Genomic DNA, 57,361 nt, shown 5'->3' on the forward strand with positions numbered 1-57,361 from the left:
GAGGCCGGGGATGTCAACATATCTGGCGTTGACTTTTGGCACGCTGTTGAGTTCTCAAGGAACGGACGCTTCCTTCGAGCCGCATTCCTGCGGACTCTCCGGGCGCTTCGTTCTTTCGTGTTCCCAGCTTATCAGAGGTTTTCGCCACCGTTTCACCGGTGTTTCCTCGAACTCGCTTTCGTTCGCCCCTCTCGGCGCGACTCCGGAACTGTACGGGGACCGGCGGCCGCAAAGCAAATCCGCCCCCGCGCCGGGTGGCGCGGGGGCGGACGGGGACGCGGGGCGTCCGGGAGGTCAGTGCACCTCGGTGATCTCGGGGCCGCGCGAGAAGGGGTCGATCGAGCCGCCGGCGTAGGGGGACTCGGGCTCGGCGGGCGCGGCGGCGCCGTCCGCGACCATCTGGGCGTCCTCGGGGAGCTTGAGGACGATCGGGTCGCGGGGGGCCATGGGGGCTTCGCCGCGGACCACGACGGTCTGGCGGAAGACCTCTTCGAGGATGCCGGCCAGCTCGGGCTGGACGGCCGCCTGGCCGGAGATCACGCCGCGGAGGAACCAGCGGGGGCCGTCGCAGCCGACGAAGCGGACCAGCTGGACGCCCTGGGTGCCGTCCGGGAGCTGGACGGGGACCTGGGCGCGGAGGTGCCAGCCGAGCGGGCCCTCCTCCTCCTCGACGGCGCCGCCCTGGCCGGTGATGCCGCTGGCGATCTCCTCGCGGACCTCGCCCCAGATGCCCTCGGACTTGGGGGCGGCGAACGCCTGGAGCTGGATGGCGCTGTTGCCCAGGACCAGGGTGGCGGCGACGATCGCGTCACCGGCGACCTCGACCCGCAGTTCCATGCCCTCGACACCGGGGATCAGCAGGCCCCCGAGGTCGACGCGGCCCTCTTCGGGCTTCTCCAACTCGGAGACGTCCCACGGCCCGTCCGGGCGCGGGGCCGGCGGGAGGCCGACCCGCTCGGTCGGGTCCGGTTCGGCGTCGCTCTCGTTCTCGACGGAATCCTCGACGTCATCGGCCGTCTCGTCGGCGCTGATGGCGTCCTCGGCGAGCTGCTCGACAGCGTCCTCGCTCTTGCGACGACGGAACACGGTCACTGTCCTTCCCGGTCCAAGACCGAATCCAAGACCGAACGCGAATATCTGCTACCTGCTACCCATCGGACCGGCCGAAAACCGCTGCAATCGCACCGCTTCCACCCGCTCGTCGTGCTGCTCGGCGGAACCGAGACCGCGGCGCATGCTAGACCGCGGCATGGCCTCCGGTCGACCCGAACCCGCCTTCGGCACGGACCGAACCCGGGAGTTCACCCACCTCGTGGAAGCGCGCCTTCTCGACCTGCTGGATGACCAGCTGGGCGATCCGGTCGCCCCGCTTGAAGCTGACGGGCTCCTTGGGGTCCAGGTTGACGACGATCACCTTGATCTCACCACGGTACCCGGCATCGACCGTCCCCGGGGCGTTCACCAGTGCAACTCCGCAGCGGGCCGCGAGGCCGGACCGCGGGTGCACGAACGCCGCGTAGCCGTCCGGTAGCGCGATGGAGATGCCGGTGGGGAGCAGGGTCCGTTCGCCCGGGGCGAGTTCGGCGTCGACGGTGGTGCGCAGGTCGGCTCCGGCGTCGCCGGGGTGCTCGTAGGCGGGCAGCGGGATCTCCGGGTCGAGCCGGCGGATCAGGATGTCGACGGGCGGGCGGACGGGGTCGGTCACGGGTTCACCTCGAAGGCTCGGGCGCGCTTGATCTGGTCGGGGTCGTCCAGGATCTTGCGCACGTCCTCTGGACGACCGTGCGTGGTGAAGTGTTCCAGCTTCACCTGGATGAAGAGTGCCTGCGCCCGGACGGCGACCGGCCCGTCGGGGCCGTCGATCCGGCCCTCGGCGGCGCTGTAGACCTTGCGGCCGTGCACGCCGGTCACCCGGGCGTGGATGTGCAGCACGGAGTCGACGGGGACGGGGCGGACGAAGTCCGTCTCCAGCCGGCCGGTGACGGCGGGGGCGCCGAGCAGCCAGTTGAGGGTGCCCAGGGTCTCGTCCAGCGCGCTGACCAGGACGCCGCCGTGGGCCAGGCCGGGGCCGCCCTGGTGGGCCGGCTTGACGGTGAACCGCGCGGTGACGTCGAGGTGTTCGCCGGCGACGGCGGTGAGCTGGAGCCCCTGGGGGTGGTGCGGGCCGCAGCCGAAGCACTCGTCGTAGTGGGAGCCGATGAGGGTGCCGGGAGCGGGCGCCAGCGGGGAGCGGTCGGGGAGGACGGCGTCCGCGGGCGGCGTGGTGGGGGTGTTGGGTCCGTTCACGGCGCCGACCCTACCTGTCGGTAGCTTGCGGAGACAGGGAACGGCGGGGCCCCGGGGGCCGGTGCGGTGCGGGGCGTGCCCACAATGGGAGGCATGTACGAGGAACGTCTCACCGTCCCGCGGTCCTGGTGGCTGCTGTCCGTGGCGCTCGGGCTCTCGCTCGCGCTGGTCCTGCTCCGGTTCAGCGGGGTGGGCGCGCTGGTCGGGCTGGTGGTGGGGGTGGCCGGGGGGGCCGCCGCACTGAGCGGGTACGGCTCGGCGCGGATCAGGGTGGTGCAGGGGTCGCTGGTGGCGGGGCAGGCTCGGATCCCGGTGGGCGCGCTGGGCGCGGCCGAGGTGCTGGACCCCGGGGAGGCGGTGGCCTGGCGTTCGGTGAAGGCCGACCCGCGGGCGTTCATGCTGCTGCGCAGCTACGTGCCGACGGCGCTGAAGGTCGAGGTGACCGACCCGGCCGACCCGACCCCGTACCTCTACCTGTCGACCCGGTCGCCGCAGCGGCTGGCGGAGGCCCTGAGCCGGGCCGCGGCGGCCGAGCGGGACGCCGAGCAGCGCGGCCGCTAAGGCCCGGCGGGAGCTGCTGCGGGCCGCTGCGGGCCGCTCCCGGCCCCGGAGCGCCCGCCGGGCGGCTCCAGGAAGCCGAAAGGGACGGCCCCACCCTGCGGTGGGGCCGTCCCTTTCGGTACGTCTGCGAGTCCTGCGGGGGCAGGCGCGCGGCTCGCGTCCTACCGGGTGCGACCGCTCGGGACGGTCGCTGCTTCTGCCCCCGGCCTTGCTGCTCAAGGCCGGGCGGGGCGGCGTACCGGGCCGGCGGAGGGGTGTCGCCCGCCCGGGCCAGTGCCGCACCGTTTTCAGGCGCCGCAGTCCCGGCAGATCGGCTGGCCGTTCTTCTCGCTGTAGAGCTGGCTCCGGTGGTGCACCAGGAAGCAGCTCATGCAGGTGAACTCGTCGGCCTGGCGGGGCAGCACTCGAACCGAGAGCTCCTCGTTCGAGAGATCGGCGCCCGGAAGCTCCAGTCCCTCGTTGGCGTCGTACTCGTCGACGTCCACGGAGCTGGACGCCTTCTCGTTACGGCGGGCCTTGAGTTCCTCGATGCTGTCCTCGTTGAGGTCGTCATCGGTCTTGCGTGGGGTGTCGTAGTCCGTTGCCATAGTTTTCGCTCTCCCCCTTTGGGTGTGTGCGGGTGTCTCCAGCGCACGTAACGCCTGGGGGGCCGGTCTTGTGCCCGACCCGAGGCCGAGATTGTGCCTTACTTCAAGCCCTGTTACTCAATCGACATCCGGACAGGGGTCCGTTGAGGTGATCGAACGGGGCCCGAACACCGCCCACCGTACGGGTGAACCGCGTCGGACCGGAACTCGTCCACCACTACGTTCGGTGATCATCGGGGCGCCTCGGGGACGGCAACTCGCGCACGGCGGAAGGGCCTTGGGGGACCGGCGGGGCGGACGGAGCCGGGGCGGACGGTGACCGAGAGCCACCGGAACACCCGAACGGGTGATCACCCCATCGAGGGAGGCGGGTACGCCTTCCGGACAGCTGTGAGTTTCGTCACATTGGGCGTGACAGCGGGCGTTTGCCGCCAAAGCGGGCCATTCGTCCAGGGCCCGCGCGGCCGAATTGTCCGCATGCCCACCGGTACGTCCGAGCGCGCCGGCGCCCCGTCGGGGGCCGGTCCGGGGCGCTGCTCGGACCGACCCCCGGCGGGGCGCCGGCACTGCGGGGGCGGGGCGGCTCAGGCCCTGGCCGCGGCCGCGGCGGCGCGGCGGGCGAGCAGCGCGGCCTGGCGCTCGTCGAAGCGGGTCGCCTGGGAGTCCAGGCCCGCCAGGAAGGCCCCCAGCTCGTCCTGGGCGTGCTGGCCGACCGGGCCGAGGCCGGAGACCTCCATGACCTTCAGGTGGCGCAGCACGGGCTGCAGCACGTCGTCGTGGTGGATCCGCAGGTTGTAGATGCCGCCGATGGCGATCTGGGCGGCGGAGCGCTCGAAGCCGGGCATGCCGTGGCCGGGCATCCGGAAGTTGATCACCACGTCGGCGATGGCGCGCATGGCCTGGTCGGGGGCGAGCTCTAGGGCGGCCTTGAGCAGGTTCCGGTAGAAGACCATGTGCAGGTTCTCGTCGTTGGCGATCTTGGCCAGCAGCTGGTCGCAGAGCGGGTCGCCGGAGTGGTGGCCGGTGTTGCGGTGGGCGATCCGGGTGGCCAGCTCCTGGAAGGCGACGTAGGCGACGGACTGCAGCATGCTGTGCCCGTTGTCGGACTCGAAGCCCTCGGACATGTGCGCCATCCGGGCCCGCTCCAGCTCGACCGGGTCGACGGCGCGGGTGGCCAGCAGGTAGTCGCGGATCGCTATCCCGTGCCGGCCCTCCTCGGCGGTCCAGCGGTGCACCCAGGCGCCCCAGGCGCCCTCGCGGCCGAACATGCTCGCGATCTCGTGGTGGTAGCTGGGGAGGTTGTCCTCGGTGAGCAGGTTGACCACCAGCGAGATCCGGCCCAGCGGGGTGACCTTGGACTGCTCCAGCGACCACGCCTCGCCGCCGAGCACGCCGTCGAAGTCCCGCCCCTGGCTCCACGGCACGTACTCGTGCGGCATCCACTCCTTGGCCACCTTGAGGTGGCGGTTCAGCTCGGTCTCCACGACCTCCTCGAGCGCGAGGATCAGCCTGGCGTCGGTCCAGGCGGTCGTGGCGGTTCGCTGTACGGGGGCGATGGTCACGGCTTGCTCCTGCGGATGGGACGGGCTGACCTACGGCTGCGTAGGTTACGACACCGTAAGTTGTCGCGACCGCAAATGACAAGCCGCCCCTGTCCAGCGCTTATGTCGTTCTGACACGGCTGGACGGGGGCGGCTGGCGGTGCGCGGCCGGCGGCGCGCGGCGGGCCGGGGCGCGTGAGGGGCCCCCGGCGGGGCCGGGGGCGGCCGGGCGGCTAGGGGATGCGGACCTGGATCCGCAGGCCGCCTCCGGGGCGGGCAGTGACCTCGATGGCGCCTCCGTGGGCGCGCACCACGGAGCGGACGATGGACAGGCCGAGGCCGACGCCCTTGTCGCTGCGGGTGCGGTCGGTGCCCTTGAGGCGGCGGAACGGTTCGAAGATGTGCTCCAGCTCGTAGCCGGGGACCACCGGCCCGGTGTTGCTCACCACCAGCTCGCCGCCCCCGCCGCGGACCGCCGAGGTGGCGATCTCGACCCAGCCGCCGGGGCTGTTGTAGCGGGTGCCGTTCTGCAGCAGGTTGAGCGCGATCCGCTCCAGCAGCACGCCGTTGCCGTGCGCGGGCGCGGGGGCCAGCCGGGCGCGCAGCTCGACCTCGCGCTTGGCGGCCTCGGCCCGGGTCTGCTCCATCGCCCGCTGGGCGACCTCGGAGAGGTCGACCGGGCGGCGCTCGGTGAGCTCGTTCTCGCTGCGGGCGAGCAGCAGCAGGCCCTCGACCAGCTGCTCGCTGCGCTCGTTGGTGGCCAGCAGGGTCTTGCCGAGCTGCTGGAGGTCGGGCGAGGCCCCCGGGTCGGCGAGCTGCACCTCCAGCAGGGTGCGGTTGATCGCCAGCGGGGTGCGCAGCTCGTGCGAGGCGTTGGCGACGAAGCGGCGCTGCGAGTCGAAGGCCCGGTCGAGGCGCTCCAGCATCTCGTCGAAGGTGTCGGCGAGCTCCTTGAGCTCGTCGTCCGGGCCGTCCAGGTCGATCCGGCGGTGTAGGTCGCTGCCGGCGACCTCGCGGGCGGTGCGGGTGATCCGGCCGAGCGGGTGGAGCACCCGGCCGGCCATCGCGTAGCCGACCGCGAAGGCGATCACGGCGAGGAAGACCAGCGCGGTCAGGGCGCGGCGCAGCAGGGTGGACAGGGCCTGGTTGCTGTTGGCCTCCTGGATGCTGCCCATCACCCGGTCCAGGGTGGCCTGGTCGGTGATCTCCTGGCCGTTGAGGGTGACCGTGACCCGGGGGCCGAGGGTGAGGTGCGGCAGCTGGGCCTGGTCGAAGGCGGAGCGGACGAAGTAGTACATCAGCAGCAGCAGCACCACGCCCGCCATCAGGAACATCCCGCCGTACAGCAGGGTGAGCCGGATCCGGATGGTGGGGCGCAGCGACAGCCAGGCGAACAGGCCGTCGCCGGGGTGGTACGTGTCGTCGGCGCGGTCGCGGTCGGGGCGGCGCGGGGGGTGCGTCGGTCGTGGGGGCACCTGGTGCGGGCCCGAGGCGGGCGTGCCGGGGGCCCCGCCGGGGAGTGGCGGGGTGGTCATGGCCGGGGTCCTCTCAGACGGTGGGTACGTCGGCGGTGCGCCGGTCGGGTCGGCGCGGGCGGGTCACACCCGGTAGCCGGAGCCGGGGACGGTGACGATCACCGGGGGGTCGCCGAGCTTGCGGCGCAGGGTCATCACGGTGACCCGGACGACGTTGGTGAACGGGTCGGTGTGCTCGTCCCAGGCCTTCTCCAGCAGTTGCTCGGCGGAGACCACGGCGCCGCCGGCCCGCATCAGGACCTCCAGGACGGCGAACTCCTTGGGGGCGAGCTGGACGGGCTTGCCGTCCCGGATGACCTCGCGGCGGCCGGGGTCGAGGCTGATGCCGGCGCGCTCCAGGACGGGGGGCAGCGGGACGGTGGCGCGGCGGCCCAGGGCCCGGACCCGCGCGACGAGTTCGCTGAAGGCGAACGGCTTAGGGAGGTAGTCGTCGGCGCCGATCTCCAGGCCCTCGACCCGGTCGCTGATGTCGCCGGAGGCGGTGAGCATGATCACCCGGGTGGCCAGGCCCTGTTCGACCACCCGGCGGCAGACGTCGTCGCCGTGGACCAGCGGGAGGTCACGGTCGAGCACCACCACGTCGTAGTCGTTCACCGCGATCCGCTGCAGCGCGGCCTCCCCGTCGTAGACGACGTCGACCGCCATGGCCTCCCGGCGCAGGCCGGTGGCGACGGCCTCGGCGAGCAACTGCTCGTCCTCGACGACGAGTACCCGCACGGTGGTTGTCCCTTCTGCTGGAGCGGCCCTGGCCGTGTCCGCCCGTGCGGGCCGTGGTGCGCCGGGCGCGGATTCCGGGCAGACGGGATCCGACGGTGCCTCCATCCTGCCTGGTCGCGCGGTAAAGCAGTCGTAAGTCCGGTGCGCCGTCCGCGAAAACGGAGCGGCGCGAACCTGTTTGGACTGTGACTCGGGCAACTTTTCAGCGAGTTGGAGGTTTCCCGGCCCCGGGGGTGGGGAGGACACGTGCACACCGTGGTGCCGCCTCGTGGCGCGCCACGGCCACCACCCGCCGAGTGCCCCATCCGCACCGGCCTGGGACGGAAAACCACCGGGTCGCGGCTGCCACGCCGCCCGAGCGCCCGACCGGATCCCGCATCCGGTCCCGGGGCTCCGCCGGGGTTCGTCGGGTCCCGTGCCGGGGGGTTCCTCGGACCGTGCCCGTCCGACACAGCAAAGGGGGCCCGTATGGACGCCTTCACCGCCGGAATCCTTCAGCGGATCAAGAACGCCGAGCAGGATCTGAACCGCGCGATCGAGTCGGGGGACGAGTTCCTGGCCGAGGTGGAGCAGTCCGAGCTGGAGGACCTGCAGCGCCTCGCCACCGAACACGGCGTGGACCCGGTCCTCGGTACGCACCGCTCCGCCGCCTGACCGTTCTCCGTCTCCGCAAACCCGCGACCCGCACTTCCGTACGACGAGCGCCCCGACCCGGGTTCCCCGGGCCGGGGCTTTTCGCTGCCGGTCGCGGCGGCGCGGCCGGGGTCAGTCGTGCCAGGCGCCGAGCTCCTCCAGCCGGGCCTGCAGCGGTTCGAAGACGCCGGGCGGGGCGGCGACGGTCAGCTCGCCGTCCGCGGGCAGGCCGGGGCGGGAGCCGGTGAGCGCGCCGGCCTCGGCGGCGATCAGCAGGCCGGCGGCGCGGTCCCAGGGGGCCAGGCCGCGCTCGTAGTAGCCGTCGAATCGGCCGGCCGCCAGGTCGCACAGGTCGACGGCGGCCGCGCCGCCGCGCCGCACGTCGCGCACCTCGCCCATCAGCGCCTGCAGCACCTCGGCCTGGTGCACCCGCCGCTCGCGCAGGTAGCCGAAGCCGGTGGCGACCAGCGCCCGCCCCCACTCCGGGGCCGGTCGGGCGGCCAGCCGGCGCCCGTCCAGGTGGGCGCCGCCGCCGCGGACGGCCTGGAACAGCTCGCCCCGGGCCGGGACGAAGACCACGCCCACGACCGCCTCGCCGTGCAGTTCGGCGGCCACGCTGACCGCCCAGGAGGGGAGGCCGTACAGGTAGTTCACGGTGCCGTCGAGCGGGTCGACCACCCAGCGCACCCCGCTGGTGCCGGGGCGGTCGGCGCCCTCCTCGCCGAGGTAGCCGTCGTCCGGGCGGCGGGCGGTGATCAGGTCGAGGACCAGCTTCTCGGAGGCCAGGTCCATCTCGGTCACCACGTCCACCGGGCTGCTCTTGGTGGCGGCCACCCCGAGTTCCGCGGGCCGCCCGTCGCGCAGCAGCCCACCCGCCTCGGTGGCGGCCTCCAGCGCGGTGGCGAGCAGGTCCTGCAGCAGGTCGTCGGTCACGGGTCTCGTTCCTCCGGTTCTCGGGTTCGCTCGAACGGGCTTGCCTGGACGGGGGTGCTCAGGCCTCGGCGGCGGCCGGGCGCGGCGCGCGCGGGTTGGGGCAGCAGGCGGCGGGGCACAGGTCGTGGCTGGGGCCGAGGGCGCCCAGCGCGCAGCGGGCGACCGGTTCGCCGCGCCGGGCGGCGGCGCGTTCCAGCACCAGGTCGCGGACGGCGGCGGCGAACCGGGGGTCGGCGCCGACGGTGGCGGCCCGGGCGACCGGCAGGCCGAGTTCGGCGGCCTTGGCCACCGCCTCGGTGTCCAGGTCGTACTTGACCTCCATGTGGTCGGAGACGAAGCCGATCGGCACCATGACCACCGCTTCGGCGCCGTCCGCCCGCTCGGCTTCCAGGTGGTCGCAGATGTCCGGCTCCAGCCAGGGGACGTGCGGGGCGCCGGAGCGGCTCTGGTAGACCAGCCGCCAGGGCCGGTCGGTGACGCCGGTGCGCTCGGCGACGGCGGCGGCGATCAGCCGGGCGACGTCCAGGTGCTGGGCGACGTACGCACCGCCGGGGGTGCCGCGGGCCGGGTCGTCGGGGGCGCCGGAGGTCTCGGCCATCGCGGTCGGGATCGAGTGCGTGCTGAACGCCAGCCGGGCGCCGTCCCGCACCCCGTCCGGCAGTTCGGCGAGCGCGGCGAGGGTGGCGTCGACCATCGGCTCGACGAAGCCGGGGTGGTTGTAGAAGTGCCGCAGCTTGTCGACCGTCAGCTCGGGTCGCCCCTCGGCGGCCAGCCGCGCGAGCGCGTCGGCCAGGTTCTCCCGGTACTGCCGGCAGCCGGAGTACCCGGCGTACGCGCTGGTGGCCAGCACCAGCACCCGGCGGTGGCCGTCGTCGGCGATCTCGCGCAGCGCGTCCACCAGGTACGGGGCCCAGTTCCGGTTGCCCCAGTAGACCGGCAGGTCGAGGCCGTGGTCGGCGAAGTCCTTGCGCAGCGCGCCGAGCAGTTCGCGGTTCTGCGCGTTGATCGGGCTGACGCCGCCGAACAGGAAGTAGTGCTTGCCGACCTCGGTCAACCGCTCCTTGGGGATTCCCCTCCCCCGGGTGACGTTCTCCAGGAACGGCACCACGTCCTCGGGGCCCTCCGGCCCGCCGAAGGAGAGCAGCAGCAGCGCGTCGTACGGCGCCGGATCGGTCTGGCTGGGCGTGCGCGTGTCGGACATGGCACCGATCCTGCCACCCGTGACGGCCGGGCCGTGCCGAGTGGGCGGAGTCCGGGATGTCCGCGAACAACCCGGATGCGGACGTTCGCTCCCGCTTCGTAAGCTGTGTGGGCGATAGTCGTGCATTACTGATGGTTGCATCTTCCCCCTGTTCGACCCGGTCCGACCCGCGACGGAGCCACCCCCCGTGCTGTCCAGCTACCGCCAGATATTCGCCGCCCCCGGCTCCCTGGCCTTCTCCTTCACCGGGCTGATCGCCCGGCTGCCGATCTCCATGACCGGGATCGGCATCGTGACGATGCTCGGCCGGATCAAGGACTCGTTCTGGCTCGGGGGGCTGCTGTCCGCCTTCCTGGCCGTCTCCGCCGCCGTCCTCGGCCCGCGGATCTCCCGCCTGGTCGACCGGCACGGCCAGCGCCGCGTCGCCCTCCCCGCCACCGCCGTCACCGTGCTCTCCGCCGCCGGCCTGCTGCTCGGCGCGCACTACGGCCTCCCCGACTGGACGCTGTTCGTCTTCGCCGCCGGCATGGGCACCATGCCCAGCACCGGCTCGATGGTCCGGGCCCGCTGGGCCCACCTCTACCGGGACGAGCCGGCCAAGCTGCACACCGCCTACTCCTTCGAGGCGGTCGCGGACGAGATCTGCTTCATCGTCGGCCCGATCCTGGCCGCCACCCTGTCCACCTCGCTCTTCCCCGAGTCCGGCCTGCTGCTCGCCGGGGTCTTCCTGGTGGTCGGCGTCCTGCTGTTCACCGCCCAGCGCCGCACCGAGCCGCCCGCCCACCCGGTCACCCAGCACGGCGGCAGCTCGGTCGTCCGCGACAAGGGCATCCAGATCCTGGTCCTGACGCTCGGCGCGGTGGGCGTGGTCTTCGGCTCGGTCGAGGTGGTCACCGTCGCCTTCACCGAGGCCCAGGGCCACCCGGCCGCCTCCGGCTACGTCCTCGCCGTGTACGCCCTCGGCTCCTGCCTGGCCGGAGCGGTCTTCGGCGCGCTGAAGTTCACCGGCCCGATGGACCGCCGCTTCCAGGTCGGCGTCAGCGTGATGGCCGTCGGGATGGCCCCGCTGGTGCTCGCCGCCCAGCTCCTGCACGGCACCGCGGCGCTGTTCGGGGTCGGCGGCGCGCTGTTCCTCTCCGGCCTGGCCATCTCCCCCACCCTGATCACCGCGATGGCCCTGGTCGAGCGCCTGGTCCCGGCCGCCCGCCTCACCGAGGGCATGACCTGGACCACCACCGGCCTCGCCCTCGGCGTCGCCCTGGGCTCCGCCGCCGCCGGCGTGGTCGTCGACGCCGCGGGCAGCGCCAACGGCTACTGGGTCCCGGTCACCGCCGCCGCCCTCGCGGCGACCGCCGCCTACACCGGCCTCCCCCGCCTGCGCCACCAGCTCGCGGCGGCGAGCCTCTAGGGCCCGGCCCCGGGGCCCCGGGCCACCGGCCGCAGGTCGCCCGTCGCCACCCGTAGACCTGCGCGTTCGTTGTGACTACGCTCCCCGTACCCACCGGTAGAACCGGAAGGTAGGACACGCGAGCGGGAGGCTCTGGAGATGACCGAGGTCTGGCGGAACTGGGCGGGGAACCAGAGCGCGCGGCCCGCGCGGGCGGTGGCGCCCGGCTCGGTCGAGGAGCTGTCGGCGGCGGTGGTCGCCGCCGGGCGGGCCGGTCTGCCGGTGAAGGCGGTGGGCTCCGGCCACTCGTTCACGGCGATCGCGGCGGCCGACGACGCGGTGCTGGTCCGCCCGGACAACCTGACCGCCGTCCGGAAGCTGGACCGCGAGGCCGGGACGGTCACCGTCGAGTCGGGCCTGCCGCTGCACCGGCTGAACCGCCTGCTGGCGGCGGCCGGCCTCTCGCTGACGAACATGGGCGACATCGAGGTGCAGACCGTCGCGGGCGCGACCAGCACCGGCACCCACGGCACCGGCCGGGACTCCGGCTCGCTGGCCGCGCAGATCCGGGAGGTCGAGATCGTCCTCGCCGACGGCTCGGTGCGGACCTGCTCGGCGACCGAGGACGCGGAGCTGTTCCAGGGCGCCCGGCTCGGCCTGGGCGCGCTGGGCGTGGTGAGCGCGTTGACCCTCGCGGTCGAGCCGATGTTCCTGCTGTCGGCGCACGAGAAGCCGATGGGCTTCGACGAGGTGCTGCGTTCCTTCGACGACCTGACGGCCGTCAACGAGCACTTCGAGTTCTACTGGTTCCCGCACACCGACCGCTGCTCGACCAAGCGGAACAACCGCAGCCAGGGCCCGGCCGAGCCGCTGCCGGGGTTCCGGGCCTGGCTGGACGACGACTTCCTCTCCAACACCGTCTGGGAGGGCGCCTGCCGGGTGGGCCGCGCGTTCCCGGGCGCCGTCCCCGCCATCGCCAAGGTCGCCAGCCGGGCCTGGTCCGAGCGCCGGTTCACCGACCAGGCGTACAAGGTGTACACCAGCCCGCGCCGGGTCCGCTTCATCGAGATGGAGTACGCGGTGCCGCGCGAGGCGGCGACCGAGGTGCTGCGCGAGCTGAAGGCGCTGGTGGAGCGCTCCGACTGGCGGATCAGCTTCCCGGTGGAGGTGCGGGTGGCCCCGGCGGACGACCTGTGGCTGTCCACCGCGAACGGGCGGGACAGCGTGTACGTCGCCGTCCACCTGTACCGGGGCACCCGCGAACTCTCCTACTTCACCGAGGTGGAGCGGCTGATGACGGCCCACCAGGGCCGCCCGCACTGGGGCAAGCTGCACACCCGGGACGCCGAGTACCTCTCCTCCGTCTACCCGCGCTTCGGCGACTTCACGGCGCTGCGCGACAAGGTCGACCCGGAGCGCCGGTTCGCCAACGCCTACCTGCGCCGGGTGCTGGGCGCCTGACCCGCCCGCCGGTCAGCCGGTCGGCTCCGCCGCCCCGGGCGTCGCGTCCTGCGCGCCCGGGGTGGCGGCCGGCGGCACCGGGGCGCCGGTGGCCGGCGCCTGCCCGCTCGGCGTCGCCCCCGCGCTCGCGCCCCCGGACGGCGGGGCCGGACCGCCCGTCCCCGCCGGGGGACCGGCCGACGGCGAGGAGGACGGGGAGGCGGCGGGCGGGGACCCGGTCCCGGTCGGGGACCCGGACGGGAGCGGGTCGGACGGCCCGGTCGACGGCCGGTCCGCCGGCGCCTGCGGCTGCCGGTCGCCGGACGGCCGGGTGGGGTTGAACGAGGTGCCGCCGCCGTCCTGGCCGGTGGTGATGTCGTGCAGCGGCTTCCCGGCCGCGAGTTCCACCGCGACGATCGGCACCATCGCGAGCACGAACACCAGCCCGGAGACCGCCGCGTACGACTTCCACGTCCAGCGGCGTTTCGCGCGCAGCACCCGGGGCGCGTTCCACTCCTGGCTGATTCCGCCCGCCGGGGCGGGCCCGGGGCGCGGGGCCGGAACGGATGCCGGAGCGGATTCGGCGCCGCGTTCCACCGCGTTGCGCAGTTGTTCCCCGGTGCGTTTGAACAGGTGCTGGAAGAGCGCGCTTCCGATGGTCGCCCCCACCGAGACGACGGCCGCACCGAGTATCGTTCCGTACACTCCGAGTTCCGAAGCGAGTACCGCGCCGGCCACGGCCGCCATGGCGCTCGCCGCGACCTGGGTGACCGTCAGGTCGAGCCGTCTGCGCTCCGCCTTCTCCTCGGGAGCGGCCGGTCCGTGCGCGAACTGCTGCCTCTGCTGCGGCATCCCTGTCCCTCGGTCGGTGTGTCGGAATTTCGAACAAGCCTCTCCATCTTGCCCAAAGAAGGACACAAGGGTCGAAAATCCGGTTCTCTCCGGTCGATATATGTGAAGATGATCACCGTCCGTTGATCGCCGGCGGGTCAATGGGGTGGCCGCTCTTGAGATTCCGCTGATTCGCGGGAGACTTGAGCGGCGAGCCGCCCCTCCGGATGCCACGAATGGAGTACTGTTCGTGGAGCCTGAGCCTTCGGACTCGCTGTCGACGAACCGTCAGACAACCGGACCGGGCGCCCGGGTGCGATGTCGACCGTCGACGTGGCAAACAGGCAACCGTGCCACAGCGGCGCGCCCGGGCGAAAGCCCGACACGCCGGGTAACTCTGCAAGGTTGTGGCCACTCGCCAGCGGGCAGGCCACACTCAGTACGGGAGCAGCGACGCAGGTGACGTCGGCAGGCACCACCCGGGAGGTAACCGTGCCCGAACTGCGCGTCGTGGCCGTCAGCAACGACGGCACACGGCTGGTGCTCAAGGCTGCCGACAGCACGGAGTACACCCTGCCGATCGACGAGCGGCTGCGCGCCGCCGTCCGGGGTGACCGCCCGCGGCTCGGCCAGATCGAGATCGAGGTGGAGAGCCACCTCCGCCCCCGTGACATCCAGGCGCGGATACGAGCCGGTGCCTCCGCCGAGGAGGTCGCCCAGGCCGCCGGCATCTCGGTGGAACGCGTCCGCCGCTTCGAGGGGCCGGTGCTCGCGGAGCGCGCCTTCATGGCCGAGCGCGCCCGCAAGACGGCGATCCGCCGGCACGGCGAGTCCACCGGCCCGCAGCTCGGCGAGGCCGTGGCCGAGCGCCTCGCGCTGCGCGGCGCCGAGAAGGACAGCGAGCGGTGGGACTCCTGGCGCCGCGACGACGGCACCTGGGAGGTCATCCTCGCGTACCGCGCCGAGGGCGAGCACCGGCGTGCCAGCTGGTCGTACGACCCGCCGCGGCGGCTGGTCCAGCCGAACGACGACGAGGCGCGCGCGCTGATCGGCGAGAACGTGGAACGCGAGGAGGACTCCGTCTTCCCGTTCATCCCGCGGATCGCCCGGCTGCCGCACGACCGTCCGTCCCGCCCGATGATCGAGCGGCCCTCCGCCGACCGCATCATGCAGGTCCGCGAGGCCCGGGAGGCCACCGCGTCCGCGGCGTCCGCCGCGGCCGCGGCCGTGCCCGAACGGGACTCCCTCACCAGCCTGTTGGACGTGGTCCCGTCCTACCGCGGCGACCTCACCCCGGTCGGGCCGAGCGTGGAGACCACGGTCGCCGAGGAGCCGGAGGAGATCGAGGAGACGGCGGCCCCCGCCGCCAGCGTCGGCGCGGGCTCCGCGTACGCGGACATCCTGATGCCGCGCTCCGTCGCCCCGCACCGGGACCGCCTGGTCGGCACCACCGACCGCCAGGCCGAGGCCGACGGCGTCCGCCCGGGCCGCCGGGCGACGGTGCCCAGCTGGGACGAGATCGTCTTCGGCTCGCGCCGCAAGAAGCCGGAGTAGCCCCCGGGCCCCGGGCCGGAGGCCCGTCCTGGGGGCCCGGGGAACGGCGGACCGGTCGGGCTCAGACCTCGACCGGGTTCGCCGGGTCCGCGGACCACTCGCTCCAGGAGCCCGGGTACAGCGCGACGCCGTCGTGCCCGGCCAGGGCGAGGGCGAGCAGCTGGTGGGCGGCGGTGACGCCGGAGCCGCAGTAGACGGCGGTGCGGGCGGGGTCGGTGAGGCGCAGCGCGGCGAACCGCTCGGCGAGTGCCGCCGGGGGCAGGAAGCGGCCGTCGGGGCCGAGGTTCTCGGCGGTGGGGGCGGAGACGGCGCCGGGGATGTGGCCGGCCCGGGGGTCGATCGGCTCGGTCTCGCCGCGGTAGCGCTCGCCGGCCCGGGCGTCGAGCAGCAGGCCGGTGCGGGCGAGTGCGGCCGCGCCGTCCGCGTCGACGGTGGGCAGGTGGCCGGGGTCGACCTTGAAGTCGCCGTCGCCGGGGGCGGGGGTGTCGGTGGTGAGCGGGTGTCCGGCGGCGGTCCAGGCGGCGAGGCCGCCGTCGAGGACGCGGACGTCGCCGTGGCCGGCCCAGCGCAGCAGCCACCAGGCGCGGGCGGCGGAGAGCGCGGGGCCGGCGTCGTAGGCGACGACCGGGCGGTCCGCGCGGACGCCGGCCCGGCGCAGCGCGGCGGCGAGGCGTTCGGGGTCGGGCAGCGGGTGGCGGCCGGCCGGGCCGGGCGGGTCGGCGAGTTCGTGGTCGAGGTCGAGGTAGTGCGCGCCGGGCAGGTGGCCCTCGGCGTACTCCTCGGCGCCGGGCGGGCCGCCGAGCGCCCAGCGGACGTCGAGCAGGACGGGCGGCTGCGCGGTGCCGAGCGCGTCGGCGAGTTCGGCGACGGTGATCAGGGGGGAGGTCATGCCGTCATTGTGGCGCGCGGACGCGGCCGCCGGGGCCGGGTCGGCGATCGCGTCACCCGGGGAAACGATCCCGGCCGGCCTCAGCCCTCGAAGGGGAGGACGTCCGGGGAGAGGACGGCGGCGCGGGCGGTGGCGGCGGTGAGGCGGCGGCGGTGGTGGCGGCGGCAGAGCACCTCGTAGCCGATCTCGTCCTCCTTGACGGCGACGTCGCCGACCACGACCTGCGCGCCTTCGACGACCATGACGCCGCCGACGGTGCGGGCGTTGTGGGTGGCGCGGGCGCCGCACCAGCAGAGTGCCTCGACCTGGAGGACCTCGACCCGGTCGGCGAGTTCGATCAGCCGCTGGGAGCCGGGGAAGAGCCGGGTGCGGAAGTCGGTGGTGATGCCGAAGGTGAACACGTCGATGCCCAACTCGTCGACGATCTTCGCGAGTTGGTCGATCTGTCCGGCGGAGAAGAACTGGGCCTCGTCGCAGATCAGGTAGTCGACCTTGCCGCCGGCCGAGAGGAGTTGGACGACGTACGCCTGGAAGTCGAACGCGTCGCCGACCTCGACGGCGTCGGCGCGCAGGCCGAGCCGGCTGGAGATGGTGGCGGCGCCGGCCCGGTCGTTGCGGGTGAAGATCATGCCCTGGCGGCCGCGGGCGGCGTGGTTGTGGTCCATCTGGAGCGCGAGCGTCGACTTCCCGCAGTCCATCGTGCCCGAGAAGAACACCAGTTCAGCCATGGTGGGACAGCAGCCTTTCGGGCGAGGGGGCCAACGTGCGGGCTCAGCCGCGGACTTCGAGCAGCGGGACGAGCTGCTCGACGGGGGTCATCGAGCCGTGCAGGCCGACCATCTGGGACTCGCCGGGCTCGCTGCGGGTGGCGATGACCGCGACGTCGTCGCGGGCGGCGGCGACCACGTCGCCGATCCGGGGCAGCACCCGCTCGTCCACCACGGGCCCGAACCAGCCCGCGGCGACGGCCTGTTCGCGGGTGGCGACCCACATCTGCTCGCCGAGCACCTCGCTCCACACCGCGTACACGTCGCCGGCCGCACCGGGATGGGCGTAGACGTGCCGGGCCCGGCCCTCGCCGCCGAGCAGGGCGACGCCGGCCGAGAGCTCCCAGTCCTCGTCGAAGTCGATCCGGTTCTCCGGGGTGACGTCGATCATGCCGTGGTCGGCGGTGACGTACAGCGCGGAGCGCGGCGGGAGCTGCTCGGCGAGGCGGCGGGCGAGCCGGTCGACGGTGCACAGGGTGAGCCGCCACTCGTCCGAGTCGACGCCGAACCGGTGTCCGGCGGCGTCGAGGTCGCTGAGGTACGTGTAGACCAGGGCGCGGTCGTGCTCGGCCAGCCAGGCGGCGGCCCGGTCCATCCGCTCCTCGCCGGTGGTGCGGCCGAGGAAGGTGCCGCCGGAGAGCGCGACCCGGGTGAGCGGGGTGGTGGCGAACAGCGGGGAGGAGACCTGCGCGGTGGCCACCCCGGCCAGGTGGGCCCGCTCGAAGACGGTGGGGTGGGGCTGCCAGGCGTGCGGGTCGACCGGCGGGGTCCAGCGCAGCTGGTTCATCAGCCGCCCCTCGCCGGGGATCGCCACGGTGTACCCGGCCAGGCCGTGCTGTCCGGGCGGCAGGCCGGTGCCGACCGAGGCCAGCGAGGTCGCGGTGGTGGACGGGAAGCCGGCGGTGATCGGGGCGCGTCCGGCGGTCAGCGCGTTCAGGAACGGCGCCCAGTCGGGGTGGGCCCGGATCAGCTCCCAGCCGAGGCCGTCGACCAGGAACACGCAGACCCGGTCGGCGGGCTCCAGCGGCAGCGCGGCCCGGTAGCCGGGCACGCCGAGGCCCGCCGCGAGGGTGGGCAGCAGGTCGGCGAGCGAGGCGCTGCCGTAGCGCGGGGCGGGGGCGTCGGCCGGGTCGAGCAGGTCGTAGTGGTCCTCGTGGTGCATGCCGGGTCAGCCGTTGGCCACGGTCGCCTCGGACAGCGCCCGGGCGAACACCAGCGCCTGGGCGACCGTCTCCGGCCCGTCCCCGGCCTCGCTGACCCGCAGCGACAGGTCGTCCGCGGTGGCGGAGCCGGTGTAGCCGTGGTCGGCGTCGCAGTTCGGGTCGGAGCAGCCGGCCGGCTCCAGGTCGAGGCGCTGCACGGCGCCCCAGCCGATGGTGAGCACGACCTCGCGCGGCGGGGTGCCGGGGGTGTACGTCTCGGGGTTGGCGACCATGCGGCTGACCACCACGGAGGTGATCCGGTCCAGCCGGACGGTCTCGGTGGAGGTGGTGGCGTACGGGACGGGGGTGGCCGCGTCGCCGTTCTGCTCGTCGGTGTGGCTGACCACGAAGCGGGAGGCGGTGAGCACCAGCACGGTGACGTGCCGGCGGACCTCGTTCGCGTCGAAGGTGGTCTCCTGGTGCACCAGGTACGAGGTGATCGGCTCGGGGCCCACCGCGGACTCCACCGCCTCGGAGACCAGCGCCGGGTAGTAGCCGCTGCGCTCGATCGCGGACCGCAGGTCCTGCGTGGTGGTACCGGTCTTCGCCATATCTCCATCCTGGCATGTCCCGCCGCTGCGGCGGGTGGCACTGCGCCGGGTCGCCCGGCCCGCACCGCACCGGGGCCGCCCGGGCCGAGCGGGCAACCACGCAAGATTACAGCGTGCTCATGGCGCGCGGTCCCAGATCGGTGCGGACCGGCAGCGGGGCGATCCGGACCCGGGCGCCGAGCACGGCCAGGCCGTGCGGGGCGACCACGACGGGCTCCAGGTCGACCGAGGCGACCTCGGGCAGGTCGTCGACGAGGCGGGAGACCCGCAGCAGCACCTCCTCCAGCGCGTCGGTGTCGACGGCCTCGGCGCCGCGCCAGCCGAACAGCAGCGGGGCGGCCCGCACCTCGCGGATCAGTTCGGCGACGTCCCGGTCGGTGGCGGGGACGAGGCGGTGGGCGACGTCGCCGAGCAGTTCGGCGGGGGCGCCGGCGAGGCCGAAGGACAGGATGGTGCCGACGGCGGGGTCGACGGCCGCGCCGATCACCGTGTCCACGCCGCGCGGGGCGAGCCGCTGCACCACCAGTTCGGCCTGCGCGGCGCCGCCGAGCAGCGCGTCCAGCTCGCGGTGGGCGCGGCGCAGCTCGGCCTCGCCGGTCAGGTCGAGCCGGACGCTGCCCAGGTCGGGGCGGTGCCGCAGGTGCTCGGCGGTGGCCTTGAGCGCGACGGGGTAGCCGAGGGTGGCGGCGGCCCGGACGGCGCCCGCCTCGTCGGGGGCGGGCAGCGTCGGGCTGACCGGGATGCCGTAGTGGCCGAGCAGGTCGGCGGCCTCGGCGTCGGGCAGGGTGACCCGGGCGCCGCCGGCCTGCAGCCGGGCGGCGACCGCCTCCCGGCTGGTCAGGGCGCGCTCGACCAGGGCGCGGGCGGCGTGCTCGTCGACGCCGTCGAGTTCGGGGACGCGGGCGGTCTCCTCGGCCTCGGCGCTGCGCCGGCGCCACTTCGCGTAGCGGACGGCGTCGGCCAGCGCGTGCACGGCCCGTTCGGGCGCGGGGTAGGCGGGCACGCCGCCGGCCCGCAGCCGGGCGACCAGCGCGGGCAGCGCGAGGTGGGCGAGCAGCAGCGGTTTGCCGAGTTCCCGGCCCCGGTCGGCGGCGTCCAGCAGGGCCCGGGCGATCTCGGGGTCGTCCTCGACCAGTTCGGCGGCGGCGCCGGCGCCCTGCGCGCCGATCGGCGGGATGGCGACGGCGATCACCGCGTCGGTGTGCGGGTCGGCGAGCGCGGTGTCCAGGGCGATCCGGAAGTTCTCGCCGCTGGCGCCGGTGGTCAGGTCGACGGGGGTGCGGGGGCGCAGTCCGGCGCTCAGGCAGGTGTCGTAGGTGAGCAGGCCGAGCGAGTCGGAGTTGCCGACCACGGCGACCCGGCCGCCCTGCGGGAGCGGCTGTCCGGCGAGGAGTTCGCCGGTGTCGAAGAGCTCGGTGATGGTGTCCACCCGGATCACCCCGGCCTGCTGGAACAGGGCGTCGACGGTGGCGTCGCGCAGCCGGGTGGCCGCGGGCTGGACGGCGTGGCCGGGCGGCAGGCTGCCGGTGTGCCGGGCGCCCTTGAGCACCACGACGGGTTTGGCGGCGGCGAGCCGGCGGGCGATCCGGGTGAACTTGCGCGGGTTGCCGAAGGACTCCAGGTAGAGCAGCACCACCTCGGTGGCGTCGTCCTCCTCCCAGTACTGGAGCAGGTCGTTGCCGGAGACGTCGGCGCGGTTGCCGACCGAGGCGAACGAGGAGACGCCCATGCCGCGCCGGTGGGCGGCCTCCAGCAGGGCGACGCCGATCGCGCCGGACTGGCAGAACACGCCGAACGGGCCGCGGTCGGGCAGCGCGGGGGCGAGCGAGGCGTTCAGCCGGTGCCCGGGGTCGGTGTTGAGCAGGCCGAACGCGTTCGGGCCGATCACCCGCATGCCGGCCGCCCGGGCCTGGCGCACCAGCGCGCGCTGCTTGTCCCGGCCGTCCGGCCCGGTCTCGGCGTAGCCGGCGCTGACCACCACCAGGCCCTGCACGCCGTGCGCCCCGCACTCGGCGACCGTGCCGGGGACGGACGGCTCGGGCACCGCGATCACCGCGAGGTCGACCGGGCCGGGGACGTCCAGCACCGAGCGGTGGGAGGGCAGGCCCTCCAGGTCGGTGCCGGGCTCGGCGCCGCGGTTGACGGCGTGCACCGGGCCGTCGAAGCCGGAGCGGACGTCGCGCAGCAGGGCCCGGCCGACCGACTGCGGGTTGCGCGAGACGCCGATCACGGCGATCGAGCGGGGGGTGAGCAGGCGCTGCACGGAGCGGGCCTCGGCGCGGTGCTCGCGGGCCCGCATGACGGCGAGCGAGGCGGCGGTCGGCTCCAGGTCGAACTCCAGGTGCACCACGCCGTCGGCGAAGCTGCGCCGCTGGGTGTAGCCGGCGTCGGTGAAGACCTTCACCATCTTGCGGTTCTCCGGCAGCACCTCGGCGGTGAACCGGCGGATGCCGCGCTCCTGCGCGACCGCGGCGATGTGCTCCAGCAGCGCGGAGGCGATGCCCCGGCCCTGGTGCGCGTCCTGCACCAGGAAGGCGACCTCGGCGTCGGTGCCGGTGGTGGACGGCATCCCGTCCTTGTCGGTGCGGTCGTAGCGGACGGTGGCGACGAACCGGTCGCGCACGACGAGCGCCAGGCCGACCCGGTTCACGTAGTCGTGCCGGGTGAAGCGGCGGACGTCCTTGTCGGAGAGGTGCGGGTACGGGGCGAAGAAGCGGAAGTACTTCGACTGGTCGGAGACCTGCTCGTAGAACTCCACCAGCCGGTCGGCGTCGTCGGCGGTGATCGGCCGGATCCGGGCCGTCCCGCCGTCGCGCAGCAGGACGTCCGCCTCCCAGTGCTGCGGGTACCCGTTGGCCGGCTCTGCGCGCTCGTGCTCCACGCCCGCCAGCGTAGTCGTCGGCGAGCCTGATGGCGCCAGGCGTGCCGGGCACGGCACGCTGGCCCTGCCGCCCCGCGCCGACGAGCCCGCGGCGCACCGGCGTGCAACACTGGTCTAGACAACCCTGCACCACCCTGCACCACGTGAAAGGCACCTCTCATGGCTGAGCGCCGCGTCACCATCGGTTGGGCCGAGGGCCTGCACGCCCGTCCCGCCTCCGTCTTCGTCAAGGCCGTCACCTCGACGGGCGTCCCGATGACCATCGCCAAGGAGGGCGGCGCCCCGGTCAACGCCGGCTCCATGCTCGGCCTGCTCGCCCTGGGCGCGGCCGGCGGCGACACCGTCGTCCTGGCCTCCGACGCGGACGGCGCCGACGCCGCCCTGGACCGCGTCGCCAAGCTCGTCCAGGAGGGCCTGGACGAGCTGCCCGCGGCGTAGCGGCGCGCACGGGACGGGGGTCGGGGGCGGCGCGCGCCTCCGGCCCCCGTCCGGCCGTCTCAGCCCTTCACGCAGATCACCTGCTTGAGGTGCGCGACCACCTCGACCAGGTCCCGCTGCTGGGCGATGACCTTCTCGATCGGCTTGTACGCGCCGGGGATCTCGTCCACCACGCCGGAGTCCTTGCGGCACTCGACGCCCGCCGTCTGCGCGGCCAGGTCCGCGGTGGTGAACCGCTTCTTGGCCGCGGTGCGGCTCATCTTCCGGCCGGCGCCGTGCGAGGCCGAGTTGAACGAGGCGGCGTTCCCCAGGCCCTTCACGATGTACGAGCCGGTGCCCATCGAACCCGGGATGATGCCGTACTCGCCGGAGCCGGCCCGGATGGCGCCCTTGCGGGTGACCAGCAGGTCGACGCCGTCGTAGCGCTCCTCGGCGACGTAGTTGTGGTGGCAGGAGATCATCTCGCCGAACGCCGCCCTGGCCTTGGGCAGTTCGCGGCGGACCGCGTCCTGGAACAGGGCCATCATCAGCGCCCGGTTGTGCTTGGCGTACTCCTGCGCCCAGAACAGGTCGGAGCGGTAGGCGGCCATCTGCGGGGTGTCCGCGATGAAGACCGCGAGGTCCCGGTCGATCAGGCCCTGGTTGTGCGGGAGCGACCGGGCGACCGACATGTGGTGCTCGGCGAGCTCCTTGCCGATGTTGCGCGAGCCGGAGTGCAGCATCAGCCAGACCGCGCCGTCGTCGTCCAGGCAGAGCTCGATGAAGTGGTTGCCGCCGCCGAGGGTGGCCATCTGCTGGGCGGCCCGCTCGCGCCGCCAGCGCACGTCGGGGGCGATGTCGTCGAAGCGCCGCCAGAAGTCGTCCCAGCCGGCGGTGGACAGGCCGTGCAGCCTGCCCGGCTCGACCGGGTCGGCGTGCAGGCCGCGGCCGACCGGGATGGCCTGCTCGATCCGGTGGCGCAGGTGCGACAGGTCGTCGGGGAGGTCCTTCGCGGTGAGCGAGGACTTCACGGCCGTCATCCCGCAGCCGATGTCGACGCCGACCGCGGCCGGGCAGACCGCGCCCTTCATCGCGATGACGGAGCCGACCGTCGCGCCCTTGCCCAGGTGGACGTCCGGCATCACGGCGAGGCCGTGCAGCCAGGGCAGCGTGCTGATGTTGCGCAGCTGCTGCATGGCCTGGCCCTCGACGGCGGCCGGGTCGGTCCACATCCGGATCGGGACGCGGACGCCGGGTACCTCGGTGTACGACATGGGTGTTCGACCTCCTGGGTCGGGTGGGTTCACGGTGCCGCACGAGGACGCCCGGTGCGGCGGCGGGGAAGCTCAGGGGGGCGGGCCCGGCGTGCGGGACCGCGGAAGGGCGGACGGGCTCCGTGCCGGGACCGCCCGGGAGGACCGCTCAGGCGGTGGCGGGCGAACAGCGGAAGGGCGGTCTCGGGGAGCGTCGTCGTGGCTCGACCCGCATGGTGACCGCCTCCTTCCGCCGTGTCCCGGACCGCGCCCGTCGCGCGGTCGGGGACATCTACCCACGCCGCGGCGACGGCGCGCAAGGCATTAACGGCCGAGGGTCCGGCGGGGCTGTCGCCCCGTCGGACCCTCGCGCGCGGAACCGGTCAGGCGACGACCGTGACGTCCCCGATGCCGAGTGCCTTGACCGGCTCGGCGATCACCGAGGCGTCGCCGACCAGCACGGTGACCAGCCGGTCCGGCGGGAACGCGGCGACCACGGCGCGGGTGGCGGCCTCGGTGTCGAGCTCGGCCAGCTGCCGGTAGAAGTCGGCCTGGTAGGTGTCGGGCAGGTACTGCTCGACCTGGTCGGCCAGGGTCGCGGCGACCGAGCCGGCCGTCTCGTACTTCAGCGGGGCGACGCCGACCAGGAACTGCACGGCCTCCTCCCGCTCGGCGTCGGTCAGGCCCTCGGCGGCCAGCGTGCGCAGGATCGTCCAGGTGTCCCGCAGCGCGGGCGCGGTGGACCCGGTGTCCACCGAGCCGCTGATCGCCAGCATGCCGCGGCCGGTGCCGTCCGCGGCGGAGCGCAGCGCCTGGGCGAAGGCCCGCACGCCGTAGGTGTAGCCCTTCTCCTCGCGCAGGACGCGGTCCAGCCGGGAGGTGAGGGTGCCGCCCAGGCAGTAGGTGCCGAGCACCTGAGCGGCCCACGCGGGGTCGTGCCGGTCCGGGCCGATCCGGCCGATCAGCAGCTGGGTCTGGACCGAGCCGGGCCGGTCGACGATCAGCACCCGGCCGGTGTCGTCGGCGCTGACCGGGGCGTGCGCGGCGGGCTCCCGGGCCTCGGCGGTCCACCGGCCCAGGGTGGCCTCCAGCAGCGCGGCCAGGTCGGTGCCGGCGAGGTCGCCGACCACCACGGCGGTGGCGGTGGACGGGCGCAGGTGGGCGTCGTAGAACGCCTTGACCGCGTCCCGGTCGATCCGCTTGACGGTGTCGGTGGTGCCGGCCCGCGGCCGGGACAGCCGGTCGTCGGCCGGGAACAGCTCGCCGTACAGCGCCTTGGCGGCGCGCCGGCCCGGGTTGGCCTGCTCGTGGACGATCTCGTCCAGGCGGTTGGCGACCAGCCGCTCGATCTCGTCGGCGGGCAGCGCGGGGGTGCGCAGCGCGTCGCCGAGCAGGGTCAGGCCGCGCTCCAGCCGGGAGGCCGGGACCTCCAGCGAGACCCGGATCGCCGGGTGGTCGGCGTGCGCGTCCAGGGTGGCGCCGGCCCGCTCCAGCTCGCCCGCGAACTCCTCGGCGGTGAGCGTGTCGGTGCCCTCGGAGAGCGCCCGGGCCAGGATCGAGGCGACGCCGTCCAGGCCCTCGGGCTCGGCGGCGAGCGGCGCGTCCAGCACCACGTCGACGGCGACCAGCTGCTGGCCGGGGCGGTGGCAGTGCAGCACCGTCAGGCCGTTGGCCAGGGTGAGCCGCTCGGGGGCCGGGAACGCCCACGGGGTGGGGGTGCCGGGCTGCGGCTGCGGGTGGAACTCCATCGCGGGGGTGTGGTCGCTCACGCCGCCGTCTCCTCGTCGCTGTCGTTGCGGTCTTCGTCACCGGTCGGCTCGTACACCAGCACGGCCCGGTTGTCGGGGCGCAGCCGCGCGGCGGCGACCGCCCGGACCTCCTCCGCGGTGACGTCGAGGACCTTCGGCAGGGCCTGGTCGACCAGCTTCGGGTCGCCGAACAGGACGGCGTAGCGGCAGAGTTCGTCGGCCCGGCCGGCCACCGTGGTGAGCCGGTCCAGCCACTCGCGCTCGATCTGGGCCTGGGCGCGCTCCAGTTCGGCGGCGGTGGGGCCCTCGGCGGCGAACCGGGCGAGCTCCTCGTCGACGGCGGCCTCGATCTGCTCCAGGGTGGCGTCGCCGCCGGCCTTGACGTCCAGCCAGCCGAGCGAGGGCGCGCCGGAGAGCCGCAGCAGGCCGAAGCCGGCCGCGACGGCGGTGCGGTCGCGGCGCACCAGCCGGTTGTACAGCCGGGACGACTCGCCGCTGCCGAGGATGGTCAGCGCCAGGTCGGCGGCGTCGGCCTCGCGGGTGCCGTCGTGCGGCAGCCGGTAGGCGGCCATAAGCGCCCGGGAGGGGACGTCCTCGCGGACCAGCTCGCGCACCTCGGCGCCGATGGTGTCGGGCAGCGAGCCGTCGCGCGGCGGCTGCTTGCCGTCGTGGGCCGGGATCGAGCCGAAGTACTTCTCCACCCAGGCGATGGTCTGCTCCGGGTCGAGGTCGCCGACGATCGACAGCACCGCGTTGTTGGGCGCGTAGTAGGTGCGGAAGAACGCCCGGGCGTCCTCCAGCGTGGCGGCGTCCAGGTCGGCCATCGAGCCGATCGGGGTGTGGTGGTAGGGGTGGCCGTCGGGGAAGGACAGCGCGGTGAGGCGCTCGAACGCGGTGCCGTAGGGCACGTTGTCGTAGCGCTGGCGGCGCTCGTTCTTCACCACGTCGCGCTGGTTCTCCATGGACGTCTCGTCCAGCGCGGTGAGCAGCGAGCCCATCCGGTCGGCCTCCAGCCAGAGCGCGAGCTCCAACTGGTGGGCGGGCATGGTCTCGAAGTAGTTGGTGCGCTCGAAGCTGGTGGTGCCGTTGAGCGAGCCGCCGGCGCCCTGGACCAGTTCGAAGTGCCCGTTGTTGGAGACGTTCGCCGAGCCCTGGAACATCAGGTGCTCGAAGAGGTGGGCGAGGCCGGTGCGCCCCTTGACCTCGTGCCGGGAGCCGACGTCGTACCAGAGGCAGACCGCGGCGACCGGGGTGAGGTGGTCCTCGGAGAGCACCACGCGCAGGCCGTTGGCCAGGCGGTGTTCGGTGATGGCGAGGCCGCTTGCGGGCGCGGGGTTGGCCATGCGGGGGTCCTTCCCGTCGTCGGTTCCGGAGTGTCCGGGCCGGGGGCGTGTGACGTCCCCCATTGTGGTGCAACGCCCGGTCCCCCCGTCAGGTGTCCGGGCCCGGGGCGCGTTCGCCAGCGGCGGAAGCGGCCCGGGTGACGGGCGGTGTCCCACCGAGGGTCCACAATGGGGGGCGTTCGCGCCCGCGTCCGCCCACCCCGTGTCCCGCATACGTACCGCAAGGGAGCCCCGCAGCGATGGCCCGCCGCAGTTCGCCCACCCCGCCGCCCGGTGACTTCGAGGAGCGGATCCTCGACGTCGATGTCGTGGACGAGATGCAGGGCTCGTTCCTGGAGTACGCCTACTCGGTGATCTACTCCCGGGCCCTGCCGGACGCCCGGGACGGCCTCAAGCCGGTGCACCGGCGGATCCTCTACCAGGCCAACGAGATGGGCCTGCGCCCGGAGCGCGGCCACGTCAAGTGCGCGCGCCTGGTCGGCGAGGTGATGGGCCGGCTGCACCCGCACGGCGACGCCTCGATCTACGACGCGGTGGTGCGCCTGGCGCAGCCGTTCTCGATGCGGCTGCCGCTGATCGACGGCCACGGCAACTTCGGCTCGCTCGGCAACGACGACCCGCCGGCCGCGATGCGCTACACCGAGTCGCGGCTGACCGCGGCCTCGATGTCGATGGTGGAGTCCATCCACGAGGACACCGTCGACTTCGGCCCGAACTACGACGGCTCCGAGCAGGAGCCGCACGTCCTCCCCTCGGCGTTCCCGAACCTGCTGGTCAACGGCGCCACCGGGATCGCGGTCGGCATGGCCACCAACATGCCGCCGCACAACCTGGCCGAGGTGGTCGCCGCCGCCCGGCATCTGATCAAGCACCCGGCCGCCGACCTCGACACCCTGATGCGGTTCGTCCCCGGCCCCGACCTGCCCACCGGTGGCCGGATCGTCGGCCTGTCCGGCATCCGGGACGCGTACGAGTCCGGCCGCGGCACCTTCAAGATCCGCGCCACCACCTCGATCGAGAACGTCACCGCCCGCCGCAAGGGCATCGTGGTCACCGAACTGCCGTACACGGTCGGCCCCGAGAAGGTGATCGGCAAGATCAAGGACCTGGTCAACGCGAAGAAGCTCCAGGGCATCGCGGACGTCAAGGACCTCACCGACCGCGAGCACGGCCTGCGCCTGGTCATCGAGGTGAAGAACGGCTTCGTCCCCGAGGCGCTGCTGGAGCAGCTGTACAAGCTGACGCCGATGGAGGAGACCTTCGGCATCAACAACGTCGCGCTGGTCGACGGGCAGCCGCTGACGCTGGGCCTCAAGGAGCTGCTGGAGGTCTACGTCGACCACCGCTTCACGGTGGTCAAGCGGCGCAGCGACTTCCGCCGCCGCAAGCGCCAGGACCGGCTGCACCTGGTCGAGGGCCTGCTGGTCGCGCTGGTCGACATCGACGAGGTGATCGCGGTCATCCGCAGCAGCGACGACGCCGGGCAGGCCAAGGACCGGCTGATGGAGCGCTTCGGCCTCTCCGAGGTGCAGACCGCGTACATCCTGGACACCCCGCTGCGCCGGCTGACCCGCTTCGACCGGGTCGAGCTGGAGGCCGAGCGGGCCAAGCTGCTCAAGGAGATCGCCGAGCTGACCGAGATCCTGGAGTCGGACAACAAGCTGCGCTCCGTGGTCTCCTCCGAACTCGGCGCCGTCGCCAAGCAGTTCGGCACCGAGCGGCGCACCGTGCTGCTGGAGGCCGGCTCGGTGCCGTCCGCCGCGCTCGCGGTGCCGCTGGAGGTCGCCGACGACCCGTGCCGGGTGCTGCTCTCCTCCACCGGGCTGCTGGCCCGCACCTTCGACCTGAAGCCGGTCGCCGAGGAGTCGTCGGCCCGCGCCAAGCACGACGTGCTGGCCTCCGCCGTCCCGGCCACCGCCCGGGGCGACGTCGGCCTGGTCACCACGGCCGGCCGGGTGCTGCGGCTGCCGGTGATCGACCTGCCCGCGCTGCCCCCGGGCACCGCGGCGCTGTCCGGCGGCGCGGCGGTCTCCGAGTTCCTCCGGCTGGAGGCGGACGAGCGGCCGATCGCGCTGACCACGCTGGACGAGTCCTCGCCCGGCCTGGCGCTCGGCACCGTGCAGGGCGTGGTCAAGCGGGTGGTGCCCGAATGGCCCGCCAACAAGGACGAGTTCGAGGTGATCGCGCTCAAGGACGGCGACGCCGTGGTCGGCGCGGTCGAACTGCGCACCGGCGAGGAGGACCTGGTCTTCATCACCTCCGACGCCCAGCTGCTGCGCTACCAGGCGAACCAGGTCCGCCCGCAGGGCCGCCCGGCCGGCGGCATGGCCGGCGTCAAGCTGGCCGACGGCGCGAAGGTGCTCTCCTTCACGGCGGTCGACCCGGCGCAGGACGCGGTGGTGCTGTCGGTCGCGGCCGCCACCGGCACGCTGGCCGGCGAGGAGCAGAGCAGCTGGAAGCTCACGCCGTTCGACCAGTACCCGCGCAAGGGCCGGGCCACCGGCGGCGTCCGCTGCCAGCGCTTCCTGCGCGGCGAGGACGGCCTGGCGTTCGCCTGGGCCGGCCCGCTCCCGGCCCTCGGCGCGGGCCCGGCCGGCCAGCCGGTCGCCCTCCCCGAGCGCGACCCGCGCCGCGACGGCTCCGGCACCCCGGTCCCGGCCCCGGTCGCCGCGGTCGGCGGCCGGATGTAGCCCGCGCACCCACCGGAACGGCGGGCACCCCCACCCGGGGGCGCCCGCCGTTCCGCGTCCCGGCCTCCCCCGGACGGGTCCCCCCGCTCCGGACCGGACCCGCACGGCCGCCGCCCCGCCCCCTCCCCGGGCCCCGCCCGGGTGCGGGCCTCCCCCGGCGGCCGGCACGGCCTAGGCTGGGCCGGGTGAGCACCTGTACGACGCTGTCGCGCGAACTGACCGAGCCGCTGAGCGCCACCGCGGCCACCGCCACCACCTGGCTGCTGCTCGAACAGTCCGGCCCGTGGGGCGCGCAGGCGCTCACCGGCAGCCACCTCGACCCCGGGCTGGGTGCCGCGCTCGACCGCGCCGCCGAGGGGACCGGCGTCCGGATCGCGCTGATCCGCCGTCCCGGCCGGCACGCCGACAGCGCCGCCGCGCCCCGGCACGAGGTGCTGCTCGCGCACACCTCCCCCGCCGACCCGTGGGTGCGCCGGGGGCACCTCGCCTCCGCCGCCGAGCTGCTCGCGCTCGACTTCGCCGCCCTCGGCGCGGGCGACCACGGCTCCTTCGGCGTCCCGCACGTCGGCGGCCCGATCGCCCTGGTGTGCACCAACGGCCGCCGCGACCGCTGCTGCGCGCTGCTCGGCCGCCCGCTGGCCGCCGAGATCGCGGCGGCCGGTCACAGCGAGGTCTGGGAGGTCACCCACCTGGGCGGCCACCGCTTCTCCCCCACCATGCTGGTGCTGCCGCACGGCTACGCGTACGGGCGGCTGACCGCCGAGTCCGCCAAGGAGGTGCTGGCGGCGACCGCCGCCGGGCAGACCGCGTTCGCGCACTCCCGCGGGCGTTCCTTCTGGCCCCGGCCGGCCCAGGCCGCCGAACAGGCCGTCCGCGAGCTGACCGGCGAGGGCGCGGCCGACGCGCTGACGCTGCGCCAGTCCCCCGGCGGCTCGCCGTGGACGGTCGACGTCCACCACGCCGACGGCCGCCGCTGGCGCGCCACCGTCGCCGAGTCCGCCGCCGAGCCGCCGCGTCCGGAGAGCTGCGGCAAGGCCCCGGGCACCCCGTCCCGGATGGACGTCGTGCGGCTCGTCGAGTCGTCCCCGGCCGCCCCCTGACGCGCCGGGAGGCCGCGACCCGCGGGCGGTGGCCCGGGTCGCGGCCTCCCCCGGGGCCGGTCGGCGCGTCAGGCCGCGCCCGCGCCCGTCAGGGCCCGCACCTCCAGTTCGGCGAAGCCGTCCTCGTCCGCGCGCTCCCGGTCCAGGACCGTGCCCAGCCAGCCGGCCAGGAAGCCGAGCGGGATGGAGACCAGGCCCGGGTTCTCCAGCGGGAACCAGTGGAAGTCCACGCCCGGCATGACGGAGGTCTTCGCGCCGGAGACCACCGGCGAGAACAGCACCAGCAGCACCGCCGGGACGAGGCCGCCGTACACCGACCAGACCGCGCCGCGGGTGGTGAACCGCTTCCAGAACAGCGAGTACAGCAGGGTCGGCAGGTTCGCCGAGGCGGCCACCGCGAAGGCCAGGCCGACCAGGAAGGCGACGTTCAGCTTCTGCGCGAACAGGCTGAGCACCACCGCGAGGCCGCCGATCACGATCGCCGAGATCCGCGCCGCGATGACCTCCTCGCGTTCGGAGACCTGCCGCTTCTCGGGACGGCGCCAGGCCCGCGCGTAGAGGTCGTGGGCGAAGGCCGCCGAGGAGGCCAGGGTGAGCCCGGCGACCACGGCGAGGATGGTGGCGAAGGCGATCGCGGAGATCACCGCGAACAGCAGCAGGCCCCAGGTGGAGTCGCCGCCGCCGCCGAGGTCGAGGGCGAGCAGCGGCACGGCGGTGTTGCCGGCCGGGTTCGCGGCCTTGACCGCCTTCGCGCCGACCACCGCGCCGGCCCCGAGGCCGAGCACGATCGCCATCAGGTAGAAGCAGCCGATCAGGCCGATCGCCCACATCGTGGAGCGCCGCGCGGCCCGCGCCGTGGGCACGGTGTAGAAGCGGCTGAGGATGTGCGGCAGGCCCGCGGTGCCGAGCACCAGCGCCAGGCCGAGGCTGACGAAGTCGAGCCGGCTGGTGGTGCTGGCGCCGTACCTCAGGCCGGGCTGCAGGTAGCGGTCGCCGACGCCGCTGTGCTGCGCGGCGGCGTGCATCAGCGCGCCCAGGTCGCCGTGGAAGCGGGCCACCACCAGCACCGTCAGCAGCACCGAGCCGGCCACCAGCAGGAAGGCCTTGACGATCTGGATCCAGGTGGTGGCGCGCATCCCGCCGACCGTGACGTAGACGATCATCAGGCCGCCGACCGCGACGATGGTCCACCCCTTGGCGGCGCCGCTGTCGGTGCCGAGCAGCAGCGCGACCAGGCTGCCCGCGCCGACCATCTGCGCGATCAGGTACATCAGGGTGACGACCATGGACGCCAGGCCGGCCGCGGCGCGCACCGGCCGCTGGCGCATCCGCAGCGCCAGCACGTCGGCCAGCGTGTAGCGGCCGGCGTTGCGGACGAGTTCGGAGACCAGCATCAGCACGACCAGCCAGGCGACCAGGAAGCCGATGCTGTAGAGCACGCCGTCGTAGCCGTAGAGCGCGATCAGGCCGGTGACGCCGAGGAAGGACGCGGCCGACAGGTAGTCGCCGGAGAGCGCGAAGCCGTTCTGCAGCGGCGAGAAGTCGCGGCCGCCGGCGTAGAAGTCCTCGGCGGCGTGGCCTCGGCGGCCGACCCAGACGGTGATGGTGAGGGTGACGGCGACGACGACGGCGAACAGCGCCACCGCGAGGCCGTGGCTGGGGTGTGGGGTCATCGCAGTTGGTCCTGGGTGTCCCAGCGCAGCTCGAGGGCGGCTCGGTCGCGCTTGGTGCGGGCGTTGCGGGCGTAGAGCCAGGTGAGCAGGAAGGTCGAGGCGAACTGGCCGAGGCCGAGCAGCCAGGCCAGGTTGAGCGGCCCGGCGACCTGCCGGCTCATCAGTTCCGGGGCGAACGCCTGGGCCGCGACGAACAGCAGGTACCAGGCCAGGAACCCGGCGCTGGCCGGGAACACGAACGAGCGGTAGCCGCGCCGGATCTCCTGGAAGGCCTCGCTCTCCTGGACGCTGCGGTAGACCTCCCGTCCGACCCGTTCCTCCGGCGCCACCGGTTCCGCGGCCCGTTGCCGCGCCACCGCCCGGGGTCGGGCGGCGGGCGCGGCCCACCAGTCGACTCTCTCCTGCTGTGCCACAGCCGACACCCCATCATTTCGGTCACCAGGACCGAACCATGATGGAGCGTCACAAACCAGACCGCGAAACCGGTGCAGATACGTTCACCCGAACCAGCTACCGGTGGGTGCGTTCACGAACCGTCGGAAATTCCATGCCTGAAGGCGTACGCCACGGCCTGCGCGCGATCCCGTACCGCCGTCTTGGCGAAAAGGTTGTTGATATGTGTTTTCACCGTCGCGGGGCTGACGAACAACCTCTCCGAGATCTCCGCGTTGGACAGTCCGGCGGCGATCAGCGCCAGCACCTCGGCCTCCCGCTGGGTCAACCCGTCCGGCAGCGGAGGGCGCTGGACGGGCTTCGGCGCGGGCTCAGGCACGGGCGCGGGCACGGGCGCGGGCGCGGCGGGAGCCGTCGCCGGCTCCGACAGCCGTTCCAGCAGTCGCAGTTGGACCTGCGGGGAGAGCCCGGCCGCCCCCGAGCGGACGTCCGCGACCGCGCGGGCGATCTCCTCCGCGCCCGCGTCCTTGGTCAGGAAGCCGCGCGCCCCGGCCTGCAGCGCGGAGAACAGCGAGTCGTCGTCGGCGTACGTGGTGAGCACCACCACCTCGGTGCCGGGGTGCTGGGCGCGGATCCGGCGGGTGGCCTCCACGCCGTCGCAGCGCGGCATCCGCAGGTCCATCAGCACCACGTCGGGGGCGTGTTCGGCGACCAGCCGCACCGCCTCCTCGCCGTCCGGCGCGGAGCCGACCACGGTGATGCCCGGCAGCAGGCCGAGCAGCATCACGATCCCCTCCCGCACCACGGTCTGGTCGTCGGCGACCACCACCCGGATCGGTCCGTCCGTCACGCCGGCACCCGCAGCAGCACGCGCCACCCTCCCTGGTCGGGGCCCGCCAGCAGTTCGCCGCCGAGCAGTTCCGCGCGTTCGCGCATCCCGAGCAGACCGTACCCGCTCCCGCTCCCCCCGAGCACGGGGTGCGCCCCGCGCGGAGCGGCGGCGTTGCGCACCCGCAGCTCCACCTCCCCCTCCCGGTAGGCGAGTCGGACGTCCACCCGGCCGCCGGGCGCGTGCTTGCGGGCGTTGGTCAGCGCCTCCTGGGCGACCCGGCGCACCGCGAGGCCGGCCTCGGCGGGCAGCGGGCGGGGCACCCCGTCGACGGCCAGCCCGGCCCCGGTCCCGGCGGCCAGCTCGGCCACGAACTCGGCGACGGGGGCGAACTCGCCGCGCAGCGCGGACAGCGCCTGCCGGGTCTCGGCCAGGCCGTCCTGGGCCATCCGCCGGGCGGCGACCACCCGTTCGCGGACCTCGGCCCGGTCGGCCCCGGCGTCCAGCATCAGCCGGGCCGCCTCCAGGTGCACCAGTTGCGCGGAGAGGCTGTGCGCCAGCACGTCGTGGATCTCCCGGGCGATCCTGGCCCGTTCGGCGAGCGCGGCGGTCTCGGCCCGCGCGGCCTGCGCGGCCCGCTCCTGGGCGAGCAGGGCGCGCTGCGCGGAGCGGGCCTGGCCGTCGAGGCGCAGCAGGTAGCCGAGCAGTCCGAGGCCGCCCGCGACGGCCAGCATCACCACCAGCGAGTCGTGCGAGCCGAGGCCGTAGCCGGCGATCGCCGCACCGGCGGTGAGCAGTCCGGCGGCCAGCGGCAGCCGGATCACGGCGAGCACCGCGAGCCCGCACCAGACCACCGAGGCTAGGGTGTCGGCGCCGCCCTCGTGGGCCAGTCCGGCGGTGGCCAGCAGTCCGGCGGCGCAGCCCAGCGCGGGCCACAGCCGACGGGCCCGGCAGGCGAGGTGCCAGCCGGTGAACAGGACGGCGGCGGCCGCGATCCAGCCGATCGGGGGCAGCAACCGCCATCCGGTGTAGCGCTGTTCGGCGAAGGTGCCGAACACCACGGCGCCCAGCATCGCGGTCCGGCCGAAGAGGGACAGCGCGAGCCGGGCCCGCGAGCCGCGCTCCCGGATCGGGACGTCCCCGGCGGGCCAGCGGGTCCAGCGTTCCAGTGTGCTCACCGGTCGATCCTCTCAACAGCGGTGCCGCCGGACCCCGTCGGAGTCCGGCGGCGGTGGCCCGACGGCGTCTCAGGCGGCCAGCGCGTGCCGGTCGCCGCCCAGCCGCCGGGCCCGCCACTGGACGGCCGCCGAGCGGGTCAGCAGCAGCAGGCCGAGCGAGAGCAGCAGCACGCCGCGGGACTGGTGGACGTGCAGCGCGGTGCCCAGCGCGTACCAGCCGATCCGGATCAGGACCGCGCCGACCCAGGCGAACGCGGTGGCGGTGCTGCCCCTGGTCCACAGCGCGCCGTCGGCCTCCCGCCAGATCCGCACCGTCCAGCCCCAGGCGCAGCCCATGCCGGCGGTGGTGACCAGGGAGCAGCCCAGCAGCACGGCGGCGGTGGCCCGGTGCTCCGGGTCGATCAGGACAGGGTCGCGCAGGGCGACGGCGGCGAGCACCAGCGGCAGCAGCCACAGGCGGCGTTCGGTGTCCAGTCGGTGGGCCCGCAGCTGCCGGCCCACCACCAGGACGATCACGGCGGCGGCGATCAGGACGTCGGACAGGGCGGTCATCTCGGTGCCTCCAGGCGGGGTGTTCTCGACACCTGGAACGCTACGGAGCGCGGCTCCTGCGGTCCTCGGAGCGCGGGTGGATCCCGCACGCCGAAGGGCTCTCCACCCTGGGGTGGAGAGCCCTTCGGCGGCGGACCGCTCAGGCGTCGATCCGGGACCGGTCCAGGGTGGCCGCCGAGTCGACGATGAACTCGCGCCGCGGTGCGACGTCGTTGCCCATCAGCAGGTCGAAGGTCTTCTCCGCGGACTCCAGGTCGCCCAGGTTGATCCGGCGCAGGATCCGGAACCGCGGGTCCATGGTGGTCTCGGCCAGCTGGTCGGCGTCCATCTCGCCGAGGCCCTTGTAGCGCTGGATCGGGTCCTTCCAGCGCAGCCCCTTGCCCTGGAACTGCAGCAGGGTGCGCCGCAGTTCGGCGTCGGAGTAGGTGTAGTGGTACTTCTCCTGGCCGCGCTTGGGGTTGGTCAGCTCGATCCGGTGCAGCGGCGGCACGGCGGCGAACACCCGGCCCTGCTCGACCATCGGCCGCATGTAGCGGTGGAACAGCGTGAGCAGCAGGGTGCGGATGTGCGAGCCGTCGACGTCGGCGTCGGCCATGAAGATGACCTTGCCGTAGCGGGCCTGGTCGATGTCGAAGGTCCGGCCGGAGCCCGCTCCTATCACCTGGATGATCGAGGCGCACTCGGCGTTCTTGAGCATGTCGCTCACGGACGCCTTCTGCACGTTCAGGATCTTGCCGCGGATCGGCAGCAGCGCCTGGAACTCGGAGTTGCGGGCCAGCTTGGCGGTGCCGAGCGCGGAGTCGCCCTCGACGATGAACAGCTCGCTGCGCTCCACGTCGTCGCTGCGGCAGTCGGCCAGCTTGGCGGGCAGCGAGGAGGTCTCCAGCGCGGTCTTCCGGCGCTGCGCCTCCTTGTGCTGCCGGGCCGCGACCCTGGTCCGGGCGGCGGCGGCGACCTTCTCCAGCACGGCCCGGGCCTGGAGCTTCTCGTCCTTCCTGGTGGAGGTCAGGAAGGCCTTGAGCTCCTTGGCGACCACGGCCGCGACGATCCGGTTGGCCGCCGAGGTGCCCAGCACCTCCTTGGTCTGGCCCTCGAACTGCGGCTCGGCGAGCCGGACGGTGATGACCGCGGTCAGGCCCTCCTGCGCGTCGTCCTTGGTGATGTCGTCCTCGGCGACCCGCAGCAGCTTGGCGGCCCGCAGCGCCTCGTTGACGGTCTTGGCGAGCTGCCGCTCGAAGCCGGTGACGTGGGTGCCGCCCTTGGGGGTGGAGATGATGTTGACGAAGGAGCGCTGGGTGGTGTCGTAGCCGGCGCCCCAGCGCAGCGCGATGTCCACCCCGAGCTCGCGGGTGACCTCGGTGGGGGTCATGTGCCCGAGCTCGTCGAGCACCGGGACGGTCTCCTTGAAGGTGCCCTCGCCGCGCAGCCGCAGCACGTCGGAGATCGGCCGGTCCGGCGCCAGGAACTCGCAGAACTCGCTGATCCCGCCGTCGTAGCGGAAGGTCTCCTCGGCGACCTGCTCGCTCTCGGTGAGCCGCTCGTCGCGCACCACGATGGTCAGCCCGGGCACCAGGAAGGCGGTCTGCCGGGCCCGGCTGTGCAGCGACTCCAGCGAGAGCCTGGCGTCCTTGAGGAAGATCTGCCGGTCCGCCCAGTAGCGGATCCGGGTGCCGGTGCGGGTCTTGGCGAACTTGCCCCGCTTGGTCATCCCGCTGCCGGGCTCGAACTTCGCGTCCGGCCCGTCCCCGGCGTACGCGCCGGGGGTGCCGCGCCGGAAGCTGATCGCGTGGGTGGCGCCGGAGCGGTCCACCTCGACGTCCAGCCGGGCGGACAGCGCGTTGACCACCGAGGCGCCGACGCCGTGCAGACCGCCGGAGGCCGCGTACGAGCCGCCGCCGAACTTGCCGCCCGCGTGCAGCTTGGTCATCACCACCTCGACGCCGGACAGCCCGGTCTTGGGCTCGACGTCCACCGGGATGCCGCGCCCGTTGTCGCGGACCTCGACCGAGCCGTCCTGGTGCAGCAGCACCTCGATCCGGTCGCAGAAGCCGCCCAGCGCCTCGTCCACCGAGTTGTCGATGATCTCCCAGAGGCAGTGCATCAGGCCGCGGCTGTCGGTCGAGCCGATGTACATGCCCGGCCGCTTGCGGACCGCTTCCAGTCCCTCCAGGACGAGCAGATGCCGCGCGGTGTAGTCGGACCCGCCCTCACCGGTCACCAGAGAGGACGGGCCGGTCTTTTCTCCACTCACGCTCTGCACTCCTCCATGACGTTGACGGACACCCCGCATGCTCTCAGCAACCGGGACCCGGGCCGCTCGGGCCCGCGCTCCTTGTACGCGCTGCGCGAACACGATTCCCGCCCCGGGGGCGGTTCCCAGCCTGCCATCTCCTGCCGACACCACGGGTCCTGGCGGGTCCGGGGGTCCGGAGAGGGCTGCGGAGCTGCTGCGATGCGGTCCAACGGGTTCCGGGACGGGGCTTATGCTCCAACCCAGCGGAGGATTATGCTACGCGGACCTCGCACCCCGGCCCGATCGGGCGTTCGAGGTGATTGGCCGGCCGCGGGAATCGGTACGCATGAACCATCGTTGCCCGGGGCACGTCCTCATCAAGACGACGGCAGAATCCTCCAAGAGAAAAGCCACGAGCGGGAACGAATTCGACCTGGTTGGATGTTGATCCTGGTACACAGCTCGTCGAGCTAGAGAAGAGGCGACGTGACTACTGTTCTGACCCCTGCGAGCCCGCTCACCGCGGCAGACCGCTGCGACCGTTGCGGCGCTCAGGCTTACCTGCGCGTCGTCCTCTCCAGCGGCGGAGAGCTGCTGTTCTGCGCCCACCACGGGCGAAAGTTCGAGCCCGAGCTCAAGAAGATCGCCGTGGAGATACACGACGAGAGCGACCGCCTCTCCGGCACCCCGGCAGTCGCCGAGGAGGGGGAGCGCTGACGCTCCCGCTGCTCTCCCGAGCTGCTTGAACGGCCGGGCGGCCCACCCTTCCCAGGGGCGGGCCGCCCGGCCGTGGCGTTCTCCCGCCCGGCCGCGTCGGGGTGCTCACAGCACGCCGTGCACGGCCTCCGAGACCGCCGCGATCCGGGTGTAGACCCCGGGGTGGTCCGCCTCCGCGCAGCCGGCGCCCCAGGAGACCAGTCCGGCCAGCCGCCCGGCCACCACCAGCGGCCCGCCGCTGTCGCCCTGGCAGGCGTCCTTGCCGCCCTGCCGCTCGCCCGCGCACACCATGGTGCGGGCGTCGTACGCGCTGTCCGCGCCGCCGGGGTAGGCGTGCGCGCAGACCTCGTCCGAGACGATCGGCACGGTGACCTGGCGCAGCGTGTTCGAGTAGCTGCCGTTGCCCCGGGTGTCGCCCCAGCCGAAGACCGTCGCCGGGGTGCCCGCCGCGTAGGGCCCGGTCTCGCCCGGGTCGACGAGCTCCAGCACCGGCCGGCCGTCCTGCGGCTCGGTGAGGGTGAGCACCGCCACGTCCCGGGTGTTCGCGGTGAAGCTGTAGCCCGGGTCGATCCACACCGCGCGCACCGCCACCTCCCGCCCCGAGCTGCCCCGCAGGTCGTCCCGCCCGATGACCACCCGCAGCCCGGGCCGGTCGGTGGGACGGGCGGTGGACTCGTCGTAGAAGCAGTGCGCCGCCGTGATCACCTTGGTCGGGCTGACCAGCGCCCCGCCGCAGAACTGCCCGGAGCGGGCCGAGCCGAACTGCTGCCGGCTGGCCAGCGCCACCATCCACGGGTGGTCGCCGGTGCTGGCGCCCGTGCCGCCGATGATCCGCCGCTGCGCGGCGGCCGGCCCGGCCGCGCCCAGCGCGACCAGCGGGACGGGCAGGGCGGCCAGGGCGACGAGCGCGACCGCCCGGCGGCGGAGCCGAGGCGCGAACGTGTCCAGGATGGGCACCGAGTTCTCCAGGGGTTCGGCGGGGTCCCCGCGGCACCGGGCGGGCGCCCGGGAGGGGTGGGCTGCCGCTGCGGAGCGCGACAACCGGCCCAGCGTAGTCAGCGCGTCACCCGCCGTGCCCGCGCGGTGCCCGTCCGCCACCCCAACGGGCGACCCCCGGACGCGCGAACGGGCCCCTCCGCCGTGGCGGAGGGGCCCGTTCGCGTGACGTCCGGGAGTGCCGGATCAGTCCAGGTAGTCGCGCAGCACCTGGGAGCGCGACGGGTGGCGCAGCTTCGACATGGTCTTCGACTCGATCTGCCGGATGCGCTCGCGCGTCACGCCGTAGACCTTGCCGATCTCGTCCAGCGTCTTCGGCTGGCCGTCGGTGAGGCCGAAGCGCATCGAGACCACGCCCGCCTCGCGCTCGGACAGGGTGTCCAGCACCGAGTGCAGCTGCTCCTGGAGCAGGGTGAAGGAGACCGCGTCGGCCGGGACGACCGCCTCGGAGTCCTCGATCAGGTCACCGAACTCGCTGTCGCCGTCCTCGCCGAGCGGGGTGTGCAGCGAGATCGGCTCGCGACCGTACTTCTGGACCTCGATGACCTTCTCGGGGGTCATGTCGAGTTCCTTGGCCAGCTCCTCCGGGGTGGGCTCGCGGCCCAGGTCCTGGAGCATCTGGCGCTGCACGCGGGCGAGCTTGTTGATGACCTCGACCATGTGCACCGGGATGCGGATGGTGCGGGCCTGGTCGGCCATGGCGCGGGTGATCGCCTGCCGGATCCACCAGGTCGCGTAGGTCGAGAACTTGTAGCCCTTGGTGTAGTCGAACTTCTCGACCGCGCGGATCAGGCCGAGGTTGCCCTCCTGGATCAGGTCCAGGAAGAGCATGCCGCGGCCGGTGTAGCGCTTGGCCAGCGAGACCACCAGGCGGAGGTTGGCCTCCAGCAGGTGGTTCTTGGCGCGGCGGCCGTCCTCGGCGATGATCTCCAGCTCGCGCTTGAGCTTGGGGGCGAGCTTGTCGGCCTGGCTCAGCTTGTCCTCGGCGAACAGGCCGGCCTCGATCCGCTTGGCGAGCTCGACCTCCTGCTCGGCGTTGAGCAGCGGGACCTTGCCGATCTGCTTGAGGTAGTCCTTGACCGGGTCGGCGGTGGCGCCGGCCACCGCGACCTGCTGGGCCGGGGCGTCGTCCTCGTCGTCGTCCGAGAGCACGAAGCCCTGGTCGGTCTCCTCCTCGGCCTCGCCCTCCTTGACGTCGCCGGGCAGCGCCACGTCCTCGAGGAGCTCCTCCTCGCCGATGGCCTCCTCGTCGCCCTTGGCGCCGGGCTTGCCGGCCGCCGCGGTCTTCTTGGCGGCGGTCTTCTTGGCGGGCGCGGCGGCCTTCTTGGCCACCGCCTTCTTCGCCGGGGCGGCGGCGGCCTTCTTGACGGCGGCCTTGGCCTCGGCGACGTCGATGCTCTCGACGACGGTGACCTCGGCGCTGGTCACCGAGGCGGACACCGAGACGGGCGGGGCGATGTTCGCCGCGGGGGCGATCCGCACCGGGGGCTTGGTCTGGGCGACCGGCGTACGGGTGGTGACCGCCTTGGTCGCGGTGCGCTTGGTGGTGCTCTTGGCCGCGACGCTCTTGCGCTTGGCGCCGGCCGGTTCGGCCGCGCTGACCATCAGCTCCACCCCCTCCTCGATCAGCACCTGATTGAGGCTGCGCATGACGTTCTTCCACTTGGTGACCGGGATCTGGTCCGCCTCGAACGCGTGGCGCACGTCGTCACCGGCGATCTGCCCCTGGGCCTTGCCCCGCTCGATGAGCGCCAGCAGTGCCGCGGACTCGGCGATCTCGGGGGGAAGCGAACGGGATGTGCTGGCCGACACGAACAACCTCTCGGACGATGAGTGGACACGAACCCGCACCGACCGGCCCGACTGCTCGGGCTCGGGCGGGAGGACGGTGACCGGGGTCTGCAGGACGGCAGCAGCGCCGCGGACCATCACAGCCGACTGGCTTGTGGTGATATTCCGGAGCTGCTTCCGCTCCGTACACATCGCTGCCGCCACTCAAGTGTTACGCATGCCCGTCGTGGCGCCCGTCACACCACCCGGCGACCGGTGCGGGCAGCCCCCGAGCGGCCTATCCGCGGGGCCGGCGGGGCCGCCCGGGCCCCTGACGTGCCGATGGCCCCTCGGCTGCGCGGGTGGGGCAGCGGAAGGGCCATCCGGCTCGGAGCGGCGACCGGAGTCGGCCGCTCAGTGCTCGCGCGGCGCGGGGACGGCGTGCTCGATGTCCGGGTGGACGGTGAGCAGCGCGCGGACGGCGGCCTCGGCGGCGGTGCCGTCGCCGGTGCCGAGCGCGTCCACCAGGCGGGCGTGCAGGCTGACCGCCGACTCGGACGGGCGCTCGCAGGTGCTGCCGGAGCCGCCGGAGACCTGGAGGGCGCCGGCCACGATGCCGGACAGGTGCTCCAGCATCCGGTTCCCGGCCATCTGCAGCACCAGGCCGTGCAGCTCGGCGTCGGCCCGGGCGTAGCTGACCAGGTCGCCCTGGTTGCCGGCGTGGCCCATGATCTCGGTCAGCTCGACCAGCCGGTGCTGGACGTCCTCCCGGCCGTGGCCGGCGGCCAGCCGGGCGGCCAGCGGCTCGATCGCCCAGCGCAGCTCGAACAGCTCGCGGCGCTGCTCGTCGCGCTGCGGGCCGAAGGCGCGCCACTCGATGATGTCGGGGTCCAGCAGGTTCCAGTCGCTCACCGGGCGGACCCGGGTGCCGACGTTCGGCCGGGCCGAGACCAGGCCCTTGGCCTCCAGCACCCGGAGCGACTCGCGCACCACGGTGCGGGAGACCTCGAAGCGCTGGCCGATCTCCTCCGGCACCAGCGGGCGGTCGGCGCCCAGGTCGCCGGAGACGATCATCTGGCCGAGCTGCTGGACCAGCTGGCCGTGCAGGCCGCGGCCGCGGCTGCTGGTGGTCTTCCGCCCGACCCGGGCGAGGTCGCTCTCGGCCCCCTCCCAGCGGGGCGCGGGCGGGGCCGGGCGGTCGGCGTACGGGAAACGGTCCAGCTCGGGGGCGGAGATCGACTCGGCCTGACGAGCGGCGGTCACGGTGGGGTGCGCAAGGGTACTCACGCCATCATTTGTCGGCGATCGGCGGAGCCGCCTTGAGCATTCTCGTGAAAAGCACACGAAAGGGTGATCGACCGTGTCTGGATAATTGACTTCTTATCAGTCGTAAATGCGCATACCGGTCATCCGGTGTGTTTTTCCCCGACGGTTGCGACCGTCCCGGCTGTCACACCGTCAGGGGCCTTCCGAGCGCCGCTCCCCCGCGCCCTCCGGCCCTCTCGGTGCCGCCCGCGCCGACCCGCGCCGGCCCGAGCCGACCCTCCGGACGGCGGGTCGGCGGCTCAGAGGCCGCGGCGGCGCAGCTGGGCCAGCACCGCCGCCAGCACCAGCAGCCCGGCGGGGGCCAGCAGGGCGGCCACCACCACGCCGTCCAGCGCGCCGGCCGTCCGGTCGGCGGCGTCGCGGACCCAGTCCAGGCCGTACTGGAAGGGCAGCAACTCCCGTACCCAGAAAGGCCAGTTGCGGCCGGTGCGGTGCAGCAGCAGGCCCGCGGTGGGTTCCAGCAGGGCGGGCAGCGCGCCGGTCAGCAGGATGCCGACGACGGCGCTGCGGACCAGCGAGGTGATCAGCAGCCCGGCCCAGCCGCCCGCCACCGCCAGCGCCAGGAACGCCAGCAGCGGACGGCCGATCCCGCCCGCCGCGAACGGGCCGATCGGCAGCGCGGACGGGTCGAGCAGCGCCGAAGCGTCCGTCCCGGCGGGCAGCGCGGGCCAGGCGGCGAGGGCGTTCAGGCCGAGCGCGGCCACCGCCAGCAGGACCGCCGCCGCGCCCACCACCACCGCCTTCGCCAGCAGTCCGCCGAGCCGGCGCCCCAGGGTCACCCGGGAGGCCGGCAGGCCGGGCCAACGCGTCTCGTTGCCGTAGGACAGCGCGCCGAGCACCGCCGCCGCGAGCGCGGTCAGCGGCAGCGGCAGCACCGGCACCACCGCCGCGACCGCCCGCACCGCGTCCGGCACCGCCAACTCCCCGGCCGGCAGCCGACTCGCGGTGAACGCCGCCACCGCCGCGTTCACCAGCAGCGCGCCCGCGACCACCACCCACGTGGAGCGCACCCCGCGCAGCCGCCGCACCTCACTCGCCACCACCCGCACGGTCACTCGCTCCCGTTCTCGTCGCCGCCGGCAGCGCGCCGCGCCACCGCGTCCGCTGCCGTGCCTGTTCCTGCTCCTGTTTCGGTTCCTGCGCCGGTGCCCGTCGCGGCCGGCTGCCGGGGCCGGGCCGCCGGTCCGGCGGGTTCGGCCGGGCGCAGTTCGGCGGCGTCGGCCGGGGTCGGCCACGGGCGCCCCGGGAAGGGGCGGACGGGCGCGGGGCGGTGGCCGACTCCCCTGATCCGCGCGGGAGTCAGCAGCTCCGCGTCGGTCGGGTTGGCGGCCAGTTGCTCGGCGTCGGCCGCGGGCTCCGGCGCGACCGGCCGCGCGGGCCGCGTCGCCGCCCGCGCCTCCGGGTGGCCGAGCGCGGAGGCCCCGCTGGGCGTCCGCGGCGCCCTGGGCGCCCTCGGTGTCCGCCGGGTCAGGTCGACGGCGGGGGTCGGCACCGCCGGGGGCGGCGTCGGAGCGGGCAGCGAGGGCTCCTCGGCCCGGCCCTGCTCCCGGCCCCGCTCCCGACCCTGGCCTTGGTCCGCGCCCTGGCCTTGGTCCGCGCCCTGTTCCCGCTCCGGGCCCGGCGGGTTCGGTGCGAGCGCGGCGGCGGCCCAGCGGCCGGCCTGCAGGCCGCGGTGGTCGAGCGGGCGCTCCGGCCCGGCCGGGCGGCCGACGGTCACCGGGTGCTGCCCTTCGGACGGTTGGCCGCCGGGGGCGGCCGCCGTCCGGATCGCCACCCGGCCGGAACGGCCCGAGCCGCTGGGCAGGGCGGCGGGGTAGGGGACCGGACGCTCCGCCACCCGGTCGGCCAGTTCGTGCAGCAGGATGCCGTTGCGGTAGGCGAGTTCGCCGATCTCGGTGCGGCCGACGCCGCTCACCGCGAGTCCGGCCCCGCCGTTGCGCCGGACCTGGCCGCCCTGGGCGACCAGCAGGTCCGCGAGGCGGGCCATCTGCGGGCCGCGGACCAGCACTTCGGGGTGCAGCCTGGTGCGGCGGAACTCCACCACCGGCTGGTCGGCGGTCAGTCGGCCCGCGTCCAGGGTGATCACCCGGTCGGCGAGTTCGGCGGCCTCCTCGGGCGAGCGGGTGGTGGTCAGCACGGTGCCGCCGGAGACCGCGAAGGAGCGCAGGAAGGCCCGGAACCACTCCTCGTTGCTCGGGGACAGGCCCTCGGTGGGGGCGTCCAGCAGCAGCGTCGAGGGGGTGCCGAGCAGGGCGGCGGCCAGGGCGAGGCGGCGGTGCATGCCGGGCGAGAAGGTGCCGAGCCGGTGGTCCGCGACGGCGGCGAGCCGGGTCTGCTCCAGCAGGTCGTCGGCCCGGCGGGCCGGGACGCCGACCGCGCCGGCCAGCATCCGCAGGTGCGACCGGGCCCGCTGCCCGGGGTGCCCGGCCTCCGGGCGGCCGGTGGACAGCAGGACGCCGATCTCCCGTTCCGGGCGCCGGATCCGCCGGTACGTCCGGCCGTCGAACAGGGTGAGGCCGTGGCCCCGTTCCAGCTCCACCATCAGCCGGAGCGCGGTCGTCTTGCCCGCCCCCTCGTGGCCGAGCAGCGCGGTGACCATCCCCGGGCGGGCGTCGAAGCCCAGGTCGAGCACCGCGGGCGGACGCCCCCGCCGGTACGCCTTGGTCAGTCCGGTGATCTGGATCATCGCTGCCCGCTCCCTCGCCCGCCGACGGGCCGGGGGTGTCCGTCCGGCCTGAGCCTGCACAGTAGGGCGCGGAAGCGGGGAAACCGGGCATTCCGGATGGGCCGCGGACGGTGTCAGCGCCGACCTCACCCGTACAGGCGACAGCCTTCTCGCCGCGCTGACGGCTTTCTCACGGACCGTCACCACCCGTTGGCGGCAAGGGTTCTGGTCGGTCGCCGGGCCGGTCCGAACCGGGCCCGTCGGATCCGGGGTCGGCCGGGCTCAGGACTCGGGCTCAGGACTCGGGGCGCAGCATCGGGGGGTTGAGGACGGTGGCGCCGCCGGCCGTGAACAGCTGGGCGGGGCGGCCGCCCTGGCGGGTCGTGGTGCCGCCGGAGGGGAGCAGGAAGCCCGGGGTGCCGGTGACCTTGCGGTGGAAGTTGCGCGGGTCGAGCACCACGCCCCACACCGCCTCGTAGACCCGGCGCAGCTCCCCGACGGTGAACTCCGGGGGGCAGAAGGCCGTGGCCAGCGAGGAGTACTCGATCTTGGACCTGGCGCGCTCCACCCCGTCGGCCAGGATCTGCTCGTGGTCGAAGGCGAGCAGCACGCCGTCGTTGCGCTCCTCGCCGAACAGTTCGCGCACCGGTGCCCAGCGGGCGCTGCTGGCGTCGCCGCCCGCGCGGGGCGAGGGCAGGTCCGGGGCGAGAACCAGGTAGGCGACGCTGACCACCCGCATCCGGGGGTCCCGCTGCGGGTGCCCGTAGGTGGCGAGCTGTTCCAGGTGCGCCCCGGCGGGGGTCTGCCCGACGGGCAGGCTGCCCGGCAGCGACTGGGCCCGCAGTCCGGTCTCCTCCGCCAGTTCCCGGGACGCCGCCTCGGCCAGGCCCTCGTCCAGGCGCACGAAGCCGCCGGGCAGCGCCCAGTAGCCCTGGAACGGCGCCTCGCCGCGCTTCACCAGCAGGGCGCACAGTTCGTGGTCGCGCACCGTCAGCACCACGAGGTCAACCGTGACTGCGAACGGGGGGAAGGCCGACGGGTCATAACGCGACATGTCGCCGATCTTAGTCGTCTCTCTGACGATAATCACAGACCACAGCGCTTTTCCGCTCCGCCGGGAGGCTCGGCGGAGGGGTTCAGCCGGCGGCGAGTTGCAGGAACGACGGCGCCTCCTCCACGACCGCGACACCGATCCGGCTGACCCGGACCGAGAACGGCTCGCCGGCCACCCGCAGGCCGGTCAGCTCCAGCGCGCCCAGCGGGGCGGTGCTCGCCGGGCGGGTGGCCACCCGCCCGGACGGGACGTCCGGGCGGACGCCCGCCAGGGAGAGCACCAGGTGGACGGCGGCCGCCGCGGAGACCCCAGCCGGGCGGCAGGCGGCCGGGTGGGGAACGGGCGGGCAGTCGGCGACCCGCTGCTCGCCGGCGTACATCTCCGGCAGTCGGCCGTCGAAGTGCGCGGACGCCTCCAGCAGGCCCTCCAGCAGTATTTCGGCCTCCCGCTCGAAGCCGGCGTCCACCAGGCCGCTCACCGCGAGCGCGGTCTCCTGGACCCGCACCGCGCCGCTGCGGTGGCCCAGCGGGTTGAACCGGGGGGACTTGGCGCTCAGGGTGCGCAGGCCCCAGCCGCAGTCGAGCTCCGGGGTCACCAGGCGCTGGGCCAGCAGCCGGGTCTGCTCGCGGTCGAGCAGGCCCTCGTGCAGTTCGCCCTCGGCGGCCAGGCCGGGGTCGAAGAGGTGCACCAGGGTGGAGGCGAGGGCCGGCACGGGACGGTCCGGGGCCAGCAGGGCGGCGGCCGGGCGGCCGCCGGACAGGTCGTCGATCCAGAAACGCTCGCGGAACCGTTCCCTCAACTCGGCTGCCCAGGTGCGCCATTGGGCCGCCCCGGGCCGGTCGAAGGCGTCCAGCAGGTCGGCTCCCTGGAGGGCCGCCCGGTGGGCCTGCGCCTGGACCTCGCAGCGGGCCGGACCGGGGCGCGCGGCGCGTTCCTCGGCCGGGCGCCCGAAGTCGCCGACGAACCCGACCGGGCCCTCGGGTCCCTCCACCACCGCGGCCCGCAGCGCGCCGAGCGCCCGCTCCAGCGCCGGGAGCAGCTCGGCGACCTCGGCCCGGGGCATGCCCCAGCGCCAGGCCTCCGCCAGCACCGTGACGAACAGCAGGGTGGCCTCCGTCGCCGTGCAGCTGGCCGGCAGCTCGGGGCCGCCGTGCCGCAGCGGACCGGGGATCACCCCGTCCAGCGCCTGGGCCGGGCCGGCCTCGCCGCCGGCCGGAGCGGGGGCGCCCTCCGGGGCCGGCGTGCCCTCGCCCGCGGCCGCGTCGGCCGGGCGGGCGGGCATGGCGGTCGGCGGGGCGGCGGGTGGGGCGCTCTGGTGCTGGCGGCGGGCGGCCGCCCGCAGGGTGCCGGCGGCGAGCCGGGTACCCAGGGGGAGGGTCATCCGGGCGGCCCAGAGCGCGTCGGCGGCGGTCAGGCCGAACCGCCAGGGGGCGCCCGAGGCGGTGTAGAGGTCGGTCGGCCGGTCGGCGTCGGCGAGCAGCAGGCCGCCCATCGAGTCCAGGGCGCGGGCGACCAGGCGGGCGGCCCGGCGGTCGTCGGCCCGGATCTCGGGCTCGGACCAGGGCAGCGGTACGCCCGGGCCGCGCCCCGTCGGCGGCCGCGCCGTCGACGGGGTCTCCAGCTCGACCCGCAGGTCGACCGACCACCGGGCGCCGGGCTGGATCTCCAAGTCCCAGCGCAGCACGCCCGCTCCGGCCAGCACCGCGTGCGGCGAGGGCCGCGCGCTGACGGTGGCGGCCCGGCCCTGACCGACCCAGCGCAGGCCGGACGACTGGACCTGGCCCGGCAGGTCGGCGGAGCGGCGGCCCGCCGCGATGTCGGTGAGCAGGCCGAGGTCGGTGCCGAGCGCGATCTCCAGCGGGAGCCGGGCGGGACGGGCCCCGGTGTTGCGGACCGTCACCGTCTCCGCGCCGTCGGCGTGCCGCAGCCGCTCGACCGTCAGCGCCGGGTCCGGGTCGAGGTCGCCCGGCACCCGGACCGAGCCGACGAACCGGGCCGCCGCCGCGGACGTCAGGGTGCCCTGCAGCGGGAGCGGCTCCACCCCGCCCAGCCGCAGCTCCACCCGGGCCAGGGTGCGCACCCCGTGCCGGAAGAAGCCGTGCAGGCCCTGGCCCCGGAGCTGGCCGTCCGGCCCGGAGGCCGCCATGCTCGGGGCGTTGACGCACAGGACGTCGTGCGCGGCGGAGGGCTGCGGCCGGGGCGGGGGTGCCTGGGCGGGTCCCCTGGCCGGGCCGGTGGCGGGCGCGCCCGCCACCTGCTCCGACCGGACTCCGGCCGCTCCCGGCGGCCCTGACGGCTGGTCGGCCCGCGGCCCCGGACCGCCGCGCCCGCCCGCCGGGTGACCTGCGGCCGGCCGCGTCACGGTGCCGTACGGCGGGGTGCCGCCGGCCCCGTAGGGCGCGCCGCCGGCCGGTGTGCCGTACGGGGGCGTGGCCGCAGGGCCCGGGTAGGGGTGGGCGCCCGGGTGCGCGGCGCCCACCGGGGTGCCGTGGGTCGGCGTGCCGAACGGGGGCGTGCCGTGGGTCGGCGTGCCGTAGGCGGGGGTGCCGGGAACCGCCGGGGCGGGTCCGGCCGTTCCCGGGACGGGGCCGGTGGGCGTCCCGTACGGCGGGGTGGCCTGGCGGGGGTGCGGAGGGACGGCCGGGCGGCCGGGCGGCGCGGCGGCGCCCGGGGACGGCGGGTTGGCGGGTGGCAGCGGTTGGGGCGCTGCGTGGGGTGGCCTTGGGTCGGTCACCGGGCTCTCCTCCCCCCGACCGGCCGAGGGCTGCGGGCTCGGTCGGCCGCGAGCGTGCTCGTTCGCGGACTGTGCTGCTCTGCCGCCGGTACACGCGGCTGTGACTCCGGTCGGACCGGACCTCCGGCGCCCCGCCCCGGCGGGGGCGGTGTCCCGGTCCGGACGTCGCGGCCGCCCCGGGGTCGGCCGCGCCGGGTCGAACGACGCGTGACCGGTGCCCGGGACGGTCGGCCCGGCCGCGGTCCGGTCGGCGGTTCCGGTTCGGGTGGCGGCGTCCCGCAGATTGAACGCACCACACCTGCCCCAGGTCACGCCCGTCGGGCGGACGTCCGGTCGGAGGCGGCCGCGGGCCGAGGGTCGTTCGGCGCTCCGTGACCGACACCCGTGGCGCCCGCTGTGTCGTGGTGCCGTCCGGGGTTCTCCGCACGTGACGGACGCCCCCCGGCGGCTCCGGTCCGCCGTCAGGATACGGTGCGAGGACGACGACGGACGCACCGGCGACCCCGGCGACCGGCGTCGCGCCCCGCCTGTGACCAGCTCGCACCTAGGAGTTGCATGTCCTCCCTCGGCCGCATCCCCGGAATCGTCACCACCGACCACGTCTTCCGGGTGCCGCTGGACCACGGTGCCCCCGGGGACGAGACGATCGAGGTCTACGCCCGCGAGGTGGTGGCCGCCGGACGCGAGCACGACGAACTGCCGTGGCTGGTGTACCTGCAGGGCGGCCCGGGCGGGAAGGCCAACCGGCCGCTGGGGCGGGACGGCTGGCTGGACCGGGCGCTCGACGACTACCGGGTGCTGCTGCTGGACCAGCGCGGCACCGGCCGCTCCACCCCCGCCAACCGGCAGACCCTGGCCCGCCGCGGCGACGCCCGGCAGCAGGCCGAGTACCTGGCGCACTTCCGGGCCGACTCGATCGTCCGGGACGCCGAACTGATCCGCCGCCGGCTGCTCGGCGAGGACGGCGTGTGGAGCCTGCTGGGCCAGAGCTTCGGCGGCTTCTGCACCCTGACCTACCTCTCGCTGGCGCCGGAGCACCTGCGCGAGGCCTTCGTCACCGGCGGCCTGGCCGGGCTGCGCCGCTCGGCGGACGAGGTCTACCGCGCGGCCTTCCCGCGCATCGCCCGCAAGAACGCCGGGCACTACGCGCGCTTCCCCCAGGACGTGGCGGCGGTACGGCGAATCGCGGCGCACCTGCTGGAGCGGCCCGCGACCCTCCCCGACGGGGGGACGCTGACCGTCCGGGCGTTCCAGGCGCTGGGCCTGATGCTGGGCGGCGGCACCGGCTCCTCCGTCCTGCACTACCTGCTGGAGGAGGCCTGGGTGGACGGGCCGGACGGACCGGAGCTCTCGGACACCTTCCTGGCCGGGGCGCAGTCGCACCTGTCCTTCGCACAGAACCCGCTGTACGCCGTCCTGCACGAGTCGATCTACGGGCAGCGCTCGGTCGACCCGGGGGCCACCGACTGGTCCGCGGAGCGGGTGCGCAAGGAGTTCCCCGAGTTCGACGCCGAGGCGGCGCTGGCCGGGGACGGGCCGGTGCTGTTCACCGGCGAGACGATCCACCCCTGGATGTTCGAGACCGACCCGGCGCTGCGGCCGCTGCGCGAGACGGCGCAGTTGCTGGCGGAGCGCACCGACTGGCCCGACCTGTACGACCTGCCGCGCCTGGCGGCGAACCGGGTACCGGTGTACGCGGCGGTGTACCACGACGACATGTACGTGGACACGGCGCATTCGCTGGAGACCGCGGACGCGGTGGCCGGCACACGGGTCTGGATCACCAACGAGTGGGAGCACGACGGGGTGCGGACCAGCGGCCGGACCGTTCTGGACCGGCTGGTCCGGATGGCGCGCGGCGAGGTGTAGCCGGCCGTCCTGCGGAGCGGGGGCGGGGGTTCGCACGGGTCAGTCTCCGATCGCGTGTCGGTTCCGGTGCGTCCGGGCCGATCGGACGCGGGTGCTCGCCGGGGTGATCCGGTGGGCGCAGGAGCGGCGCACCCGCTCGGCGCGGCAGGCCGCCGCGGTCGGCGGTCCGTCGTCCGGGGCGGAGCCGGGCACGGCGCCCGGCCCGGGCTCGGGCTCGGGCTCGGGGCGGCCCGCCCCGGGAGCGGACGGTTCGGGCGCGGGGGCCTCACGGTCCGGCGCCTGGTGCGCGTCGAAGCCGACGGATCGCTCCCCGGGGGAGGTTCCGCGGTCGGCGGCCGGTCCGGCGGCGACCGGTCCGACGGCGGCCGGGGCGGGGTCGGCCGGGCCCGCCCCGGGGGGCGCCGGCGGGAGCTCCGCGGGGTGCGGGGGCTGCGGGTCGCGTAGGCGGGTGGTGCGTTCGCGGCGGACGACCCGGAGCAGGGCCTCCGGGGCGATGCCGGCGTTCAGCGATTCGTAGAGGAGCTGGGCCAGGGTGTAGGCCGGTTCCAGCTCCAGCGCCCTGGCCAGCACGACCCGGGCGGTGGCCGGATCGCCCGCCAGCCAGGACGTCCAGGCCAGCAGGGTCAGCGGTGGGGCCGCCAGGTGCCCGAACGGGTCGACGCAGCGTTGGACCAGGAACCGCCACAGCCGCTGGGCGGCGGCGAGTTCGTCCGGTTCGGCGTACTCGGCGGCGCGGTCCCGGCCGAGTTTGTCCTGCATGCCGATCAGCAGCCTGGCGGTGCGCGCGGTGTCCAACTCGCGGGCTCCGGCGCGGAACTCGGCCACCGCCTCGGCGAGCAGCGCCGCGGTGCGTTCGACGGCCGCCTCCCGGCCGCCGGGGCCGGCCAGCTCGCGGACGAAGGGCGGCCCGGCGTCCTCCAGGGCGCGGCGCTGCGTCTCGGAGCCCGGCGGGCCGATCGGGGCCAGCCCGGCCACGATCGCCTTGCGGCTGCCGCGCGGGGCGAGGCCCGCGTAGGTGGCCGCGGCGGCGAGCGGGCTGGGCTGGTGGGCGGCCCGGACCGGGGTGCCGTCCGGCGGACAGCAGTCGATCCCGGTGCACAGGAAGGACCACCAGCGGCCCCCGGAGACGCACAGCGACTCCTTGACGGCCACCCGCTCGTCCCGGAAGGCCCGGGCGAGCGCGGCGGCCAGCGGACGGAGCCGCGCCAGCACGGCGTGGGCGTCCTCGGGCGTGCCGACGCCCCCGGCAGGGTCCCGGCACAGGTAGAGCAGGACTTGGACGGGGCGGCGGTCGCGCTGTTCGGACAGCTCGACCAGCAGCCGGGCGGACTCCACCGCGGTGCGCTCCCAGTCGGCGGGGTCCTCCGGGATGTCGATCCGGATCACCCCGCCCTGGTCGAGCGCGGCGCCCTGCAGACCCACCGCGACGATGCTGTCGTCGGGGAAGAAGCCCAGCAGGTAGGGGAGCATCTCCGCCATGTCGGCGGGGCCGCGCAGCCGGACCGGGAGGTGGCCGGGGCGCGGGGCGGGGGTGGTGGTGCGGTCGTCTGCGGTCATGGCGGAAAGCATGGACCGAATCGCGTCCGACTGCGGACGATTGGCCCCGGCCTGTGGATAACTCGGGGGGTTCGGCATCTCCTCACCCGAATGGCCCGCATTTCACGGCGTTCGGGCCGATTTGACATCGGATCAACCGATCAACGCCACTCTGTCCACAGCCCGGCATTCGCGGTCCGTCCGTGCCGCACGGTATCCATGACCCCATGCAGACGCGCGAACCCCACCCGACCACCCCCGCCGACCGCGACGCCGTCCGGGCCGCCGCGGAAGCCGTGCTGCGCGAGCTCGCCGGCCCCGGCGCGGCGCTGCGCGAGGACCAGTGGAGAGCCATCGAGGCCCTGGTGGTGGACAGCCGCCGCGCCCTGGTCGTCCAGCGGACCGGCTGGGGCAAGTCCGCCGTCTACTTCATCGCCACGGCGCTGCTCCGCGAACGCGGCGCCGGTCCGACCGTGATCGTCTCCCCGCTGCTCGCCCTGATGCGCAACCAGGTCGACTCGGCCGCCCGGGCGGGGATCCGCGCCCGGACGATCAACTCGGCCAACCCCGAGGAGTGGTCGCAGATCCAGCAGGAGGTCGCCGACGGCCTGGTGGACGTCCTCCTGGTCAGCCCCGAGCGGTTGAACAACCCCGACTTCCGGGACCACGTACTGCCCAAGCTGGCCGCCTCCACCGGTCTGCTGGTGGTCGACGAGGCGCACTGCATCTCCGACTGGGGCCACGACTTCCGGCCCGACTACCGGCGGCTGCGCACCATGCTGGCCGAGCTCTCCCCCGGCGTCCCGGTGCTGGCGACCACGGCGACCGCGAACGCCCGGGTCACGGCGGACGTCGCGGAGCAGCTGGGCACCGGCGCCGGCGACGAGCAGGCGCTGGTGCTGCGCGGGCCGCTGGACCGGGAGAGCCTCAGCCTGGCGGTGCTGCCGCTGCCCGACCCGGCGCACCGGCTGGCCTGGCTCGCCGACCACCTGCCCGACCTGCCGGGCTCCGGCATCGTGTACACCCTCACGGTGGCCGCCGCCGAGGAGGTCACCGAGTTCCTGCGCGGGCGCGGCTACCAGGTGGCCGCCTACTCCGGGCGGACCGAGGACGCGGAGCGCCGGGAGGCCGAGGCGGCGCTGCTGGAGAACCGGGTGAAGGCCCTGGTCGCCACCTCCGCCCTGGGCATGGGCTTCGACAAGCCGGACCTCGGCTTCGTGGTGCACCTCGGCTCGCCGAGCTCCCCCATCGCCTACTACCAGCAGGTCGGCCGGGCCGGCCGCGGCGTGGACCGGGCCGAGGTCCTGCTGCTGCCGGGCCGGGAGGACGAGGCGATCTGGCGGTACTTCGCCTCGATCGGCTTCCCCGCCGAGGAGCAGGTCCGCCGGACGCTGGACGCGCTGTCCGAGGCGGGCCGGCCGCTCTCCACCGCCGCCCTGGAGACCTCGGTCGACCTGCGCCGCACCAGGCTGGAGACCATGCTCAAGGTCCTCGACGTGGACGGCGCGGTGCGCCGGGTGCGCGGCGGCTGGGAGGCCACCGGCGAGCCCTGGCGGTACGACGCCGAGCGGTACGCCAAGGTCGCCCGGGCCCGCGAGGCCGAGCAGCAGGCGATGCGGGAGTACGTGGCCACCGAGGGCTGCCGGATGGAGTTCCTGCGCCGCCAGCTCGACGACCCGGAGGCGGCCCCGTGCGGCCGGTGCGACCGCTGCACCCCGCCCAGGCACTCCGCCGAGGTCTCCGCGGCCGCGCTGGACGCGGCCCGGGCCGCGCTCGGCCGCCCCGGTGTCTCCTTCGAGACCCGGCGGATGTGGCCCACCGGCATGGAGTCCCTGGGCGTCCCGCTGAAGGGCCGGATCCCCGCGGCCCAGCAGGCCGAGCCGGGGCGCGCCCTGGGCCGGCTGTCCGACATCGGCTGGGGCGGCCGGCTGCGTTCGCTGCTGGACGAGCGCTCGCCGGACGGCCCGCTGCCGCGCGAGGTGCTGGACGCGATGGTCGGGGTGGTCGCGGACTGGGCCAGGGGGCCCGGCGGCTGGGCCGGTCCGGAGGGCCCGGACGGACAGCGGCTCGACCGCCCGGTCGGCGTGGTCGCGCTCGACTCCTCCACCCGCCCCCGGCTGGTCTCCGACCTGGCCGCCGGCCTGGCCTCGATCGGCCGGATGCCCCTGCTCGGCCGGATCGAGTACGCCACCGGGGAGCCCCCGCACGGCCCGCGCAGCAACAGCGCCCAACGGCTGCGCTCGGTCGCCGGGGCGCTCGCCCTGCCACCGGACCTGGCCGAGGCGCTGGCCGCCGCCCCGGGCCCGGTCCTGCTGGTCGACGACCTGGTCGATTCCGGCTGGACCCTGACGGTCGCCGCCCGCCTGCTCCGGCAGGCCGGTGCGACCGCCGTCCTCCCCCTCGTCCTCGCGGTCCGGGGATGAGACCCGACCACCGGGTGTGACACCCGGCCCCGGGACCGCCACCGCCCGCACCCGGCGGCGGAGGGGAGGAGGCGGCGGGTGGGCCGGGGTCGGGGCCGGTGGCCGGAGAACCCCGGCCGCCGGTGGCCAGAGAGGGGTGGGGCACCGGGCGTACGGGGGACGTACACCGGAAGGTTTCAGCCCGTACACCTACCGCTCACCGTCGGGTCAGCCGAATGGCCCCGTCGAGGGCGTGGAACATATCCGGCAGAAGCAGGGATTTCGGGCCGCGTTCGTCATTTCATCATTGCCGCTCGGAGTGCTCTCGCCCGAGAATTGGAAGGTATCCAATGCCTGGTCCGCCGGACCCGGCCTTCGGCGTACGCTCGCGCGCCCCGGGGGGCGCGAGCGCGGGAAGGAGGATCGTGATCAACGGCATCGACCGAGGTCCTTCCCGCTGTGACGGCCACCGGAGCATCACCCTGCCGGAGTGGCGGAGCCACGGCGTGCCCCTGCTGCGGGCGCCCCGGGAGTTCGTCACCGAGCTGCACCTGCGGCACCTCCCGCAGCCGGGGACCACGGTGGTCGCGGTGCTGGGAGCCGGGAACCGGGTGGTGGCGTCGGCGTCGTTCGGCGTCCGGCCGCAGTTCAACGACGGGTGGGACCATCGCAACGCACTGCTCGGCCATCTCCGCCGGGTCACCCCGCACGACCTGAAGCGTCCCAGTCCGAGCCGGACCGCCGTCCTGCTGCGCTGCCGCGAGGGCGTCCCGGACTGGACCGAGCAGGACGGCGCCTGGATGTGGGCGCTGCGGGCCGCCGCCGAACTGCACGGGCTCCGCTGCGGCTCGTACCTGACGCTCACCCCGGCGGGGTGGCAGTCGCTCGGCGACGGCCGGCGCGGGCGCAACCCTCACTCCGGGTCCTGGGCGCTCGGGCCGGTCCACACCGTCACCGAACTGCCGCCGCGCGTCCCGCGCGGGCTGCCCGCCGCAGCGTCCGAAGCACCGCTCCCCCAGCAGCCGCCGGTCGCCCCGGTCACCTCGCTGGACGCGGTCCGCGCCCTGGACGGCACGCACGAGGCCCGGACCGCCCGCCGCACCGCCGCGCGCTGACCGACCACGAGGGCCGGCGGAGGCGGACAACAGGCAGCAGGCAGTGGCCCGTGGGCAGCACCGAGCGACCCGCCGCCCGTGCCCGACCCGTGCCCGACCCGGCCGCCCGCCGTGCCGGGTCGGGCACGGCGGGCGAGCGGTCGGACAGCGGGCCGGAAGACCGGAGGACGGCCGAACCGGCGGACGGACGGACAGGCGGACGGGCGGACGGGGCTCAGGCGAACAGCGGGGCGACCGTCTCGGTCTCGCCGCAGACCACCAGGAGCTTCCCGGCCCGTTCCAGCGCCTTGCGCGCCGCGGCGGTCACCCGCTCCGACCGGTCCGCGTTGACCACCAGGACCACCACGTCCCGGCGGAACGGACGCGTCGCGGCCGCGTCGGCGTAGAACACGTCGCCACCGTCGGCGAGCTGCGCCCAGTAGCGCTCCTCGCCGAAGCTGAGCTCGTGCTCCTGCCAGGGGTGCGCCGCACCGACCGTCAGGACCAGCACGTCGCCGGGGCGGCGGCCGGACTCCAGCAGTGCGTCGACCGCCTCGTCGGCGCGGTCGATCGCCTCGGCCGCGCCGGCCGGCAGGAGTTGGACCTCCGGTCGGCCGGGGCGCGGCGCGGGGTTCGGCTTGGGACGGGCCGGCGGCCGCGGGCCGGGGACCGGCCGGTCGGCACGGGGCGGCGCGGGGCGCGGCGGGCCGGGGCGCGGGCCCGGGACCGGAGCGGCGACGGCGGTGGGGGAAGGCATACGGGGGGCAGGTGCGTCCGACTTGTGGGGAAGGGGAACGCCGGGGCCCGGGATCGTCTCGTGAATCTCCGGCTCCTCGGGGAAGACAGGCATACCCGGATTCCTATCAAATGCCGGTCGGATGCGCACGGGCACCCCACCAGTTGGAAGTCTGGCGCGCTGTGCGCGCACTGGCGGTGACGCCCGGGTGACCGGTGGACGAATACTGACCAACCGTCAGGATCCGGCTCCGCCGGGCGGGTTCCGGAGCCGCCCGGACGGCCGGTTCCGGCCGCCCGGAAGCACCGGGACGTGGCCGGAAGCAGCCGTAGGGCGTGCGGGAAACGCCAGGGAAGCGCCGGGCCCCCGACCCCTTCAGAAACCCAGCGAGAGCTGCTCGCCGGCGTCGGCGGCGCTGCGCTGCCGCCTGAGGTGGCTCCAGCGCGGCAGGGCGTCCAGGTAGGACCAGGAGAGCCGGTGGTGCTCGGTGGGGCCGAGCTCCTCCAGGGCGGCGCGGTGCGTCGGCGACGGGTAGCCGGCGTTCTCCCCGAAGGCGAACCGCGGGTGGTCGGTGCCGAGTTCGGCCATCAGCGCGTCCCGCCGGACCTTGGCCAGCACCGAGGCGGCGGAGACGCAGACGCAGGACTGGTCGCCCTTGATCACCGTGCGGACCCGCCAGGGTCCTCCCAGGTAGTCGTGCTTGCCGTCCAGGATCACCGCGTCGGGCCGGACCGGGAGTTCCTCCAGGGCGCGGACGGCCGCCAGCCGGAGCGCGGCGGTCATGCCGAGCTCGTCGCACTCCCGTGCCGAGGCGGAGCCGATCGCGTACGCGGTCACCCACTCCTCCAGGAGCGGGGCGAGCGCGGCCCGGCGCCGTTCGGTGAGCAGCTTGGAGTCGGTCAGCCCCTCGGGCGGGCGGCGCAGTCCGGTGACGGCGGCGCCGACCATGACCGGCCCGGCCCAGGCTCCCCGGCCGACCTCGTCCAGTCCGGCCACCACGCGGGCTCCGGCCCGGTGCAGGGAGCGCTCGACCGAGTGGGTCGGGGGGTCGTACGGCATCGGGTCGTTCCGTTCGGTTCGCTTCGGAGGGGCGCGGCGGGGAGGGCCGCCGGCCTCCTCAGCGTACGCCGCCGGGGCGGCCCGGCCACGGGGATCGTGACCGGGACCGCCCCGGCGGGTGGGTGGAGGTCCGGCGCACCGGGCGCCGACCGGCTAGTAGGTGCCGTACAGGGAGTACACGAGGTTGTCCTTCACGGCGGTGCCGAAGCTGGCCGGGAAGGTGCCGAACGGGACGGAGGCGCTGCTGTAGACGCCCGAGCCGGCCGGGCCGGAGCCGTAGTGCATGTTGTTGACGGTGGAGCTGGTGCCGTTGGAGTTGTAGATCAGCCAGTACGTGGTGCCGGGCGCCAGCGTGTAGGTGATCGGGGCGCTGTTCCAGGCGTTGGCGCTCAGCGTGCCGACCGAGCTGGTGGCCAGCAGGGCGTCCGGCGAGCCGCCGTTGTCGCTGTAGACGGCGATCTGGAACTGGTTGTTGGGCGCGGCGCTGATCTGCCCGGT

General features: G+C 74.7%; 47 protein-coding genes (1 of these 47 cut by a window edge). 12 read left to right on the forward strand and 35 right to left on the reverse strand.

The features are described 5' to 3' along the window. Window positions 1–294: 294 nt before the first annotated feature. The 3 genes from ACZ3J7_RS30025 to ACZ3J7_RS30035 form a co-directional block, all read right to left on the reverse strand. Complete coding sequence (locus ACZ3J7_RS30025) at window positions 295–1,086, reverse strand: DUF3710 domain-containing protein (protein WP_465626503.1); 792 nt, start codon at window positions 1,084–1,086, stop codon at window positions 295–297. Between the two features lie 151 nt (window positions 1,087–1,237). Further along, window positions 1,238–1,705 carry a dUTP diphosphatase gene (gene dut, locus ACZ3J7_RS30030; RefSeq protein ID WP_033213324.1) on the reverse strand — a complete coding sequence of 156 codons (468 nt, stop codon included), beginning with the start codon at window positions 1,703–1,705 and terminating at the stop codon, window positions 1,238–1,240. After that, the gene (locus ACZ3J7_RS30035) at window positions 1,702–2,286 is read right to left on the reverse strand and encodes a PaaI family thioesterase (RefSeq protein WP_465626505.1); all 585 of its coding nucleotides are present in this window, start codon (window positions 2,284–2,286) and stop codon (window positions 1,702–1,704) included. Before ACZ3J7_RS30035 ends, dut begins: the two co-directional genes overlap by 4 nt. Window positions 2,287–2,379: 93 nt before the next feature. Between ACZ3J7_RS30035 and ACZ3J7_RS30040 the strand changes: the two genes are divergently transcribed. Then, on the forward strand, window positions 2,380–2,847 hold the full coding sequence (locus ACZ3J7_RS30040) for a DUF3093 domain-containing protein (RefSeq protein WP_465626507.1): 468 nt from the start codon (window positions 2,380–2,382) through the stop codon (window positions 2,845–2,847). Between the two features lie 287 nt (window positions 2,848–3,134). On the opposite strand, the gene ACZ3J7_RS30045 is transcribed toward ACZ3J7_RS30040, so the two are convergent. The 4 genes from ACZ3J7_RS30045 to ACZ3J7_RS30060 form a co-directional block, all read right to left on the reverse strand. After that, window positions 3,135–3,434, reverse strand: a complete 300-nt coding sequence (locus tag ACZ3J7_RS30045) for a DUF4193 domain-containing protein (protein ID WP_014138508.1) — start codon at window positions 3,432–3,434, stop codon at window positions 3,135–3,137. Between the two features lie 584 nt (window positions 3,435–4,018). Next, window positions 4,019–4,996 carry an acyl-ACP desaturase gene (locus tag ACZ3J7_RS30050; protein WP_465626509.1) on the reverse strand — a complete coding sequence of 326 codons (978 nt, stop codon included), beginning with the start codon at window positions 4,994–4,996 and terminating at the stop codon, window positions 4,019–4,021. Between the two features lie 212 nt (window positions 4,997–5,208). After that, window positions 5,209–6,510, reverse strand: coding sequence for a sensor histidine kinase (locus tag ACZ3J7_RS30055; RefSeq protein ID WP_465626511.1), 1,302 nt, complete (start codon window positions 6,508–6,510; stop codon window positions 5,209–5,211). A 63-nt stretch (window positions 6,511–6,573) separates the two neighbouring features. Further along, entirely contained in the window at window positions 6,574–7,227 is a 654-nt protein-coding gene (locus ACZ3J7_RS30060; RefSeq protein ID WP_030458051.1) for a response regulator transcription factor, read from the reverse strand. Between the two features lie 468 nt (window positions 7,228–7,695). On the opposite strand from ACZ3J7_RS30060, the gene ACZ3J7_RS30065 reads away from it, so the two are divergent. After that, window positions 7,696–7,881: a hypothetical protein gene (locus tag ACZ3J7_RS30065; RefSeq protein ID WP_014138504.1), complete on the forward strand. Its 186-nt coding sequence runs from the start codon at window positions 7,696–7,698 to the stop codon at window positions 7,879–7,881. 111 nt (window positions 7,882–7,992) lie between these two features. On the opposite strand, the gene ACZ3J7_RS30070 is transcribed toward ACZ3J7_RS30065, so the two are convergent. Further along, complete coding sequence (locus ACZ3J7_RS30070) at window positions 7,993–8,793, reverse strand: inositol monophosphatase family protein (RefSeq protein WP_465626514.1); 801 nt, start codon at window positions 8,791–8,793, stop codon at window positions 7,993–7,995. Between the two features lie 58 nt (window positions 8,794–8,851). Next, window positions 8,852–9,994: a ferrochelatase gene (locus ACZ3J7_RS30075; RefSeq protein ID WP_465626516.1), complete on the reverse strand. Its 1,143-nt coding sequence runs from the start codon at window positions 9,992–9,994 to the stop codon at window positions 8,852–8,854. 187 nt (window positions 9,995–10,181) lie between these two features. Between ACZ3J7_RS30075 and ACZ3J7_RS30080 the strand changes: the two genes are divergently transcribed. Next, window positions 10,182–11,402 carry an MFS transporter gene (locus tag ACZ3J7_RS30080; protein ID WP_465626518.1) on the forward strand — a complete coding sequence of 407 codons (1,221 nt, stop codon included), beginning with the start codon at window positions 10,182–10,184 and terminating at the stop codon, window positions 11,400–11,402. A gap of 138 nt (window positions 11,403–11,540) precedes the next feature. Continuing rightward, the gene (locus tag ACZ3J7_RS30085) at window positions 11,541–12,842 is read left to right on the forward strand and encodes a D-arabinono-1,4-lactone oxidase (protein ID WP_465626520.1); all 1,302 of its coding nucleotides are present in this window, start codon (window positions 11,541–11,543) and stop codon (window positions 12,840–12,842) included. A 12-nt stretch (window positions 12,843–12,854) separates the two neighbouring features. Here the strand turns inward: ACZ3J7_RS30085 and ACZ3J7_RS30090 are convergent, their stop codons facing one another. After that, window positions 12,855–13,673, reverse strand: a complete 819-nt coding sequence (locus ACZ3J7_RS30090) for a hypothetical protein (RefSeq protein WP_465626521.1) — start codon at window positions 13,671–13,673, stop codon at window positions 12,855–12,857. A 438-nt stretch (window positions 13,674–14,111) separates the two neighbouring features. Between ACZ3J7_RS30090 and sepH the strand changes: the two genes are divergently transcribed. Next, window positions 14,112–15,206, forward strand: a complete 1,095-nt coding sequence (gene sepH, locus ACZ3J7_RS30095; protein WP_465626523.1) for a septation protein SepH — start codon at window positions 14,112–14,114, stop codon at window positions 15,204–15,206. A 61-nt stretch (window positions 15,207–15,267) separates the two neighbouring features. On the opposite strand, the gene ACZ3J7_RS30100 is transcribed toward sepH, so the two are convergent. The 5 genes from ACZ3J7_RS30100 to ACZ3J7_RS30120 form a co-directional block, all read right to left on the reverse strand. Further along, complete coding sequence (locus ACZ3J7_RS30100) at window positions 15,268–16,095, reverse strand: sulfurtransferase (protein WP_465626525.1); 828 nt, start codon at window positions 16,093–16,095, stop codon at window positions 15,268–15,270. A gap of 80 nt (window positions 16,096–16,175) precedes the next feature. Continuing rightward, on the reverse strand, window positions 16,176–16,823 hold the full coding sequence (locus ACZ3J7_RS30105; protein WP_465626527.1) for a thymidine kinase: 648 nt from the start codon (window positions 16,821–16,823) through the stop codon (window positions 16,176–16,178). A gap of 43 nt (window positions 16,824–16,866) precedes the next feature. After that, on the reverse strand, window positions 16,867–18,024 hold the full coding sequence (locus ACZ3J7_RS30110) for an alkaline phosphatase family protein (protein ID WP_465626529.1): 1,158 nt from the start codon (window positions 18,022–18,024) through the stop codon (window positions 16,867–16,869). A 6-nt stretch (window positions 18,025–18,030) separates the two neighbouring features. Beyond that, entirely contained in the window at window positions 18,031–18,615 is a 585-nt protein-coding gene (locus ACZ3J7_RS30115) for a DUF5998 family protein (protein WP_014138494.1), read from the reverse strand. A 106-nt stretch (window positions 18,616–18,721) separates the two neighbouring features. Continuing rightward, window positions 18,722–21,496 carry a bifunctional acetate--CoA ligase family protein/GNAT family N-acetyltransferase gene (locus ACZ3J7_RS30120; protein ID WP_465626531.1) on the reverse strand — a complete coding sequence of 925 codons (2,775 nt, stop codon included), beginning with the start codon at window positions 21,494–21,496 and terminating at the stop codon, window positions 18,722–18,724. A gap of 159 nt (window positions 21,497–21,655) precedes the next feature. Between ACZ3J7_RS30120 and ACZ3J7_RS30125 the strand changes: the two genes are divergently transcribed. Beyond that, window positions 21,656–21,934: an HPr family phosphocarrier protein gene (locus tag ACZ3J7_RS30125; protein WP_465626532.1), complete on the forward strand. Its 279-nt coding sequence runs from the start codon at window positions 21,656–21,658 to the stop codon at window positions 21,932–21,934. Window positions 21,935–21,993: 59 nt separating this feature from the next. Here the strand turns inward: ACZ3J7_RS30125 and ACZ3J7_RS30130 are convergent, their stop codons facing one another. The 3 genes from ACZ3J7_RS30130 to ACZ3J7_RS30140 all read right to left on the reverse strand — a co-directional run bounded on the left by ACZ3J7_RS30130 (window position 21,994) and on the right by ACZ3J7_RS30140 (window position 26,257). Next, window positions 21,994–23,187: an RtcB family protein gene (locus tag ACZ3J7_RS30130; protein ID WP_465626534.1), complete on the reverse strand. Its 1,194-nt coding sequence runs from the start codon at window positions 23,185–23,187 to the stop codon at window positions 21,994–21,996. Window positions 23,188–23,549: 362 nt separating this feature from the next. After that, on the reverse strand, window positions 23,550–24,914 hold the full coding sequence (locus ACZ3J7_RS30135) for a M16 family metallopeptidase (protein WP_465626684.1): 1,365 nt from the start codon (window positions 24,912–24,914) through the stop codon (window positions 23,550–23,552). Between the two features lie 17 nt (window positions 24,915–24,931). After that, on the reverse strand, window positions 24,932–26,257 hold the full coding sequence (locus ACZ3J7_RS30140) for a M16 family metallopeptidase (protein WP_465626536.1): 1,326 nt from the start codon (window positions 26,255–26,257) through the stop codon (window positions 24,932–24,934). A 239-nt stretch (window positions 26,258–26,496) separates the two neighbouring features. On the opposite strand from ACZ3J7_RS30140, the gene ACZ3J7_RS30145 reads away from it, so the two are divergent. After that, the gene (locus ACZ3J7_RS30145; protein ID WP_465626538.1) at window positions 26,497–28,947 is read left to right on the forward strand and encodes a DNA gyrase/topoisomerase IV subunit A; all 2,451 of its coding nucleotides are present in this window, start codon (window positions 26,497–26,499) and stop codon (window positions 28,945–28,947) included. 185 nt (window positions 28,948–29,132) lie between these two features. Then, complete coding sequence (locus tag ACZ3J7_RS30150) at window positions 29,133–30,047, forward strand: sucrase ferredoxin (RefSeq protein ID WP_465626540.1); 915 nt, start codon at window positions 29,133–29,135, stop codon at window positions 30,045–30,047. Between the two features lie 68 nt (window positions 30,048–30,115). Here ACZ3J7_RS30150 and ACZ3J7_RS30155 read toward each other — a convergent pair whose 3' ends face one another. From ACZ3J7_RS30155 to ACZ3J7_RS30180, 6 genes are all read right to left on the reverse strand, one after another. Next, window positions 30,116–31,720, reverse strand: coding sequence for a solute symporter family protein (locus ACZ3J7_RS30155; protein ID WP_465626542.1), 1,605 nt, complete (start codon window positions 31,718–31,720; stop codon window positions 30,116–30,118). Further along, window positions 31,717–32,133 (reverse strand): DUF485 domain-containing protein, encoded by a 417-nt coding sequence (locus ACZ3J7_RS30160; RefSeq protein WP_465626544.1) that lies wholly within the window; start codon window positions 32,131–32,133, stop codon window positions 31,717–31,719. Before ACZ3J7_RS30160 ends, ACZ3J7_RS30155 begins: the two co-directional genes overlap by 4 nt. Window positions 32,134–32,246: 113 nt before the next feature. Beyond that, window positions 32,247–32,963 carry a response regulator gene (locus tag ACZ3J7_RS30165; RefSeq protein WP_465626546.1) on the reverse strand — a complete coding sequence of 239 codons (717 nt, stop codon included), beginning with the start codon at window positions 32,961–32,963 and terminating at the stop codon, window positions 32,247–32,249. Beyond that, entirely contained in the window at window positions 32,960–34,120 is a 1,161-nt protein-coding gene (locus ACZ3J7_RS30170) for a sensor histidine kinase (protein ID WP_465626548.1), read from the reverse strand. Before ACZ3J7_RS30170 ends, ACZ3J7_RS30165 begins: the two co-directional genes overlap by 4 nt. A 69-nt stretch (window positions 34,121–34,189) precedes the next feature. Continuing rightward, window positions 34,190–34,672, reverse strand: a complete 483-nt coding sequence (locus tag ACZ3J7_RS30175) for a DUF1453 domain-containing protein (protein WP_465626550.1) — start codon at window positions 34,670–34,672, stop codon at window positions 34,190–34,192. 139 nt (window positions 34,673–34,811) lie between these two features. Next, a complete protein-coding gene (locus ACZ3J7_RS30180; protein WP_465626552.1) occupies window positions 34,812–36,923 on the reverse strand; it encodes a DNA gyrase/topoisomerase IV subunit B in 2,112 nt (703 codons plus the stop codon). Between the two features lie 468 nt (window positions 36,924–37,391). On the opposite strand from ACZ3J7_RS30180, the gene ACZ3J7_RS30185 reads away from it, so the two are divergent. Beyond that, window positions 37,392–37,622, forward strand: a complete 231-nt coding sequence (locus ACZ3J7_RS30185) for a DUF7455 domain-containing protein (RefSeq protein ID WP_014138480.1) — start codon at window positions 37,392–37,394, stop codon at window positions 37,620–37,622. A 105-nt stretch (window positions 37,623–37,727) separates the two neighbouring features. On the opposite strand, the gene ACZ3J7_RS30190 is transcribed toward ACZ3J7_RS30185, so the two are convergent. The 7 genes from ACZ3J7_RS30190 to ACZ3J7_RS30220 form a co-directional block, all read right to left on the reverse strand. After that, complete coding sequence (locus tag ACZ3J7_RS30190; protein ID WP_465626555.1) at window positions 37,728–38,579, reverse strand: S1 family peptidase; 852 nt, start codon at window positions 38,577–38,579, stop codon at window positions 37,728–37,730. 225 nt (window positions 38,580–38,804) lie between these two features. Continuing rightward, window positions 38,805–40,430 carry an RNA polymerase sigma factor gene (locus ACZ3J7_RS30195; RefSeq protein WP_465626557.1) on the reverse strand — a complete coding sequence of 542 codons (1,626 nt, stop codon included), beginning with the start codon at window positions 40,428–40,430 and terminating at the stop codon, window positions 38,805–38,807. 372 nt (window positions 40,431–40,802) lie between these two features. Next, the gene (locus ACZ3J7_RS30200) at window positions 40,803–41,675 is read right to left on the reverse strand and encodes a FadR/GntR family transcriptional regulator (protein ID WP_465626559.1); all 873 of its coding nucleotides are present in this window, start codon (window positions 41,673–41,675) and stop codon (window positions 40,803–40,805) included. 278 nt (window positions 41,676–41,953) lie between these two features. Then, complete coding sequence (locus ACZ3J7_RS30205; protein WP_465626561.1) at window positions 41,954–42,754, reverse strand: hypothetical protein; 801 nt, start codon at window positions 42,752–42,754, stop codon at window positions 41,954–41,956. Between the two features lie 11 nt (window positions 42,755–42,765). Then, on the reverse strand, window positions 42,766–44,400 hold the full coding sequence (locus ACZ3J7_RS30210) for an ATP-binding cassette domain-containing protein (RefSeq protein ID WP_465626562.1): 1,635 nt from the start codon (window positions 44,398–44,400) through the stop codon (window positions 42,766–42,768). A gap of 274 nt (window positions 44,401–44,674) precedes the next feature. Beyond that, window positions 44,675–45,433 (reverse strand): NUDIX hydrolase, encoded by a 759-nt coding sequence (locus ACZ3J7_RS30215; protein ID WP_465626564.1) that lies wholly within the window; start codon window positions 45,431–45,433, stop codon window positions 44,675–44,677. Window positions 45,434–45,515: 82 nt separating this feature from the next. Continuing rightward, window positions 45,516–47,687: a glycogen debranching N-terminal domain-containing protein gene (locus tag ACZ3J7_RS30220; RefSeq protein ID WP_465626686.1), complete on the reverse strand. Its 2,172-nt coding sequence runs from the start codon at window positions 47,685–47,687 to the stop codon at window positions 45,516–45,518. A 1,035-nt stretch (window positions 47,688–48,722) separates the two neighbouring features. Here ACZ3J7_RS30220 and ACZ3J7_RS30225 point away from each other — a divergent pair. After that, on the forward strand, window positions 48,723–50,036 hold the full coding sequence (locus tag ACZ3J7_RS30225) for an alpha/beta fold hydrolase (protein ID WP_465626566.1): 1,314 nt from the start codon (window positions 48,723–48,725) through the stop codon (window positions 50,034–50,036). Between the two features lie 39 nt (window positions 50,037–50,075). Here ACZ3J7_RS30225 and ACZ3J7_RS30230 read toward each other — a convergent pair whose 3' ends face one another. Further along, on the reverse strand, window positions 50,076–51,593 hold the full coding sequence (locus tag ACZ3J7_RS30230; protein WP_465626568.1) for a DUF4192 domain-containing protein: 1,518 nt from the start codon (window positions 51,591–51,593) through the stop codon (window positions 50,076–50,078). Between the two features lie 206 nt (window positions 51,594–51,799). Here ACZ3J7_RS30230 and ACZ3J7_RS30235 point away from each other — a divergent pair, with 206 nt between their 5' ends. Beyond that, a complete protein-coding gene (locus tag ACZ3J7_RS30235) occupies window positions 51,800–53,995 on the forward strand; it encodes a RecQ family ATP-dependent DNA helicase (RefSeq protein ID WP_465626570.1) in 2,196 nt (731 codons plus the stop codon). 404 nt (window positions 53,996–54,399) lie between these two features. Next, window positions 54,400–55,089, forward strand: a complete 690-nt coding sequence (locus ACZ3J7_RS30240) for a hypothetical protein (protein WP_465626572.1) — start codon at window positions 54,400–54,402, stop codon at window positions 55,087–55,089. A 214-nt stretch (window positions 55,090–55,303) separates the two neighbouring features. On the opposite strand, the gene ACZ3J7_RS30245 is transcribed toward ACZ3J7_RS30240, so the two are convergent. The 3 genes from ACZ3J7_RS30245 to ACZ3J7_RS30255 all read right to left on the reverse strand — a co-directional run. Then, window positions 55,304–55,825, reverse strand: coding sequence for a hypothetical protein (locus ACZ3J7_RS30245; RefSeq protein ID WP_465626574.1), 522 nt, complete (start codon window positions 55,823–55,825; stop codon window positions 55,304–55,306). A gap of 354 nt (window positions 55,826–56,179) precedes the next feature. After that, complete coding sequence (locus ACZ3J7_RS30250; RefSeq protein WP_465626576.1) at window positions 56,180–56,863, reverse strand: ribonuclease HII; 684 nt, start codon at window positions 56,861–56,863, stop codon at window positions 56,180–56,182. A 153-nt stretch (window positions 56,864–57,016) separates the two neighbouring features. Then, window positions 57,017–57,361, reverse strand: partial view of an Ig-like domain-containing protein gene (locus tag ACZ3J7_RS30255; RefSeq protein WP_465626578.1) — the final stretch only. The gene runs 2,766 nt beyond the window's last position; 345 of the gene's 3,111 nt are visible here — the last part of the coding sequence; its start codon lies beyond the right edge, outside the window; it ends in the stop codon at window positions 57,017–57,019.

The organism is Kitasatospora sp. NPDC015121 (assembly GCF_055562955.1).

Coding starts and splice junctions, on each gene's coding strand:
- ACZ3J7_RS30040 (WP_465626507.1), top strand. CDS start 2,380: ATGTACGAGGAACGTCTCACCGTCCCGCGGTCCTGGTGGCTGCTGTCC.
- ACZ3J7_RS30045 (WP_014138508.1), bottom strand. CDS start 3,434: ATGGCAACGGACTACGACACCCCACGCAAGACCGATGACGACCTCAAC.
- ACZ3J7_RS30055 (WP_465626511.1), bottom strand. CDS start 6,510: ATGACCACCCCGCCACTCCCCGGCGGGGCCCCCGGCACGCCCGCCTCG.
- ACZ3J7_RS30065 (WP_014138504.1), top strand. CDS start 7,696: ATGGACGCCTTCACCGCCGGAATCCTTCAGCGGATCAAGAACGCCGAG.
- ACZ3J7_RS30075 (WP_465626516.1), bottom strand. CDS start 9,994: ATGTCCGACACGCGCACGCCCAGCCAGACCGATCCGGCGCCGTACGAC.
- ACZ3J7_RS30085 (WP_465626520.1), top strand. CDS start 11,541: ATGACCGAGGTCTGGCGGAACTGGGCGGGGAACCAGAGCGCGCGGCCC.
- ACZ3J7_RS30090 (WP_465626521.1), bottom strand. CDS start 13,673: ATGCCGCAGCAGAGGCAGCAGTTCGCGCACGGACCGGCCGCTCCCGAG.
- ACZ3J7_RS30100 (WP_465626525.1), bottom strand. CDS start 16,095: ATGACCTCCCCCCTGATCACCGTCGCCGAACTCGCCGACGCGCTCGGC.
- ACZ3J7_RS30105 (WP_465626527.1), bottom strand. CDS start 16,823: ATGGCTGAACTGGTGTTCTTCTCGGGCACGATGGACTGCGGGAAGTCG.
- ACZ3J7_RS30110 (WP_465626529.1), bottom strand. CDS start 18,024: ATGCACCACGAGGACCACTACGACCTGCTCGACCCGGCCGACGCCCCC.
- ACZ3J7_RS30115 (WP_014138494.1), bottom strand. CDS start 18,615: ATGGCGAAGACCGGTACCACCACGCAGGACCTGCGGTCCGCGATCGAG.
- ACZ3J7_RS30125 (WP_465626532.1), top strand. CDS start 21,656: ATGGCTGAGCGCCGCGTCACCATCGGTTGGGCCGAGGGCCTGCACGCC.
- ACZ3J7_RS30130 (WP_465626534.1), bottom strand. CDS start 23,187: ATGTCGTACACCGAGGTACCCGGCGTCCGCGTCCCGATCCGGATGTGG.
- ACZ3J7_RS30135 (WP_465626684.1), bottom strand. CDS start 24,914: ATGGAGTTCCACCCGCAGCCGCAGCCCGGCACCCCCACCCCGTGGGCG.
- ACZ3J7_RS30140 (WP_465626536.1), bottom strand. CDS start 26,257: ATGGCCAACCCCGCGCCCGCAAGCGGCCTCGCCATCACCGAACACCGC.
- ACZ3J7_RS30145 (WP_465626538.1), top strand. CDS start 26,497: ATGGCCCGCCGCAGTTCGCCCACCCCGCCGCCCGGTGACTTCGAGGAG.
- ACZ3J7_RS30155 (WP_465626542.1), bottom strand. CDS start 31,720: ATGACCCCACACCCCAGCCACGGCCTCGCGGTGGCGCTGTTCGCCGTC.
- ACZ3J7_RS30175 (WP_465626550.1), bottom strand. CDS start 34,672: ATGACCGCCCTGTCCGACGTCCTGATCGCCGCCGCCGTGATCGTCCTG.
- ACZ3J7_RS30210 (WP_465626562.1), bottom strand. CDS start 44,400: ATGATCCAGATCACCGGACTGACCAAGGCGTACCGGCGGGGGCGTCCG.
- ACZ3J7_RS30215 (WP_465626564.1), bottom strand. CDS start 45,433: ATGTCGCGTTATGACCCGTCGGCCTTCCCCCCGTTCGCAGTCACGGTT.
- ACZ3J7_RS30225 (WP_465626566.1), top strand. CDS start 48,723: ATGTCCTCCCTCGGCCGCATCCCCGGAATCGTCACCACCGACCACGTC.
- ACZ3J7_RS30230 (WP_465626568.1), bottom strand. CDS start 51,593: ATGACCGCAGACGACCGCACCACCACCCCCGCCCCGCGCCCCGGCCAC.
- ACZ3J7_RS30235 (WP_465626570.1), top strand. CDS start 51,800: ATGCAGACGCGCGAACCCCACCCGACCACCCCCGCCGACCGCGACGCC.
- ACZ3J7_RS30245 (WP_465626574.1), bottom strand. CDS start 55,825: ATGCCTTCCCCCACCGCCGTCGCCGCTCCGGTCCCGGGCCCGCGCCCC.
- ACZ3J7_RS30250 (WP_465626576.1), bottom strand. CDS start 56,863: ATGCCGTACGACCCCCCGACCCACTCGGTCGAGCGCTCCCTGCACCGG.